Source organism: uncultured Parvibaculum sp., assembly GCF_963975745.1.
Classification (GTDB): domain Bacteria; phylum Pseudomonadota; class Alphaproteobacteria; order Parvibaculales; family Parvibaculaceae; genus Parvibaculum.
The window spans coordinates 1-40,766 of record NZ_CAXBIB010000024.1 but is presented as its reverse complement, the minus strand read 5'-3'; the positions used below and the strand labels follow the sequence as shown (position 1 = coordinate 40,766).

50 protein-coding genes are annotated in these 40,766 nt (G+C 62.0%); 44 read left to right on the top strand and 6 right to left on the bottom strand.

Annotated features, from left to right (window positions below):
* From AAC071_RS15585 to AAC071_RS15490, 20 genes are all read left to right on the top strand, one after another.
* Positions 1-200: hypothetical protein (locus AAC071_RS15585; protein WP_339834326.1), on the top strand; the 200-nt coding region annotated here is incomplete at its 5' end.
* 19 nt (positions 201-219) lie between these two features.
* Entirely contained in the window at positions 220-507 is a 288-nt protein-coding gene (locus AAC071_RS15580) for a DUF6127 family protein (protein ID WP_339834324.1), read from the top strand.
* A gap of 74 nt (positions 508-581) precedes the next feature.
* Positions 582-1,256 carry a D-Ala-D-Ala carboxypeptidase family metallohydrolase gene (locus AAC071_RS15575; RefSeq protein WP_339834322.1) on the top strand — a complete coding sequence of 225 codons (675 nt, stop codon included), beginning with the start codon at positions 582-584 and terminating at the stop codon, positions 1,254-1,256.
* A 535-nt stretch (positions 1,257-1,791) separates the two neighbouring features.
* A complete protein-coding gene (locus AAC071_RS15570) occupies positions 1,792-2,226 on the top strand; it encodes a CBS domain-containing protein (protein WP_339834319.1) in 435 nt (144 codons plus the stop codon).
* Positions 2,227-2,479: 253 nt separating this feature from the next.
* Positions 2,480-5,032 (top strand): NAD-dependent epimerase/dehydratase family protein, encoded by a 2,553-nt coding sequence (locus tag AAC071_RS15565; RefSeq protein ID WP_339834317.1) that lies wholly within the window; start codon positions 2,480-2,482, stop codon positions 5,030-5,032.
* Between the two features lie 177 nt (positions 5,033-5,209).
* Positions 5,210-5,605: a Cu(I)-responsive transcriptional regulator gene (gene cueR / locus AAC071_RS15560; protein ID WP_339834315.1), complete on the top strand. Its 396-nt coding sequence runs from the start codon at positions 5,210-5,212 to the stop codon at positions 5,603-5,605.
* A 99-nt stretch (positions 5,606-5,704) separates the two neighbouring features.
* Positions 5,705-6,049 carry a hypothetical protein gene (locus tag AAC071_RS15555; RefSeq protein ID WP_339834313.1) on the top strand — a complete coding sequence of 115 codons (345 nt, stop codon included), beginning with the start codon at positions 5,705-5,707 and terminating at the stop codon, positions 6,047-6,049.
* Positions 6,050-6,187: 138 nt separating this feature from the next.
* Positions 6,188-7,120: a hypothetical protein gene (locus AAC071_RS15550; RefSeq protein WP_339834311.1), complete on the top strand. Its 933-nt coding sequence runs from the start codon at positions 6,188-6,190 to the stop codon at positions 7,118-7,120.
* Positions 7,121-7,131: 11 nt separating this feature from the next.
* Entirely contained in the window at positions 7,132-7,635 is a 504-nt protein-coding gene (locus tag AAC071_RS15545) for a DUF411 domain-containing protein (protein WP_339834309.1), read from the top strand.
* A gap of 4 nt (positions 7,636-7,639) precedes the next feature.
* Positions 7,640-7,768 carry a hypothetical protein gene (locus AAC071_RS15540; RefSeq protein ID WP_339834307.1) on the top strand — a complete coding sequence of 43 codons (129 nt, stop codon included), beginning with the start codon at positions 7,640-7,642 and terminating at the stop codon, positions 7,766-7,768.
* Positions 7,765-8,250, top strand: a complete 486-nt coding sequence (locus AAC071_RS15535; protein WP_339834304.1) for a cytochrome c — start codon at positions 7,765-7,767, stop codon at positions 8,248-8,250. Before AAC071_RS15540 ends, AAC071_RS15535 begins: the two co-directional genes overlap by 4 nt.
* Entirely contained in the window at positions 8,247-8,825 is a 579-nt protein-coding gene (locus AAC071_RS15530; protein ID WP_339834303.1) for a DsbE family thiol:disulfide interchange protein, read from the top strand. Before AAC071_RS15535 ends, AAC071_RS15530 begins: the two co-directional genes overlap by 4 nt.
* On the top strand, positions 8,822-9,343 hold the full coding sequence (locus AAC071_RS15525; protein ID WP_339834301.1) for a TlpA disulfide reductase family protein: 522 nt from the start codon (positions 8,822-8,824) through the stop codon (positions 9,341-9,343). The genes AAC071_RS15530 and AAC071_RS15525 overlap by 4 nt, the downstream gene beginning before the upstream one ends.
* A gap of 3 nt (positions 9,344-9,346) precedes the next feature.
* Entirely contained in the window at positions 9,347-9,622 is a 276-nt protein-coding gene (locus AAC071_RS15520) for a hypothetical protein (RefSeq protein ID WP_293218471.1), read from the top strand.
* A 25-nt stretch (positions 9,623-9,647) separates the two neighbouring features.
* Complete coding sequence (locus tag AAC071_RS15515; RefSeq protein ID WP_339834298.1) at positions 9,648-9,935, top strand: hypothetical protein; 288 nt, start codon at positions 9,648-9,650, stop codon at positions 9,933-9,935.
* Positions 9,936-9,984: 49 nt separating this feature from the next.
* The gene (locus AAC071_RS15510) at positions 9,985-10,641 is read left to right on the top strand and encodes an SCO family protein (protein ID WP_339834296.1); all 657 of its coding nucleotides are present in this window, start codon (positions 9,985-9,987) and stop codon (positions 10,639-10,641) included.
* A complete protein-coding gene (locus AAC071_RS15505) occupies positions 10,638-11,081 on the top strand; it encodes a copper chaperone PCu(A)C (protein WP_339834295.1) in 444 nt (147 codons plus the stop codon). Before AAC071_RS15510 ends, AAC071_RS15505 begins: the two co-directional genes overlap by 4 nt.
* Positions 11,078-11,689, top strand: a complete 612-nt coding sequence (locus AAC071_RS15500) for a hypothetical protein (protein ID WP_293218462.1) — start codon at positions 11,078-11,080, stop codon at positions 11,687-11,689. The genes AAC071_RS15505 and AAC071_RS15500 overlap by 4 nt, the downstream gene beginning before the upstream one ends.
* Before the next feature lie 59 nt (positions 11,690-11,748).
* Positions 11,749-12,177, top strand: a complete 429-nt coding sequence (locus AAC071_RS15495) for a hypothetical protein (RefSeq protein ID WP_293486485.1) — start codon at positions 11,749-11,751, stop codon at positions 12,175-12,177.
* A complete protein-coding gene (locus AAC071_RS15490) occupies positions 12,174-12,905 on the top strand; it encodes a cytochrome c biogenesis protein CcdA (protein WP_339834285.1) in 732 nt (243 codons plus the stop codon). Before AAC071_RS15495 ends, AAC071_RS15490 begins: the two co-directional genes overlap by 4 nt.
* A 28-nt stretch (positions 12,906-12,933) precedes the next feature.
* On the opposite strand, the gene AAC071_RS15485 is transcribed toward AAC071_RS15490, so the two are convergent.
* Positions 12,934-13,281 (bottom strand): metalloregulator ArsR/SmtB family transcription factor, encoded by a 348-nt coding sequence (locus AAC071_RS15485; protein WP_022699194.1) that lies wholly within the window; start codon positions 13,279-13,281, stop codon positions 12,934-12,936.
* A 47-nt stretch (positions 13,282-13,328) separates the two neighbouring features.
* On the opposite strand from AAC071_RS15485, the gene AAC071_RS15480 reads away from it, so the two are divergent.
* From AAC071_RS15480 to AAC071_RS15430, 11 genes are all read left to right on the top strand, one after another.
* The gene (locus tag AAC071_RS15480; protein WP_022699195.1) at positions 13,329-14,201 is read left to right on the top strand and encodes a cation transporter; all 873 of its coding nucleotides are present in this window, start codon (positions 13,329-13,331) and stop codon (positions 14,199-14,201) included.
* Positions 14,198-14,674 (top strand): signal peptidase II, encoded by a 477-nt coding sequence (gene lspA, locus AAC071_RS15475; protein WP_022699196.1) that lies wholly within the window; start codon positions 14,198-14,200, stop codon positions 14,672-14,674. The genes AAC071_RS15480 and lspA overlap by 4 nt, the downstream gene beginning before the upstream one ends.
* Before the next feature lie 265 nt (positions 14,675-14,939).
* Positions 14,940-16,052, top strand: coding sequence for a cytochrome P450 (locus tag AAC071_RS15470; RefSeq protein WP_339834279.1), 1,113 nt, complete (start codon positions 14,940-14,942; stop codon positions 16,050-16,052).
* The gene (locus tag AAC071_RS15465) at positions 16,049-17,056 is read left to right on the top strand and encodes a sodium:calcium exchanger (RefSeq protein WP_093359454.1); all 1,008 of its coding nucleotides are present in this window, start codon (positions 16,049-16,051) and stop codon (positions 17,054-17,056) included. The genes AAC071_RS15470 and AAC071_RS15465 overlap by 4 nt, the downstream gene beginning before the upstream one ends.
* A gap of 359 nt (positions 17,057-17,415) precedes the next feature.
* On the top strand, positions 17,416-18,045 hold the full coding sequence (locus tag AAC071_RS15460; RefSeq protein WP_339834267.1) for a trimeric intracellular cation channel family protein: 630 nt from the start codon (positions 17,416-17,418) through the stop codon (positions 18,043-18,045).
* Positions 18,032-18,685, top strand: coding sequence for a DUF2459 domain-containing protein (locus tag AAC071_RS15455; protein ID WP_339834264.1), 654 nt, complete (start codon positions 18,032-18,034; stop codon positions 18,683-18,685). Before AAC071_RS15460 ends, AAC071_RS15455 begins: the two co-directional genes overlap by 14 nt.
* A 49-nt stretch (positions 18,686-18,734) precedes the next feature.
* Positions 18,735-19,589 carry an MBL fold metallo-hydrolase gene (locus tag AAC071_RS15450; RefSeq protein ID WP_339834262.1) on the top strand — a complete coding sequence of 285 codons (855 nt, stop codon included), beginning with the start codon at positions 18,735-18,737 and terminating at the stop codon, positions 19,587-19,589.
* A 374-nt stretch (positions 19,590-19,963) separates the two neighbouring features.
* Positions 19,964-20,776, top strand: coding sequence for a class I SAM-dependent methyltransferase (locus tag AAC071_RS15445; RefSeq protein WP_339834260.1), 813 nt, complete (start codon positions 19,964-19,966; stop codon positions 20,774-20,776).
* Positions 20,763-21,602, top strand: coding sequence for a methyltransferase domain-containing protein (locus AAC071_RS15440; protein WP_339834258.1), 840 nt, complete (start codon positions 20,763-20,765; stop codon positions 21,600-21,602). Before AAC071_RS15445 ends, AAC071_RS15440 begins: the two co-directional genes overlap by 14 nt.
* A 228-nt stretch (positions 21,603-21,830) precedes the next feature.
* Positions 21,831-22,544, top strand: coding sequence for a hypothetical protein (locus AAC071_RS15435; protein ID WP_339834256.1), 714 nt, complete (start codon positions 21,831-21,833; stop codon positions 22,542-22,544).
* Positions 22,545-22,610: 66 nt separating this feature from the next.
* Entirely contained in the window at positions 22,611-24,290 is a 1,680-nt protein-coding gene (locus AAC071_RS15430; protein ID WP_339834254.1) for a Na/Pi symporter, read from the top strand.
* A gap of 6 nt (positions 24,291-24,296) precedes the next feature.
* On the opposite strand, the gene AAC071_RS15425 is transcribed toward AAC071_RS15430, so the two are convergent.
* Complete coding sequence (locus AAC071_RS15425) at positions 24,297-25,172, bottom strand: alpha/beta hydrolase (RefSeq protein ID WP_339834253.1); 876 nt, start codon at positions 25,170-25,172, stop codon at positions 24,297-24,299.
* 77 nt (positions 25,173-25,249) lie between these two features.
* The gene (locus AAC071_RS15420; protein WP_339834251.1) at positions 25,250-27,553 is read right to left on the bottom strand and encodes a lytic transglycosylase domain-containing protein; all 2,304 of its coding nucleotides are present in this window, start codon (positions 27,551-27,553) and stop codon (positions 25,250-25,252) included.
* Between the two features lie 290 nt (positions 27,554-27,843).
* On the opposite strand from AAC071_RS15420, the gene dapA reads away from it, so the two are divergent.
* Together dapA and smpB are read left to right on the top strand one after the other, a co-directional pair.
* Complete coding sequence (dapA, locus tag AAC071_RS15415) at positions 27,844-28,719, top strand: 4-hydroxy-tetrahydrodipicolinate synthase (RefSeq protein ID WP_339834250.1); 876 nt, start codon at positions 27,844-27,846, stop codon at positions 28,717-28,719.
* A 27-nt stretch (positions 28,720-28,746) separates the two neighbouring features.
* Positions 28,747-29,244: an SsrA-binding protein SmpB gene (smpB, locus tag AAC071_RS15410; RefSeq protein WP_339834247.1), complete on the top strand. Its 498-nt coding sequence runs from the start codon at positions 28,747-28,749 to the stop codon at positions 29,242-29,244.
* A gap of 1 nt (position 29,245) precedes the next feature.
* Here smpB and AAC071_RS15405 read toward each other — a convergent pair whose 3' ends face one another.
* Positions 29,246-29,890 carry a uracil-DNA glycosylase gene (locus tag AAC071_RS15405; RefSeq protein WP_339834245.1) on the bottom strand — a complete coding sequence of 215 codons (645 nt, stop codon included), beginning with the start codon at positions 29,888-29,890 and terminating at the stop codon, positions 29,246-29,248.
* A 7-nt stretch (positions 29,891-29,897) separates the two neighbouring features.
* Positions 29,898-30,512, bottom strand: a complete 615-nt coding sequence (locus AAC071_RS15400; protein WP_339834330.1) for an NYN domain-containing protein — start codon at positions 30,510-30,512, stop codon at positions 29,898-29,900.
* A 169-nt stretch (positions 30,513-30,681) separates the two neighbouring features.
* Here AAC071_RS15400 and folK point away from each other — a divergent pair, with 169 nt between their 5' ends.
* The 11 genes from folK to AAC071_RS15345 all read left to right on the top strand — a co-directional run bounded on the left by folK (position 30,682) and on the right by AAC071_RS15345 (position 40,267).
* Positions 30,682-31,242: a 2-amino-4-hydroxy-6-hydroxymethyldihydropteridine diphosphokinase gene (gene folK / locus AAC071_RS15395; RefSeq protein WP_339834328.1), complete on the top strand. Its 561-nt coding sequence runs from the start codon at positions 30,682-30,684 to the stop codon at positions 31,240-31,242.
* Positions 31,243-31,349: 107 nt separating this feature from the next.
* A complete protein-coding gene (rpoZ, locus tag AAC071_RS15390; protein ID WP_339834243.1) occupies positions 31,350-31,775 on the top strand; it encodes a DNA-directed RNA polymerase subunit omega in 426 nt (141 codons plus the stop codon).
* A 150-nt stretch (positions 31,776-31,925) separates the two neighbouring features.
* Positions 31,926-34,076, top strand: coding sequence for a bifunctional (p)ppGpp synthetase/guanosine-3',5'-bis(diphosphate) 3'-pyrophosphohydrolase (locus tag AAC071_RS15385; protein ID WP_339834241.1), 2,151 nt, complete (start codon positions 31,926-31,928; stop codon positions 34,074-34,076).
* Between the two features lie 39 nt (positions 34,077-34,115).
* Positions 34,116-34,700: an orotate phosphoribosyltransferase gene (gene pyrE / locus AAC071_RS15380; protein ID WP_339834239.1), complete on the top strand. Its 585-nt coding sequence runs from the start codon at positions 34,116-34,118 to the stop codon at positions 34,698-34,700.
* 14 nt (positions 34,701-34,714) lie between these two features.
* Positions 34,715-35,302, top strand: coding sequence for a DUF2062 domain-containing protein (locus tag AAC071_RS15375; RefSeq protein WP_339834237.1), 588 nt, complete (start codon positions 34,715-34,717; stop codon positions 35,300-35,302).
* 28 nt (positions 35,303-35,330) lie between these two features.
* On the top strand, positions 35,331-36,098 hold the full coding sequence (locus AAC071_RS15370) for a pyridoxine 5'-phosphate synthase (protein WP_339834235.1): 768 nt from the start codon (positions 35,331-35,333) through the stop codon (positions 36,096-36,098).
* Positions 36,095-36,496 carry a holo-ACP synthase gene (gene acpS / locus AAC071_RS15365; RefSeq protein ID WP_339834233.1) on the top strand — a complete coding sequence of 134 codons (402 nt, stop codon included), beginning with the start codon at positions 36,095-36,097 and terminating at the stop codon, positions 36,494-36,496. Before AAC071_RS15370 ends, acpS begins: the two co-directional genes overlap by 4 nt.
* Positions 36,497-36,563: 67 nt before the next feature.
* Positions 36,564-37,322: a signal peptidase I gene (lepB, locus tag AAC071_RS15360; protein WP_339834230.1), complete on the top strand. Its 759-nt coding sequence runs from the start codon at positions 36,564-36,566 to the stop codon at positions 37,320-37,322.
* Positions 37,310-37,981 carry a ribonuclease III gene (gene rnc, locus AAC071_RS15355; RefSeq protein WP_339834228.1) on the top strand — a complete coding sequence of 224 codons (672 nt, stop codon included), beginning with the start codon at positions 37,310-37,312 and terminating at the stop codon, positions 37,979-37,981. The genes lepB and rnc overlap by 13 nt, the downstream gene beginning before the upstream one ends.
* 49 nt (positions 37,982-38,030) lie before the next feature.
* Positions 38,031-38,951, top strand: coding sequence for a GTPase Era (gene era, locus AAC071_RS15350; RefSeq protein WP_339834226.1), 921 nt, complete (start codon positions 38,031-38,033; stop codon positions 38,949-38,951).
* A gap of 11 nt (positions 38,952-38,962) precedes the next feature.
* Positions 38,963-40,267, top strand: coding sequence for a hemolysin family protein (locus AAC071_RS15345; RefSeq protein ID WP_339834223.1), 1,305 nt, complete (start codon positions 38,963-38,965; stop codon positions 40,265-40,267).
* An 80-nt stretch (positions 40,268-40,347) separates the two neighbouring features.
* Here the strand turns inward: AAC071_RS15345 and AAC071_RS15340 are convergent.
* On the bottom strand, positions 40,348-40,766 hold a 419-nt coding region (locus AAC071_RS15340), incomplete at its 5' end, for a hypothetical protein (RefSeq protein WP_339834220.1).

The following is a 40,766-nucleotide window of genomic DNA, read 5'->3' as shown; positions in this document are numbered from 1 at the left end:
TCCTGAACGGCACCACCGAAATCCGCGGCTCCCTCGGCGAAATCTCCGCCACCCACGTCTCACTCGCCACCGCGATCTGGCTGCAGACCATGGTGCCGCTCACAGCCGGCGATACCGTCGAGCTGCAGGGGTATTTCCGGGTCGCGGACGGCTACTTCGCGGCCGATCACACGTCCTTCTGGGGCTGCAAGGTCGGCTGAGCGGCGGAAGGAGGATCTGATGAACCCACCCCGATCCGAGGGCTTCGTGCGCATGCCAGACGCCGAGTTCGAGGCCATCCTGGCCCGCGCGGCCGAGGAAGGCGCGAAACGCGCGCTGGCCGACGTCGGCCTCGACGGCGACGAGGCCGCGCTCGACATCCGCGATCTGCGCTCCCTCGTGGATTGCATCCGGTTGGTGCGCCGCACCGCGATGCAGACCGCCGTCCGCATAATCACCACAGGCGTGATGCTGGCGCTGCTCGCCGGCATCGCCATCAAGCTGAAGATCTTCGGCGGCAGCCCGTAGACCATGCGCCATCCGCCCCGTTCGACCGACCGCACCCGCCCTTTGAGGCGGGTTTTTCATTTTGGAGGACCCCCATGACCACGACCTTCCACCGCCATTGGCGCGATGTGCCTGCGGGCACCTGGCGCTGGCCGAATTTCAGCCCGGCCGAAATCGCCTGCCGGGGCACCGGCAAGCTGCTGGTCAACGAAGCTGCGCTCGACAAGCTGCAGGCGTTGCGTGACCGGCTGGGCAAGCCGATGATCGTCCGCTCCGCGTATCGCAGCCCAGAGCACAACCGCGCCGTCGGTGGCGCGACCCGCTCCAAGCACCTCGACGGCGCCGCCTTCGACATCGCGATGGCGAACCACGACCCGGTGGCGTTCGAGGCAGCGGCACGGGCGGTCGGGTTCCTCGGCTTCGGCTTCTACCCGCGCTCGGGCTTCATGCACGTCGACCTCGGCCCCCCGCGCCAGTGGGGCGAGCGGTTCCCGGTCCGGGCGACCGCATTTGCAGCCGAAACGCCGCCCGCGCGCGAAGTGCTGGCCGACAGCCGCACCATGAAGGGTGGAGGGGCGGCTGGCATGGCGACGCTGGGCGCAGCTGGGGTCGAGGTCGCGCAGAGCGTCCTGGCGGAGACCCAATCCGCAATCCTGCCGCTAGTGCCGTATCTCGACACCCTGCGCTGGGTGTTCATCGCCGTCGCTGTCGGGGGGATCGCGGTCACGATCTACGCTCGGCTCGACGATTGGAAGCGGGGGCGGCGATGATCGGCGCACTTGTCGCGACGCTTACCGGATCGGCGTGGGCGCGCACGGTGCTCCGCTACGGCGTCACCGCACTGGCGATCCTTCTGTTCCTCCAGATATTCCTGAATCAGCGGGGTGGGAAGATTGAACATCTTGTCGAGCAGGCAGGATACCGGTCGCCGGCAACGGACCTTCGGCCGAAGGGTTGCGTCAGGCATCGCTCTGGTTGCTCTTTCCATGGGCACAATTGAATGATGGAGTGCCGTCATGATGTCTGCGAAACGCTCGTCTGCGAAGGGCTCGTGTGCAGGGCATTAGCAAATTGACCTGCCCCGCGCCGCCTGAACTTGCCAGCGGGTGCCTGCGAGGCTTCTCGTCGGCGCTAACTTTCGCAGTTGCGCGGAGAGGTCCGAGTAGAACTCGGGGTGATCGCTCCTCTGCTTGCCGCGGGGTAATCCGCGGGCCCAGCATAGGTCTGTCCAGAGCGCTCACGACCCTGGCTCGGAACAAGCCGGGAGTTAAGTCGTTGGGGGTTCGTCATCAAGGAGGAACAGCCATGCAAGTTCAGGAAATCATGAGCCGCGACCCCGCCTGCTGCGGCCGCGCCGACACGATCCGGGATGCCGCGAAAATCATGGCCGAGAAGTCGGTTGGTTCGCTTCCGGTTCTTAACGAATCGGGGGAGCCGGTGGGAATCGTCACCGACCGCGACATCTGCTGCGGCGCCGTCGCAGAGGGGAAAGGAAGCGACACCCCGGTCTCCGAGGTCATGTCCACAGACGTCTTAACCACAACTCCGGAGGAGGACGTGTCGGCGTGCTGCGATAAGATGGAGGAGCGCCAGGTGAGGCGCGCAATCGTTACAGATGAGAACGGAAAGTGCTGCGGAATGGTCGCCCAAGCGGACGTTGCTCGCGGTGCCAGCGGTCAGGAGACGGCGGATCTCGTGCAGGAGATTTCGAAGCCGCAGGGGAAGTCGGGCTGCTGCTGACGGAGCGGCAGGGCCGTTTAGACACTCTGCCGCCCCAGACTACACAGGCGGCCCCACAACGATCGATAGAACCTGGTTGGAGGCCGCACTGGCCACGGAGCGCATCTAAAATGAAGCAAGAGGCAACGCCATGATGGGCGACGGTATGATGTTCGGCATGGGTCTTTTCTGGCTCATCGCAGTGGTGGTGCTGATCCTCGTAGTCGCCGCACTGATCAAGTACCTGCGGAAATAGCCGCTGGCGGAGGCATCGATGGAGGACAAGGGCGAACCGGTCGTCATCGTCACGGGTTCGAGCGGGTACCTTGGTTCTGCGGTGGTGCGGAGGCTGCATGAGCGCTACCGGGTCGTCGGTTTGGACCGGCATTCGCCGCCCCACCCGCCGCATCAGGCCGAATGCGTCTGTTTCGACATCACCGATCAGGCGAGCGTGGACAAGGCGCTTGCGCGCGTGCGCCTCGCCTATGGCGACCACATCGCCGCCTGCATTCACCTCGCCGCCTATTTCGACCTGACGGGGGAGGAAAGCCCCGCCTACAACGCGGTGACAGTTGAGGGGACCAAGCGTCTTTTGGCGGGGCTTCAGGAGTTCGAGCTGGAGCAGTTCGTCTTCGCCTCGACCATGCTCGCCCACGCCCCGACCGAGCCGGGGCGGCCGATCGCCGAAGATCACCCCTTCGACGCGAAGCTGCCCTATCGCGCCTCGAAGATCCGCACGGAAGCCATGTTGCGCGCGGAGCGGGGCAAGGAAAAGCTCGTGCTGATGCGGCCGGCGGGAGTTTACGACGATGCCGGCCGTTCGACCTTCCTCGCCCATCAGATCGCCCGCATTCACGAGCAACGGTTCAGCGGCAAGGTTTATCCTGGAGATCTGGCACGGGGACAGGCCTTCCTGCATCTCGAGGATCTGCTCGACGCCGTGGAGCGGATCGTCGATCGGCGCTCCGATCTGCCAGACGTTTTCCCGGTGCTGCTGGGCGAGGAGAAGCCCGTGCCCTTCGGTGAGCTCCAGCGCCTGATCGGCCGGGAGCTGCACGGCGAAGACTGGATCACCTGGAACGTTCCGCCGCGACTGGCCAAGCTGGGAGCCTGGATCGAGAACCGGGTGTTCGGCGAGAACGCCTTCATCCGCGCCTGGATGGTGGACATCTCCAGCGATCATTACGAACTCGACCTCACGGCCGCCAAGGGGCACCTCGGATGGACGCCGCGGCACAGCCTGCGCGACGACATCCCCCGCATCGTCGAGAAGCTGAAGGACGACCCCTTCCACTGGTATCGCAGCAACGGCCTGAACGCTGCCCGCGTCTCTGGGGCGAAGGTCGAGAAGGCCGCCGCCGAGGAAGAGGCTGACGAGGCGCCGCCCCCGGCCGAGCAGGATGCGAACGACCGCGAGCATACGGCCCACATGCGGCAGATGCATTTCTCGATGCTCTGGGTACACTGGCTGGTTATGGGGCTGGGGCTCTGGCTCGCCACCGCGCCGTCGGTCTTCGGCACCTTCGACCAGACCGAATTTAGCGCCGCCGTGCTGCGCGTGACAGAAGATCGCGGCCTCTGGGCCGCCGCCACGCGCAGCTGGCTGACGGCCTGGAACGACGTCTTCACTGGACTCGCCATCATGGTCTTCGCCGCCCTTTCGCTCCGCCCCGGCATGGGCTGGGCGCAGTGGGCGAATGCCGCGCTAGGCGTCTGGCTTCTGGCCGCACCGCTTATCTTCTGGACGCCGGATGCGGCCGTCTATGCCAACCATACGCTCATCGGCGCGCTGGTAATCGCGCTGACCATCCTGATCCCGATGATGCCCGGCATGTCACGCGAAGGCATGATGGACAATACCGACATCCCTCCCGGTTGGACCTACTGCCCCTCGACATATGTCCAGCGCCTTCCGATCATCGCACTGGGTGCGGTGGGCTTCATCCTGTCGCGCATCCTTACGGCCTATCAGCTTGGCCACATCGACGGGGTATGGGAACCGTTCTTCTCCTCGCCCTCGGCACTCAACGGCACCGAATACATCATCACCTCCAACGTCTCGAAGGCTTGGCCAGTAGCCGACGGGGGGCTTGGCGCCATGAGCTACATGTTCGAGATCCTCATGGGCGCCATGGGAAGCCGCCTGCGCTGGCGCACCATGCCCTGGATGGTGGCGCTCTTCGGAATTGTGGTGGGGCCACTCGGCGTTGTCAGCATCTACTTCATCATCATCCAGCCAATCGCCATCGGGACCTATTGCACAATCTGCCTCATGGCTGCGCTGGCGATGCTGATCATGATTCCCTTCTCGCTGGATGAGATCGTCGCCATGATCCAGTTCATGATCTGGAACACGCGGCGCGGCCGGCCCTTCTGGCGCGCCTTCTTCCGGGGCGACGCGCTGCCCGGCGGCCGCACGGGCGGAGAAATGAGCTTCGACGCGAAGCCCTCAGAGATCTTCCGGCAGAGCGCACGCGGCGTCACCGTGCCCTGGACCTTGGGGCTTAGCGCCGGCATCGGAGCCTTCCTGATGCTCTCGCGGGCGATTTTCGACAATGAAGCGGCGCTCGCGAACAGCGATCACCTCATAGGCGCGCTGGTGCTGACCACTGCCGTTATCGCTTGGGCCGAGGTGGCGCGTCCGCTGAGGCTTCTCAACATTCTCTTTGGATTGTGGCTGATCGTCGCGCCGCTCTTTCTGGACGGCGGAAGCATCGCGGGAAGTCTTCTGGGGATGGCTTCTGGCCTTGTCTTGATCCCGCTGAGCCTCCCCCGCGGGCGCCGCAGCAAGGAGCATTATGGAAGTTGGGACAGGTACATTGTGTGATGGATGTCACCGGGCTCAGCATGTCGTCTTCGCAAGTCGAGAAACGCCCAGAGGGCGGAGCCGTCTCCTGAAGGTTCGTCGGGATGCCTTCTGAATCTTTTTTTCCCTTCGCTTGACCTTCCAGTAAGTGGAAGCCCTATGTGCTCGTCTAGGGACAGAACGAGAGGTGGCGCGGCCATGAACATCGGGGATGTGTCGGAACGGAGCGGCCTGCCAGCCAAGACCATTCGGTACTACGAAGACATCGGGCTTGTTCGGCATTCGCGCAGCGAGAATGGGTACCGAGAGTTCGGATCTTTGGACCTGCACAAGCTGGCCTTCCTGGCTCGCGCTCGATCCCTCGGGTTCACTATCGAAGAATGCCGGACGCTCTTGTCCCTTTACGACGATCGCCAGCGATCGAGTTCAGACGTCAAGCGGCTAGCGGAAAAGCACCTTGCCCACATCGACCAAAAGATTGTCGAGTTGCAGGCACTAAGCGCGACTCTTCGTGATCTTGTTGTGCGCTGTCAGGGCGATGACCGTCCCGATTGTCCTATCATGAACGACCTTGCACGTTCCGGAACGGCCTGAATGGATCAAACTATTCGAAGACCGATAAAGTCCAGCCATTCACCCGATTGCGAACACCGCTCGGTGGAAACCGGGCTCAATACAGATTAGAGTACTCGAATGAAGTTCGTAGCCCGCCTGATTCTCGTTGCCGTCCTCGCCGTGTTCGCGGTGAGTTCGGTTGCGCATGCAGCGGGCTCGGCAGATATGGCTGCCGCCATGATCGCCTCCGGTGATGCTGCGATGCCGATGTCCGACTGCGACGCCTGTGATGACACCGGCGCGGGCGAAATGGGTCTCGCGTGCGACCTCGTCTGCGGAGCCGGCAGTTTCGCAGCTGTGGTTGCGCCGCAGGCGTATGGCATCGTTTCGTCTCCACGTGAGGCGCTTGGGCCCGCGGTGACGCAGGACTTCTGCGGCCTTTCTAGCCCCCCAGCCAAGCACCCTCCTCGAACCCTCATCTGATCTGACGCCCGGCGGCACGCGCGCAGCCGGCACGTCATCGAGCGCCTCGGCGGCGGATGCGCCCCGAAGTGCAGTCCTTTCCCGTGTCGCGTGCCTTCCGGCCGCGGCGGAGGACCAAGGGTTTGATCAGGAGTTACCATGCCCGGCCCAACTTATCCGAGGCTGACACGTCGCAGTTTCCTTCTATATTCCGGCACTGCGGTCGGCGTGTTGGCGCTACCAAAGGTTCTGCATGCCGCTGAACCGCTGAGGCCAGCAATGGTGGCGCTCGCCTTCGACGGTGACGCTCTGCTTGCGGCGGGTTCAGACCTGCTCCGCAGCGATGATGGCGGAAGCTCATGGACGGGGCTGCCGGTCCCTGCCGCCGTCCTGGCTCTCGCGACGCACCCCGAGCGGCCGGGCCGCATCATTGCCGGTCTCGCATCTGGCGGCGTCGCCCTGTCTGAGGATGGCGGACGCAGCTGGGAAAGCCGCTCCCGCGGGCTCTCCGAAGGTGAAGTCGACGCTGTGGCCATCGCGGCCGGGCAGCCTGATGTGATCTACGCAGCGGTCCGGGGCGACGGCCTCTGGAAGAGCGAGGACGCCGGCCAAAGCTGGAGCCTCGCCATGGATCGCCCGTGGCTCAATGAGATCGAGCGAGACCTTCTGGCGCTCGCCTCGGTTGATCTCGCTACCGGCATGGGCGGAATTTGGATCTACGCCGGCACCGACACAGGGCTTTCGCGCGTTCCCGACTGCTTCTGCCGCTGGCAGGATGTCCAGCCGGGCGACGCGATGGACGCTCTGGTTTCCGGTCATGCTCCGCCATCGGAGGCGCCGCTTCCGGCGGGCGAGCCGATCCATGCGCTGGCCAGCGCGCCTTCCGCGCCCGGAACGCTTTACGCCGCCCTGCCGTCAGGCGTCTGGACGTCACGCGACGGCGGCATTGTCTGGTCGCACCTCGCGGGCGGGTTCGCCGTCGCGGTGGCGGTGCACCCGGTCGATCCCGACCACATCGTCGCTGCGCTGGATGGCGGCCTGAAGCAGAGCCGCGACGGCGGCGCCACCTGGTCCGCGCTCGCGGCCATCTGAAGGAGTTCACCATGAAGAACGCTTTTGCATTCACCTCGATTGCAGCCGTCGCAGTCGCGGGTGGCATCGCCTTCGCCACGTTGTCCTCGGCGCAGGATTCGGGCCGGACGACCACCACTGATGCTGCCGCCACGGAACAGACCGTGCCCTCCAAGCAGATCACGATCTGGCGCGACCCGAGCTGTGGCTGCTGCGACGCCTATGCCGAATACCTCGAAGGGAACGGTTATCAGGTGACGCGCATCGACGACCCGAACTTCGACCGACGCTCCGTCCAGGCCGGGGTGCCGGAGCAAGGCCTCGGCTGCCATCTGGCCGAGATCGACGGCTACTACGTCAGCGGGCTTGTGCCGGTGGAGATCATCGAGCGACTGGTCACCGAGCGTCCGGAGATTGCCGGCATCACGCTCCCCGGAATGCCGGCGAACGCGCCCGGCATGGCGCCCGGGAAGACCGGCACTCTGAAGACCTACGCCTTCGGCGAGGACGGGGTCACCGTCTATTCCGATGAGTGAGTGCATGGGAATGATGAACGGGCCGATGATGGGCGCGATGATGATCGGCGGCGGGCTCGTGCTGCTTCTGGTCGTTGTAGTCCTCGTCCTCAGCCTCGTGGCGCTGGTGAAATACCTGCGAGGGCCGCGATGAAGCGCAAAGCGACCCTCCTTTTCGGCGCCGCTGTTGCGGGCCTGGCGGCCATCGCCGCGCTTGCGCAACAGCAGGGTGGCGAGGCGCACATGGACGGCCTGACCTTCCTCGGCGAGCCCGTGACGGCGGACGAAATCGCCCTTGGGCAGGACCTCTATGCTGCGAACTGTGCGTCGTGCCACGGCGCCGATCTCGAGGGTCAACCGGACTGGAAGCGCCGGCTTGACAGCGGCCGCATGCCGGCTCCGCCGCACGATGAGACCGGACACACCTGGCACCATGCCGACCGGCAGCTCTTCACCATCACGAAGCTCGGGGTCGGCGGCGTCGTGCCCGGCTACGAGAGCGACATGCCCGCCTTCGAGGGCGTGCTGACGGACGCGGAGATCCGGGCGGTGCTCGCATTCATCAAGAGCACATGGCCGGACCGGCAGCGTGCCTTTCAGGCGGACGTCACCGCAAACGACGAGGGCGGATCATGAGCGAGGATGTCGAGCAAGAGCCTCAACATCGGGGGAGCCGGCTGGTTCTGCTTTTGCCGCTGGCGGTGTTCGGCGTGCTGGCCGCGGCCTTCTACTGGGGCCTCTGGAACAACGACGAGCGATTGCCCTCGACGCTGATCGGAAAGCAGGTCCCGGAGTTTGCGCTCCCACCCATCGAAGGGCGGCACGATGGCCTGTCCTCGGCTGACCTGCAGGGCCAGGTTTCCCTCGTCAATGTGTGGGCATCGTGGTGCGTTCCCTGCCGCACGGAGAACCCGCTTTTCGTGGAACTGGCCGAAGCAGGCACCGTCCCGATCTACGGGATCAACTACAAGGACGATCCCGAAGAGGCGCTGGCCTTTCTCGAAGAGCTCGGCGATCCCTTCACTCGCATCGGGGCGGACAGATCGGGACGCGTGGCCATCGACTGGGGCGTCTACGGCTTACCGGAGACCTTCGTGATCGATGCCGAAGGACGCATCGCCTACAAGCACGTCGGCCCCTTTGACAGGCGCGTGCTTGAGGACGACATCCTGCCGGTCGTGCGCCGGTTGCAGTCAGAGCGCGGCTCATGAGGCGTCGCGAACTCCTCGCTGGAATGATGGCCCTCGCGGCGACTCCCGCGGCCGCACGGCCAACGATGCCCCTGCATGGAGCTCCGCGCGATCTCCTGTCGCCGCCTTTCGTGGACGGAGACGGGCACGAGCTGACGCTTGCGGACTTCGAAGGGCGCGTCGTGCTCCTGAACATCTGGGCCACCTGGTGCGCACCCTGCCGCGAGGAGATGCCGACGCTCGATGCGCTTCAAGCACGCCTTGGGGGGCCGGACTTCCACGTCGTGCCGCTATCGATCGATCGGGCGGGACTCGAGCCCGTGCGCCGCTTCTACGAAGAGATAGGCGTTCGTCACCTCGACATGTACCTCGCCGAGGACATTCGCGCGATGCTTGCCTTCGCCGTGGTGGGGCTGCCGACGACGATCCTGATCGACCGCGCGGGGCACGAGCGCGGTCGCCTTGCCGGCCCGGCCCAATGGGACAGCCCTGGAGCCGTCGCCCAAATCCAGTCCCTCATCGACGAAAGGAGCCAGTAGGCCATGACCGAGACGACAACCATGCCTGCAACACGACGGGCCGTCCCGTTGCGACTGCCGCTAGGCCGTCGAGGCCTGATGCTCGCCGCGATGGCGCTGATCGGCGCAGGTCTCGCCTTCAACTGGGGCTGGCTCACCGCCGTGGGTGCGGCGCCGCTGATCCTGAGCCTCGCACCTTGCGCCGTGATGTGCGGGCTGGGGCTCTGCATGATGGGCGGCTCGAAATCTTGCGCGAGCAAGAGCAATCCGGCCGGAGAGCCGGACCCGACGAAGAACTGAACCCAAAACCCTGAAGGAGACGACAATGAATACCACACGCAAGCTCGGCTTTGCCGCGACCGCTCTGGCGGCGCTCCTGACCACGGCCGCCCTCGCTCAGGAGGCCGGGGACCAGCCATCCGATCAGATGATGCAGAACCAGGACGCCGCGCCCGGAAACATGATGGGCGGGAATATGTCCGGTATGGAGGGCATGATGCCGATGATGGAGATGATGCAGAAAATGGGACCGATGATGGAGGCCTGCACCGAGATGATGCAGGCCAAGACCGACCAGATGCAGGCCCCGGAAGCCGAGCCGCAGGACGGCTGACACCACTCCGCCCGGGTTCCGGCCCGGGCGGACCATCCCGAGTTGGACAATGATTTCAAAACCCACCACGCAAACTCTCCGGCACGTCCGGCTGGCGCTCTGGGCCGGCGCGGCTGCTCTCCTGCTCCTGGCAGGCGGCGCGCTGACGGTGCGCACGTACATGGCGCCGCCAGCACCCCGAGCGACTTCTGTCGGAGAAGCGGACATCCGCTCGGAGTTCGCGCTGATGGAACATACCGGCCGTGCCGTGACGGAGGCCGACTTCGCCGGAAGATGGCAGCTTGTATTCTTCGGCTTCACCCACTGCCCGGACATTTGCCCGACGACGCTGGCCTACATGGCAAGCGTGCTTGATCTGCTTGGCCCTCAGGCAGACCGTTTGGCGCCGCTCTTCATCACCGTCGATCCGGTGCGCGACACGGTTCCGGTGATGGCCGAATACGTCTCCGCCTTCCATCCCCGCCTTGTCGGCCTGACCGGGACCGAGGCGCAGGTGGCCGAGGCGGCGCAAGCCTTCCGAACCTGGTACGAGCGGGTCGAGGAGAAGACCGCGCCCGACGGCTACATGATGGCGCATGCCGGCCACATCTACTTGATGGATCCAGACGGGCGGTTCGAGGCTGTCTTTCAGGAACGCGACCAGCCGCCTGAAGCCGTCGCCAAGGAAATCCTCATGCAGATCGAAAAGGAAGAACAGCAGGAATGAAGTTGCTCACCGCATCCCTCCTTACCTTCGCCTGGCCGCTGGCAGCGCAGGCCGAGATCATTGTCACCGACGCTTGGGCCCGCGCCAGCGTTCTCGCCTCGCGGCCAGGCGCCGCCTACCTCACCTTGACCAGCGATGAGCCCGATCGGTTGCTAGAAGTGACGAGCCCGGTGGCCGGACACGTGATGCTCCACGGAGTCGAGACCGATTCTGCGGGCGTCACCCGCATGGTGCACATCGTAGATCTGGACGTTTCCCCCGGTACACCAGTGACGCTCGCCCTAGGCGACTCGCACCTGATGCTGATGGACCTCTCGCGGAAGCTCGAGGAGGGGGAGAGCTTCCCCATGACGCTGGTCTTCGAAGGCGCAGGCGAGGTGACGGTGGACGTCCCGGTCCTCGGCCCCGGCGCGATGGGCCCCACGGAGGAACGGCCATGAAATCAGTAATCTTCCTCGTGGTGCTGCTTCTTGCCGGGCCGGCCCTGGCCAACCATCCGGAAGACCGGCTCGACGAAGCCGTGGCGGAGAAGGAGCCTGCTTTCGAAGCCACGGATGTCCGGCGTCCGCCGGAACTCGACGTCGTCGATGGTTCCGGCGAACCGTTCGATCTCGGCGGTCTCTCGGATCAGATCGTGGTCCTGAGCTTCGTGCCCGAAGGCTGCGGGGATCCCTGCGCCGCGCAGCAGGCGCTGCTCGCTCAGGTCCGGGAGGCGGTGAACGTCACACCGATGCGCGACATGGTTTCGTTCGTTGCGGTTACCGAGGGCGGCGACGGCGGCGAGAAGCCGGCCGCGTCAAACCTCATCACCGTAGACCCGTCCAACGGCGCCACAGCCGCTTCCCTGGCGACACGCTTTGCCGAGCTTTCCTCGCGCGAAGAGATCAGCCCCGAGGCCCATGTTCTCGACCGCGGCGGGCGTCACGCCGGCATCTTCCACGGTGAGGAGTTCGGCTATGTGAACATGGTCCTCTACATCAATGGCTTGAGCAACGCCCGCCCGCCCGAGCCGGGTCTTCTGGATCGTGTCCTGGGGCTGGTCAGATGACGAGCGCGGCCATTCACGGAGCATCCGCACCAGACTGGCTCCTGGTTCTCCGGAGATACGTGCTGTTCTCGGCCGTCGCACATCTGGTCTGGGAGATCGGCCACATCCCCCTCTACACCATCTGGCTGGAGGGAACCTGGGGCGAGATCGCCTTCGCGATCGTGCATTGCACGGGTGGGGACATTCTCATCGCCATGAGCACGATGCTCTTGTCGCTCTTCCTGGTTGGGGATGCGACGTGGCCTTTCGAACGGGTACGCCGGGTCCTGGTCGTGGCTGTGGCGTTCGGCGTCGCCTACACGGTCTTCAGCGAATGGCTGAACATCGTCGTTCGAGCGGCCTGGGCCTATCGGGAGATCATGCCGGTCGTTCCGATCCTCGACGCGGGTCTCACGCCGCTGTTGCAGTGGGTGATCGTTCCCACCTTCGCCTACCTTGCGGCCCTGCGGCTCCCGCGAGGCGCTCTCGGACTGCGGCCGGGCGCATGATGGTCGACCTTTCCCTCCTTGGGGTTTCGGCAGCACTGCTGGCGGGCGCGATCTCCTTCTTGTCGCCTTGCGTCCTGCCGCTCGTTCCCGGCTACGTCTCCTACGTCGCCGGGCGAACGGTCTCCGGCAAGAAGGCGCCGTCGAGGAGGCAGGCGGTGTGGCTCAGCCTCTGCTTTGTCCTCGGCTTCTCCACGATCTTCATTGCACTCGGCGCCTCCGCCACGGCGCTCGGTCAGGCGCTGCTGCGCTGGCGCTACGAGCTCAACATCATCGGTGGTGGGATTGTGATCCTGTTTGGATTGTTCATGATCGGAGCTGCGCGCTTCTCGGCCATGGAACGGGATATGCGCTTCCATCTCGACCTCCCGGGCGGGAAACCGGTCTCCTCTTACGTCCTCGGGCTTGCCTTCGGGTTCGGCTGGACGCCGTGCATTGGTCCGATCCTAGGCGCCATTCTCACGGCCAGCGCAGCCAGTTCAACCGTCGCCGACGGGATCACTCTGCTCTCGTTCTATTCGGCGGGTCTCGGCATCCCATTTCTCATTGTTGCGGGCTTCACCGACGCCATTGCCGGCAAGCTGCGGGGCATTGGTCGTTGGGGTCGCCGCCTGAATCAGGCTGCGGGAGGCGTCATGATTCTGATGGGGCTGGCCATGGTGACTGGTCGGCTAAGTGCACTGGCCTACTGGCTCCTGGACGCCTTCCCGGTCCTTGCGCGGATCGGCTGAACGAGCGGGCAGCATATGTACTTGCGGGCTAGTAGTTCTGGCAATTCTCAACCCCAGTCGCCACGCCGGTCAGTACTTCGTCCAGGAGCTCAAGCAGCTGGGAAATCCGCGGGTCAGTCAAGCGGTAATGGACGTGGCGTCCCCGTTGCTCTCCCACCGCCAGACCGCATTCGCTCAGGCAGCGTAGGTGGTTCGACGCGTTGGGTTGCGAGAGACCTGTCGCTCTGACGATCTCCCCCACCGACAGAGGACCGTCCCTCAGCGCCTGAAGAATTGCCAGTCGGGAGGAATCGGCGAAGCCCCTAAGAAGCTTGGCCCGCTTCAGGCAGACCTCGGAGTCTTCCCTATCCCCGGATTGGATTTCTACACTAGACATATCAGCCCTCAGTGATACCTTATCGTGCCAATGATAGGAAGAGTCTAATGAGCAGCCCAGACCTGATCCACAATGCCGAAGAGATGGCCCGGTATCGCGTCACAGGGATGGACTGCCCCTCCTGCGCCGCAAAGATCGAGAAAGCGGTTCGATCGGTCGGCGTGGAGGCAGTGAAGGTCTCGACCGCAACGCAGGTCATGACGCTGCATGTGTCCGATCCGGGCGTGCAGCTGCCGGAAGTGGAGCGCGCCGTTGCGGGGATCGGCTACCGGCTGGACCGTCTGGACGGCCTCAATGTCGATCACGAAGGCGACCTCGACGATCTCCCGAAGGACTTGAGCCACATCACGCCAGCTTACAGGCGAGCACTGTGGATCGTCATTCTGCTGAATGTCGGCTACGGCGTCATCGAGATGGTCGGCGGGTTCATCTCCAGCTCGCAGGCGCTGAAAGCCGATGCGCTCGATTTCCTCGGTGACGGCCTAATCACGTTCCTCGGGGTGCTCGCGATCGGATGGAGTCTGGTCTGGCGCGCCCGTTCCGCCATGATCCAAGGCCTTTTTCTTGGCGCGCTCGGTCTCGGGGTCCTCGCCAACACTGCCTACCGCGTGCTGGTGCAGCAGCAGCCCGAAGCCGGGCTGATGGGTCTCTTCGCCGTGATCGCACTCGTCGTCAACGTGGTCGCAGTTCTTCCGCTTCTGCCGCACAGGACCGGGGACGCCAATGTGCGAGCGGTCTGGCTGTTCTCACGCAACGACGCCATAGGAAATGCGGCGGTCGTCGTGGCGGCGGGTCTGGTCGCCTGGACGGGGACAGCCTGGCCCGATCTCGTTGTCGCGGCCATCATAGCCGGACTGTTCCTGCATTCGTCATCGTCGATCATCCGGGATGCGAGAGCCGACCTGCGGGAGGTTGCATGAACGTCCGCGGGGTTGGCATAGCCTGCGCTGTAGCGGCGTTCGCTCTGGACCAGGGCAGCAAGGCCTTCGCCCTTCGCTCGCCGGCCTTGGCGAACGGCGTCGAGTTGCTCCCCGTTCTGAACCTCGTCCTCGTGGAAAACCGCGGTGTCAGTTTCGGGATGCTCAGCGGGATCGTGCCTTGGTGGGCTCTGGTTCTGCTTGCCTTCGCCATTGTGGCGTGGCTTTCCGTCTGGCTGTGGCGAGCGCAAGGCCGGGTGGTCAGCGCAGCGCTTGGGCTGATCATCGGCGGCGCTCTGGGCAATGTGGCTGACCGGATGCGCTTTCAAGCGGTCACCGACTTTCTCGATTTCCATCTGGGGGCCTACCATTGGCCGGCCTTCAACCTTGCCGACGTGGCGGTGGTCTGTGGCGCCGCCCTGCTCATATTGGACAGCTTTCGCGCGAAGGACGAGAGAAGACGTGCGGAAGCTTGAGAGCGAGCAAACCGCCGCAAGCAAAGGCCGGCCCTGCAACGGAGGCACCAGTGGCGAACGGTGCGGAGCAGTCCTTCAGAGGCGACTACCTCCGGCCCCTCCCGTCAGGTTTGGAGAATAGCCGGTGCCTCGGATCCCGCCCGACCGAAGTCTCGATAGCACGATCGCTCTGCTCCTGGACCCCTACGGGTTTGTCTCGAAAAGGTGCCGACGCTACCGGTCCGATCTCTTCCTCGCGCGAATCCTGCTCCGCAAGACGATCTGCATGACCGGGCCGGAGGCGGCCGAACTGTTCTATCGGCAGGACCTGTTCGTCCGGCGGGGCGCTACGCCGGGCCGGATCCAGAAGACCCTCTTCGGACGGGGCGGGGTTCAGGGGATGGACGGCGAAGCGCACCGACACCGCAAGCAGATGTTCATGTCGCTCATGGCGCCCGAGCGGATCGACCATTTGCGAGAGCTGGTCGACGGCCTGTGGCGCGTCTACGCTCGGAAATGGGCAGCGATGGACCGGGTCGTCCTTTATGATGAGGTGCAAGAGCTCCTGACGAAAGCCGTTTGCGCATGGGCCGGCGTTCCACTGCCCGAACCGGAGGTGAGTCGGCGCACCACACAGCTGACGGCGCTGTTCGACGACGCGGGGGCGATCGGACCGAGGCACTGGTGGTCGCGCCTGTCCCGCAAGGGCTCGGAGCGGTGGATCGAGGACGTCATAGAGCAGGTTCGTGCCGGCCGCCTGAACCCACCGGAAGACAGCGCGGCGCGTGTGATCGCCACATGGCGGGACCTGGACGGTGCGCTGTTGAGTCCACGCGTCGCCGCGGTGGAACTGCTGAACATCTTGCGGCCGACCGTCGCCGTCTCCGTATTCATAACATTCGCCGCGCACGCTCTGCATCGTTTTCCGGCCTGTCGCCAGGAGCTTCGGACCGACGATGAGAGTTTGGAGTTCTTCGTGCAGGAGGTTCGGCGTTTCTATCCGTTCTTTCCCGCGGTGCTGGCGCGCGCAAGGCGTGATCTCGAATGGAACGGATATCGGTTTCCGCGGGGACGGCGCGTGATGCTGGACCTCTACGGCACCAATCGCGATCCGCGAGCCTGGGATGCGCCGGAGGAGTTCCGGCCGGAGCGCTTTCGGGATTGGGATGGCAGTCCCTTCAATTTCATTCCGCAGGGAGGCGGCGACCACACCCTCAACCACCGCTGCCCCGGCGAGTGGATCACGATTGAGCTTATGAAAGTCTCCTGCGGGTTTCTCGCGGCAACTGTCGATTACGACGTGCCGGATCAGGATCTGCAGATCGATACAGCGAGATTGCCGGCCATACCGAAGAGCCGGTTCATGATGAGTAATGTCAGACCTCGGAGTGAGTCGTGATTGCTGTCTGGGCCGGAGTTCTTCTTGCTGCCGTATGGCTGGCGCATTGGGGGGCGGAACACCTGGCCGACCCACTAAAGAAGCTGCGGCGGCAGTGGGGCTTCTCCGTCGCCGCTGGAGGCTCGTTTATCGGACTTGCCACCGCAAGCCCGGAGATCGGCATCAACGTCACGAGCGCCATCCGCGGAGTTGCCGATATTGGACTGGGAGCCATGCTGGGCGCCAACATCATAGTTGTGCCAATTCTCGTGGTCACCGCCTATCTCGCCACCCGTAAGAAGGAACTCGGCAACGAGCACGGCGATCACGAACGAGATCTGCGCGAGCACTTCCTGCCCGTGGACCCCGGCGCGATCACGGTGCAGGCGCTGCCTTATCTCGGCATTCTGGCCTTGGTCGCACTGCTCACTCTTCCGGCGCCGTGGCGGGGCCTTCAGCCGGTTGACGGCTGGATTCTGCTTCTAGCCTATCTGGCTTACCTCGCGCAGGCGCTTTTGCGCGGTCGCGAGGAGGGGCAGGGAGTCGAATGGACCCGGCGCGAACAATGGTTCGCGGGCGGCGGCGTGGCCGCGCTTGCGGTCGGGGCTTATTTCATCGTCTTCTCGACCGAGCAGATCGTGAGCGCCCTTGGTATTCAGAAGATCGTCGGCGGCTTGTTCATCACTGCGCCCGTGGCGGCGCTGCCGGAGGTTTTCGCCACATGGAGCCTTGCCCGCAAGGGACAGATCACGGCGGCGGTGACCGACGTTATAGGCGACATGGCGGCGACAATGACCATCGCCTTCATCCCGCTCACGATCATCGCAATGCCGATCGGTAATCTGCATTTGTACTGGGTAAGCCTGGCCTTCGTGGCGATTATGCCTGCGCTCTATGCGGCGCTTCTCTGGTGGGGCGGGCGCGAAACCGGCTTCCGGCGGTGGCAGGTGCTGGTCTTCCCGGTCGTCTATGCCGTTTACGTGGTCCTGGTCGTCTTTTGGGTGCGCCCCTTCGGCTCCGGTTGACTTGCGAAGATCGGGGCAAAGTCTGCCAGAGATGGAGTGGATGCCGCTCTCCCCTGACGGCATCGCGATGTACCAAACCTCTAGTGTCAAAGCACTAGCTGTAGGCTGTAGGAAAGGGCATCGATGGAAGAAGCTACCGTTGGAAGGAATGTGTTCCGATTGCACGGAGCAGCCGCCGACGGCTCAATTCAGTAAGCGCATTCTTTGGGCGCGTGCTTCTTCCATGCAAAATCAAAGACTTGTGGTGGAGAAGGTTGGATATCAGGCCCATCCCCTCCGCCATTTTCAGCATCGTATCCTCGATGTCCGGCTGGATGCCTTCGAGTGACGGCTCGCCGACATGGCGCTAGTGTTGCGTCATGATTCATCTTCACCTTCTGATGGCCCTGCAGTTCATCGGTATCGCGGCATTTGCGGCGTCAGGTGCGCTTGTGGCCGGCGAGCGGCAGATGGACTGGTTCGGGGTGATGGTGCTGGGCATCATTGTCGCTGTGGGCGGCGGCACATTGCGCGACCTGCTGCTCGATGTGCCGGTCTTCTGGATTGGTCAGTCATGGTACATCGCGGTGGCAGCCGCGACGGCTTTGGCGACGATACCGCTGGCCCGCTGGGCACAGAAGGTTCGCCGTCCTGTTGCGATTGCCGACGCCGTCGGGCTTGCCGTTTTCGTGGCGCTGGGCACCCGCAAGGCGCTTGAAATCGGAACGTCGGGTTTTGTCGCGGTCATCATGGGCGTGGTGACAGGCATCGTCGGTGGCATCATCCGGGATGTGCTGGCCAATCGGACGCCGATCATCCTCAAGCGGGAAGTCTATGCGCTGGCGGCGTTGACGGGGGCTGTGCTCTATGTCGCTGCCGACCATTATGGCGTCAATCCGGTTCTCGGACTTTGGGGGACGATAGCTGCGGTGCTCATCATCCGGCTGCTGGCCATTCTTTACGACTGGTCGATTCCGACGCTCAAGGTCGAGCCGGATGACGACCGCTAGGCATTCCGGCGACGGAAGTGCGCGGGGTCACTTTCTTTCCGTCCTCATCATTCTGTTGCTTCTGGTGCCGCTACGCCCGGCCTGGGGCGAGGTGGAGGAGAAACGAGAGATTTTCGTTTCCAGCAACGGGTGGCATACCGGTATCATCATAGCCGTTCGTGATCTTCCCGATGAACGTATACCGGAGGCGAGAGATTTTGGAGGCGCCGGATATCTCGAGTTTGGCTGGGGCGACGCCGCGTTCTATCCCGCGCCCGATCCGGGGCTTGGCACAACATTGCGGGCGGTCGTCCCAGGGCCGGCCGTCATCCACGTTTCACCCCTCAACAGGAAGCCCGATGAGGTGTTCAGTGGTGTCGAGGCAATATCGATTTTGCTCGACAGAGACGACTTCATTGCAGTTGTCGATTATATCCATGACAGCTTTGAGCGGGGTGGTGAAAAACGCGTATGGCCGAGTGCGCGCGGGCTCTATCCTTTCAGCATGTTCTATCCGGCGACAGGTCGATTTCACCTCTTTAATACGTGCAACACCTGGACGGCACGCGCGCTGGCGGCCGGGGGAATCGATATCAATGCCGCTGGCGCTCAGCGCGCCGAGGATGTCATGGTTCAGTTGCGTGCGACCAAGATGAATTGATGCCGTTGCGCTTCACATACAGATTTTGGCGAACAATCGGGAGGTCGGCATGAGCATATGGAAGATTGGAGATGTCACGATCACCAAGATCCTGGAACTGGAGGCAACTGGCGGGTCAAAGTTCATCCTGCCCGACGCAACGCCCGACGCTGTAGCGCCGTACGCGTGGATGCAACCTCATTTCGTCGATGAAAACGGCCAGCTTCGGATGAGCGTTCATGCCCTCGTCGTACAGACGCCGACGCATCGGATTGTTGTCGATACCTGTCTCGGAAACGACAAGGAGGGCCGCCATGTTCCAGGATGGAACCGTTTGCAGAGCTCTTTTCTGCAGGACATGGCCGAAGCCGGCTTTGCGCGCGAGAGTATCGACATCGTGATGTGTACCCACTTGCATGTCGACCATGTCGGCTGGAACACGATGCTTGTCGACGGAGAATGGGTGCCGACCTTTCCCAATGCTCGGTACCTGATGGCGCGCGAAGAATTCAACTACTGGGAAAATGAAACAGACAATGCCGAACAGCGCGCGGTTTTCTCCGATTCCGTGCAGCCGGTCTTCGATGCCGGCCTTGTCGACCTTGTCGAGACGGATCATCGCCTTTGCGATGAAGTGAATCTGGTTCCGACAACGGGACATACGCCCGGTCATGTCAGTGTGCGCATTTCATCGAAAGGCGAAGAGGCCTTGATTACAGGAGATTTTGTTCACCATCCCTGTCAAATGGCGCGTCCTGATTGGGCCGCGACGGTCGATTTCGATCAATCGCAGTCGACAAGGACGCGTCGTGAAGTGTTTGCGCGGCTCGCGGGTTCAGGTGTGCTCATTATAGGTACGCATTTTGCGACTCCCACGGCGGGCCATATCGAGCGTGAAGGCGATGCATTTCGCCTTGATGTTTGATTGTCTTTGCGGCCAAGTCACTATTGACGGCATTTATCCGGCTTTTCAGAGGCTTTTTCTCTCGAAGGTTGATCCCACACGTCTGCTTTGTTAGTTTGTAAGCGCTGAGTGGGCATTACCTCGCATCATGTGCTTTCATATGATGCGTGTCCTCAGTCGCATTCCTGCGACACCTGTCGCTTCGGCCGTTTGATTCTGTCGACGGCTTGTACGGGATGCGGCCCGTTTCGTGCGTCTTGCGCGACATTCATTGCGGGCAAAAGAAACCGATTTTCATAGGTGTCGACATCTTGTCTGTCGAGACCGTTTGGATTTTGAGCGGCAGCGGGAACGCGCGTGCGCAATGTATCCAACATTTCCCGAAGGAAATTCCGATGAAACCAATCACCAACAAGAAACAAGAGTTCGGGGACGACCCGCTCGCAGTGCGTGAGACGGATCACTACCAGCATGAGTATGTGGAATCCTTCGTCGAGAAATGGGACGACTTGATCGGTTGGGAAAGTCGAGCGGAGAGCGAGGGGCAGTTCTTCATCGATATTCTGAAGTCACGGGGAAAACACAAGATTCTCGATGTCGCCACCGGCACGGGATTCAACTCCGTGCAATTGCTGCGGGCCGGGTTCGATGTGACGAGCGTCGATGGAAGCGCCGAAATGCTGGCCAAGGCCTTCGCCAATGGACGCGATCATGGATTCGTGCTGCAGACGGTTCATGCCGACTGGCGCTGGCTCAACAAGGATGTACACGGAAAGTTCGATGCCATCATCTGTCTCGGGAACTCGTTTACGCATCTCTTCGAAGAACGCGACAGGCGCCGGGCGTTGGCCGAATTCTATGCCGCACTCAAGCACGACGGACTGCTGATTCTCGATCAACGCAACTACGACGCCATCCTCGACAATGGTTTCAGCACCAAGCACAAATATTACTATTGCGGCGACCAGGTGACGGCCGAGCCTGAGCATGTCGACGAGAGTCTTGCCCGATTCCGATACGAGTTTCCCGACAAGAGTGTCTACCACCTCAACATGTTTCCGCTGCGCAAGAACTATACGCGACGGTTGATGCACGAAATAGGATTCCAGAAAGTCGTGACCTATGGCGACTTCCAGGAAACCTACAAGGACGAGGAAGCCGACTTTTTCATCCATGTTGCGGAGAAGACCTATCATGGCGAAAGCTAGATCAACGGCGGTCGAACAGGCTGAGGCCTATTATGACAGCCCGGATGCGGACGCGTTCTATTTCCATGTCTGGGGCGGTGAAGACATCCATATCGGCATGTACGAAAACGATGACGAGCCGATCGTCGCGGCGAGTCATCGCAACGACGAAACGCTGGCGTCGATGCTGAAGGGGCTAGGGCCGGCGCATCGTGTGCTCGACATCGGTGCGGGCTATGGCGGCGCGGCGCGGCATTTGGCAAAGACGCGGGGATGCCATGTGACATGCGTCAACATCAGTGAGACGCAGAACCGGCTCAACCGCGAGCTGACGCACAAGGCGGGGCTCGACGGATTGGTCGACGTTCTGCATGGCGATTTCGAGAACATTCCGGCAGACGACAAGAGCTTCGACTTCGTGTGGTCGCAGGATGCGATCCTCCACAGTGGCAACAGGCGGCGCGTTCTCGATGAAGTGACTCGGGTGCTGAGACCCGGCGGGCAATTCATCTTTACCGATCCGATGCAGGCGGACGATTGCCCTGACGGCGTATTGCAGCCGATCCTTGACCGTATCCATCTCGAAACGCTCGGCAGCTTCGGCTTCTACGAGACGGAACTTTCGGCGCGCGGATTCGAGAAGGTCGAAGTCAGAGAGATGACGCATCAGCTTCGCCGGCACTATGCGCGGGTCGCCCGCGAGCTGACCGAGGGTTACGAACGGCTGTCGGACATTGCGTCCCGCGACTATCTCGACAATATGATCAAGGGGCTCGGACATTGGGTGGACGGGGCCGACAAGGGCTATCTCGCCTGGGGCGTCATGCATTACCGCTTGGCAAAATGAGGCCGTGGGCATAGATTTGCCGCCGCCGGATATCCCGGCGCAAGGACAGGACGATGATCGAACCGATCCGCATCAATGGCGCATGGTGGACCACCTAGAGGGTGGCCCCGGTTCGTCGTCTGTCGTTTGACCCGGACAAGGCCGCCCCCGCTGGAGGCGGCCTTTTCGTTTGCGGTTTTCCATCGAAGGCGCCTCCCGGATGCGGTTCCGGATTTCGAGGAGCTGAAGATGGTCACGGAAATGCAGCGTATTTCACTGCCGGAGTTCGATCTCGACGGCGTCGTGCCGTGGGGACGGCGTCTCCGGGAGTATCAGGCGTTCTTTGCGCTCGACGACATGGCCGGGGCTGGCCCGGTGCTGGATGTGGGGGGCGGGCCATCGTCCTTTGCGGTGGAGGCTGCGTCGGTGGGGATGCGGGTCGTCGCAGCAGACCCGCTTTACCGCTTTCCAGGCGAGGCTATTGCCGCTCAATTCGAGGCGGCCGCGGTCGCGATGCGCGAGGGCATACGCCGTGCTGCCTATCGTTTCAACTGGAGTTATTATGGCTCGGAGGAAGCCGTTCATCGGCTGCGGCGGGAGGCGCTGGCGCTGTTTCTGGCCGACTTCGAAGCGGGAAAGGCGACGGGGCGCTATATGCCTGCGTCGCTGCCCAATCTGCCGTTTGCCGATGGCTCGTTCAGGTTGGCGCTTTCCTCGCACCTTCTCTTTCTCTATGGCGATGTGCTTGATTTCGATTTTCATGTGGCCGCCGTACTGGAACTTCTGCGCGTTGCAGATGAGGTGCGGATTTTCCCGTTGTTCAATCTCGACGGTCGACCGTCGAGCCATTTGCCGGGCGTGATGCGGGCGTTGGACCGGGATGGTGTGCGCTGTGCGTTGCAGGAAGTGCCGTTCGAATTTCAGAAGGGTGTACGGCGGATGCTGGTGGCATCGCGGGGCTGACGGGCGAGGCCCTTCCTTCGCCTCCGGAAGTTGCGATAATTGATATGGTGGGACGAGGATCATTTGATGAGCATCGAAAGCGCGACCGGCCTTCTGGGGGGATTGGGGCTTTTTCTCGTCGGCATGTGGCTGATGACCGACGGGCTCAAGGTCGCCGCCGGGCCGTCGTTGAAGCAGATTCTCGAGCGCTGGACCGACACACGGGCGAAGGGGCTTCTGGCCGGTTTTGCGCTAACGGCCCTGGTTCAATCGTCGAGTGCCGTCACTGTCACAGCCATCGGCTTCGTCAATGCGGGTGTCCTGACGCTCGGGCATGCCGTTTGGGTGATTTTCGGGAGTGCGGTTGGCACCACCATGACCGGCTGGATCGTTTCGGCGGTTGGATTCAATGTGGACATCAAGTTCATGGCGCTTCCCGCGATCGGGATCGGGATGATCCTGCGTCTGACGGCGCCCGGGCGCAGCCGTGGTGCAATTGGTGAGGCAATTGCGGGCTTCGGTATCTTTTTTCTCGGCGTATCGGTCCTGAAGGATTCATTCGAGGGTGTTGCGGCCGGGTTGCAGCTGGATGCGTTCAGCGGCAGCGGGTTCCTGCATTATCTTGCATTTGTGCTGGCCGGCTTCGGTGTCACTGCCATGGCGCAGTCATCAAGCGCTTCAATTGCGATTGCTCTGTCTGCGGTATCTGGTGGGCTGATCGGTATCGAAAGCGGCGCGGCAATGGTGATCGGTGCGAATATCGGCACTACTGTCACCGGCGTAGTGGCCGTTCTCGATGCGACATCGAACGCGAAACGGGTTGCTGCAAGCCATTTTGTTTTCAATCTGCTCTCGGCGTCGATCGCCTTGCTGATCATGCCGGTTTTCTTCCTCACGCTTTCCTGGCTGAAGACCACCGGTTTAACGCTGCCCGGTCCGGCGATGACACTGGCCATCTTCCATACGCTATTCAATGTGGCCGGGTTGCTGGTCATCTGGATGTGGGCAGACGACCTGATTGCCTGGCTCAAGGGGCTGTTTGTTTCCCAGGAAGAAAATGAAGCGCGGCCACAGCATCTGGACCAGACACTGGTCGACATGCCGACATTGGCAATCGAAAGTCTGATGCTCGAGATGCGGCGATTAAGTGGAATCGTGCTTGAAGGCAGTGCGTCATATCTGAATGACCCGGTACGAAAGGAGTCGATGCTCCGAAGCCGCTTCATCGTTTTCGAGTCTCTGGCCGACTCGATCCGCAGCTATGCTGCGACGCTTTCCGAGGCCCGCCTCACGTCTGGACTGCCGGATGCGCTGGCTCATCTTCTGCGCGCGCTGCAGCATTGCAACGCGATTGTGCATGAAATGAGAAATGCGATGTCTTTCGTGGCGACCGAATCACGCATGCCATCCTTGGTGCGGGAGCGTGTCGAATCCTACAGAAATGCACTTGTTGCGCTGATGCAGGACAGTCGTCTGCTTGACGATCAGGTGGAGGCCGACTGGCTGGGGGCGCAGGGACGTCAGTTCGAAGACGGCTATCAGGCCACCAAGCAATTCGTTCTGTCGGCAGCATCGCGGGGCGACCTCAAGCATCTTGCCTATCTCGACGATGCCATGCGAGAGGCCGACCTTATGCGCCGCATTGCACATCATGTCGTCCGGTCGGCCGCTCGATTCAAGGCAGCACGGGATGCGCTGACCATGCCGGAATCCAGTTCGTCGACGGCCGATGTGAACGTAGCCGATGAGGTTATTCGTAACGAATGATGCCGATCAGTGAATATCGTTCTTCAGGAAGTCGTCTATGGCCGCCAGCACTTCAGGTTCGTCAAGGAATGGGGCATGTCCTCTGTCGCGGGCGACGACGGATTTCATGCCGGGATGTTCCGCCAGCATTCGTTCGACAATGGTGGCCGTCAGCAGATCGGAGTTTTCGCCTCTTACGACAAGAACCGGCTTCTGTGCCAGCACCTTGAATTGCGGCCACATGGTGGCTATTTCACCCTTCGACGCTTCAAGCCCCTTGCGCATGGCCATGCCGATTTTCGGATCGTAGTCGAGCTTCGGCGTGCCGGCTTCTTCGGTGAAGGTACGGCGTGCAAAGGTTCGCCATTGCTCGGCAGAAAGATTCGGAAATTCGCGCTCGTTCATCATGCGCAGTTTGACCGCTGCTTCGTCCCATGTTGAAGGAACCTCCATCAGGCCGACATATCCCGCGATGCGTTCAATGCCTTTCGGATCAACTTCCGGACCGATGTCATTCAGAATCGCCGCCTTGATGACATTGGGCCGGAAGGCGGCGAGAAGCATGGTGACAATACCGCCGCGGGACGTTCCAACGAAAACGGCCTGCGGGAGACCTGCCGCCCCCATCAGGTCGAGCGTATCCATCATCTCGTGGACAGGTGTGTAGTCGGCCCAGTTTTCGCAATATTTGGAACGGCCGCGGCCACGGAAATCGGGGCAGAGAACCCGGTGACGCCGGGACAGATGTCTGGCCAGAGGCTCGAAGTCCTTTGAGTTGCGCGTGAGGCCCGGCAGGCAGATGACCGGAACGCCTTTCGCGGTGCGTTCGCCGTACTCAAGTGCGAAGAGCTTCAAGCCATCCTGACTGGTGTAGAAAATTTCACGAATGGGAGGCTTCGCCATTTACGTCTCCTGACCGATTGAGATCGGGGATCATGGGCAAGACATGACGAGGCGGCAAGAATCAATCTCAGCGGTTTCTAGCGGACAGCGGAGCGTTCGTCGTCCTCGACGACCGGTGCCATGGCGGCAGCCCCTTCCGGTGGCGCTATCGGTGCAGGGATCGAGGCGGACGAAGCCGTCGGCGTTGCGGAGGGCGGTGGCAGCGGTACGCCCGTTGGGCGTGGCGTCGGCGCAGGTGTCGTGATCGGCGCTCCCGTATGGCGCCGCAGATCGTCGGCGATGCGGGCTGGCTGTGCGTTCCCGGACAAGAGGCTGCGATAGACCTCGAGATTCTCGATGACCCGTTGAACGTAGTTTCGTGTCTCCGAGAAGGGAATCGTCTCGATCCAGTCGATCGGGTCGACGGCGGTTGAGCGGGGATCGCCAAATTGGTTGACCCATTGACGGACGCGTCCGCCGCCGGCGTTGTAGGCAGCAATGCTCATGATGTAGGACCCGCCGAACTCATTTTCGATCAGGTCGCCGAGATGGGCGGCACCCAGCGTCGCGTTGTAGACCGGATCCGTCAGCCTGCTGGCCGCGTAGGGCACCCCGATCTGTCGCGCGACGATGCGTGCGGTGCCCGGCATCAACTGCATCAGACCGCGCGCGCCGGCCGGGCTCAACGCCTTCGGGTCGAATTCGCTTTCCTGCCGCGACAGGCCATAGACCAAGGCCGTTTCGACGGGCGGGCCCTTGTGGGTCCATTGCGGCATCAAGCTGGTCGGGTATGCGTGGTCGGGAAGGATGATGTTGCGCGATGCAGCTGATTTGGCGATGCGCAGCGACAATTTCTGATCGCCGAAGCTGCGGGCAAGATCGGACAGGGCGGCCAGTTCGGCCGGATCGGCCAATGTATCGGCGAGATGCAGCATCACGGTCCAGCGTGTGCGTTCGCGATCGAGGTCCTGGAGGATGCGCGCGGCGCGCACCAGTTCCCGTTTATCGAAGCGCTGTCTGGAATCCGCCGTTCGGGCCGGGTTTGCCGGTAAATGCAGCTTGCCGTCGCCGCCCTGGCCACCCAAGGCGGCTGTTGCGAGTTGGCCGTAAAAGCTGACGGGATAGGTCGCGGCCTGCCGATAATAGCCAGTTGCCTCTTCCTTTTTACCGGCAGCAGAGGCGGCCCGGCCACTCCAGTAGTATGCGCGCGCCTTGCTGATCGGCGTCGAGACACCGTCGCCGAGCCGTTTGAAGTGCCCGAGCGCAATGTCGCTCTTGTTGAGAAACTGCAGTGCGATCCAGCCGGCCATGAATTCGCCTTCGGCAAATTCGACGCCTTCGGTCAGACCGTGGGCGGCGCTAAGTTCGTACGCTTGTTGATAGAGACCGCTGGTCAGTGCTTTCCTCGCCAGAATCTTGCGTTCGACCCACCAGATATCGGGACGAACCATCTTGTGCGGTTCTGTCGGCGCGGTCAGCAACAGCGGCAGCGCGGTATGGTCGTTGCCGCGACGGCGTTCATAACGCACCTGGTCGTACAGCAGACCCGGGTCGGTACGGAGCAGATCCGGAACACGTGAAAGTGCGGCACCGGCCTGGTTGGAGCCCGCACTGAGCTGGATACGTGCATCGGCGAGCGTTCGGGCGTCCTGTCCGACAAGGCCTGCCATGGTGCGCGCATCCGTTGTGCGCTGTTCCCACAGCAGTCGGCCGAGGCGCTCTTTCTGTGTCTCGGTATCGAGGTGGCTGCCATAAGCCGTCAGAATTTCCTTCTGGCGCGCTGCCGAATAATCATGATCGATCCAGGCGCGTCGAATCCATGTGGCGCCCTGGTCGGTTTTCCCGGTCTCGACAAGTGCCTTGCCGAAGCGAATCTTGCCTTCGCCGGTAACGGGCGGATTGGCTGTGAACCAGGCCAGAACGTCGTTGTTCGACATGGGGTAGGCCAGCAGGGCATTTTCGGCGCGAAGAGCCAGCACGCCCATACGCGGCCAGTCGGGATTTTGCTCACGGAAAGTGGTGATTTCGGCAAATGTTGCACCGCTGTTTTCGGCGAGAAGCCGGGTCCAGAGCACCAGTTTGGCGGCAACGGGGTCCGAAATGCGTGCCGCATGCTGCCGCGTGGCCGTCCAGTTCGCCCGGTCTGCCTCGGCAAAGGCATCGCGTGCCGCGCCTAGATCGGCGGCGCTGAGTTGCGATACCGCAGCGGTGGTCGAGGCGGCGGCGCGGGTTGGCGAAACGCTTGCCGCGGCCAGGGTACCTGATCCGGACCTTTGAGCGTCCGGGCGGGACAGAGGCACTGCAGACGCTGCCGCGCTCGCGGTCGCCAGCACAAGGCAGGCCACGGCAATCGCCGCAGACCGCGCATGTCTCGTCAGGCCGAATTCCACCTTGCTTGCCACTATGCGTTTCCAAAACCCCAGAGACGCTCGGACGCCTCGGGATGCCCCCGACAGGACACCCGGCGGCTTCCGGTTTCGGTGCCGGTCACGGCCGGTCCCAACGGCCCGGTTCCAAGGATTATCCACCGTCGAGACTACCTATGTGCTAACGGTTCCGACAATAGCCCACAAGGCCTGAAAGACGGCAGTTTTCTTGCCGCTGGGACCGCTTATGGGTATCTTGCGCGCCTTCGGGAACCGCCGAAGTATTTACCGCCCGAAAGGTTGTTCGGGACAATGGAGCCAGGGCCATGTTCAAGGGATCGTATGTCGCGCTCATAACGCCGTTTCGGGACGGCGCGGTGGATGAGGCTGCGTTCGTCAAACTGGTCGAATGGCAGATCGAGCAGGGCACCCACGGGCTGGTTCCCTGCGGGACCACGGGCGAGTCGCCGACGTTGAGCCATGACGAACACAAGCGTGTCGTCGAGTTGTGCGTCAAGACGGCCAAGGGACGGGTGCCGGTGATCGCCGGGGCGGGTTCGAACAATACGCTTGAGGCGATCGAACTGACGCGCTTTGCCAGGGATATCGGCGCAGATGCCGTCCTCAGTGTGACCGGCTATTACAACAAGCCGTCCCAGGAAGGTATCTACGCGCATTTCAAGGCGGTCAACGATGCGGTCGATATCCCGATCATTCTCTACAACATTCCCGGCCGGACCATTGTCGACATCAATCTTGAAACCATGACGCGGCTCTTCGAGCTGAAGAATGTCGTCGGCGTGAAGGATGCGACGGCAAACCTGGCGCGGGTCAGCCAGCAACGGCAGGCGATGGGGACGGATTTCTGTCAGCTTTCGGGCGAAGATGCTACCGCGCTGGGCTTCAATGCACATGGCGGCGTCGGCTGTATTTCCGTAACTGCCAATGTTGCGCCGGCGCTTTGCGCCCAGTTCCAGGGGGCGACGCTTGCCGGCGACTTCCGGAAGGCGATCGAGATTCAGGATCGCCTGATGCCATTGCATCATGCCTTGTTTGTCGACCCCAATCCTGCGCCGGCCAAATACGCGATGAGCCTGCTCGGATTTTGTGCCAATGAGTTGCGCTTGCCCTTGATGCCGGCGACCGGCGCCGCTGAACAGAAGGTTCGTGAGGCCATGCGGGTCGCCGGACTGATCAACTGAGACGGCCAATAGAAAGGCCGGGGATCCATGTCCTCAAAGAGTGGCGGCGCCAAGAAAAAGGCCGGAGATGGCCGGAAGATCATTGCGGATAATCGCAAGGCGCGCTTCAACTACAGCATTTCTGAAACGTTTGAAGCTGGTATCGAACTCAAGGGTTCGGAGGTCAAATCGTTGCGCGCTGGCCAGGGCAGTCTCAACGAGGCCTATGCACAGGCGACGAAGAGCGGCGAGATCATGCTCGTCAATGCCTATATCCCGGTCTATCTGCAGGCCAACCAGTTCAACCACGAGACGCGGCGGCCGCGGAAGTTGCTGCTGCACAAGCGTGAAATCGAAAAACTCGTCAATGCAATGCAGCGACAGGGCATGACCGTCGTGCCGTTAAAGATGTATTTCAATGAACGCAACATGGTGAAGGTCGAAATCGGGCTGGCCCAGGGCAAGAAGCTCGCGGACAAGCGCGAAACGCTCAAGGAGCGCAGCTGGGCGCGGGACAAGGCGCGACTGTTGCGTGAAAAGGGCTAGTTTAGTTCAGGTACTTGCGGATATCGGCAAAGACCGTGTGGAACATTTCCTCGGTCAGGCGGCGCGTGTTGGTATTGTAGCGTGAGCAATGATAGCTGTCGAAAAGGCGCAGGCCGCTACCGAGTTCATGAGTTGCACCGTGCCCGAACGTGGCAGATGAACGTTTCATGCCTTCGGCCGACAGAACCGCATCATGTGCGATGCGGCCAAGTGCCAGAATGGCCTTGAGGCGAGGCAGTGCCGCAATACGCGCAGTGAGAAAGCCGAGGCAATTCCGCGCTTCAGCCGGTGTCGGCTTGTTCTGCGGCGGCACACAGCGCACTGCATTGGTGATCATGGCGTCGACAAGCTCCAGACCGTCGTCGGGACGCGATGCATAGGTTCCCTTCGCGAAGCCGAACTCCAGCAGGCTCGCGTAGAGCAGATCGCCGGCATAGTCGCCGGTGAAGGGGCGGCCTGTCCGGTTCGCACCCTGTACCCCCGGTGCCAGGCCGACAATCAGTAGTCGCGCCGTATCCGTACCGAAGGATGGCACGGCTCCGTTGAACCAGTCCGGATGTGTGGCGGCATTCTCGCGGCGATAGGCGACGAGGCGCGGGCAAAGCTGACAATCATGCGGGGCTTCGGCTGGGAGTCCTTTCGTCATCCCCGGATCAGCCCCTGGCCGGCCGGTCGAGACCCTCATCGTCGTCATCATACTCGTAGTCGATGTCATTGCGCATAGCGGGCGCTGGTCGCTCGGTCTGGGCCCGGCCGACCGCATCGCGCAACGTTTCCAGTTCGATGAACTGATCGGCCTGGCGCCGCAGCTCATCGGCGATCATTGGCGGCTGACTTCGCATGGTCGAGACGACCGTCACGCGCTTGCCGCGGCGCTGGACTGCATCGACCAGACGACGGAAATCGCCGTCGCCGGAAAAAAGGATGAAGTGGTCGATCTTGTCGGCCAGTTCGAGCGCATCGATGGCAAGCTCAATGTCCATATTGCCTTTGACGCGGCGGCGACCGTCGGCTCCAGTGAATTCCTTGGCCGGCTTTGTGACGACTGAATAGCCATTGTAGTCGAGCCAGTCGATCAACGGTCGCAACGGCGAATATTCCTGATCTTCGAGCAGGGCCGTGTAGTAGAAGGCGCGAATCAAGGTGCCTTTGGCGCGGAAGTAATCAAGCAGGCGCTTGTAGTCGATATCGAAGTTCAGTCCGCGGGCTGCCGAATAGAGATTGGCCCCGTCGATGAAAAGTGCCATGCGTTCATGCGCATAAAAAATCATCTGAAACCCCTTTGTTTCTATATGTTTGCGTTCGAAAAATCTGAAAGTGGAATTAAATGGCAGGCCGATGTGCGGCAACAGCAATAAGGCCACGAGCCATCTCCCGGCAAGCCCTTGCGGCGCACATTCAGGGTGAAAGCTCGTGACCGATATTGCCGTCAACAGCATGAAGCAGTCTGCTGCCACGACCGGCAGGGTGCTGGTAGCGCTGGGTGGCAATCTGGCGAGTTCGTCTGGGGAGCCACACCGGACGATCGAGGCGGCGCTCCGGATCTTTCCCGCCTTCGGTCTTCGCGTTTCCAGACGGGCGCCTCTGTACCGGACGCCGCCAGTTTCGAAGTATATACAAGATAATTATGTAAATACTGTGGTTGAGATTGAGGTGGCAGTGCCCCCGGCGTCACTCTTGGCTGTCCTTCACCGAATCGAAGACCTATTCGGGCGGGTCAGGCGGGATCGCTGGGGCGCGCGAACGCTCGATCTCGATCTGCTGGATTATCGGGGCGTGATCGTGCCGGCGTCGGGGCTGCGTGGTCCCGAAGTCGGCATCGGGCCGCTGCCGCTGGCGTTACCCCATCCCGGCATGACCGAGCGTGCCTTTGTGCTGCTGCCGCTTCGCGACCTAGCCCCGGGCTGGCACCATCCGGTAACGGGCGAGCCGATTGACCAGCTGATCCGAAGGCTGCCGGCAGCCGCGTTGGGGGGTATTGTGCGTCTGGTGGACTGAAATTGTCCCGGATTTGCTTCTAAATGCCTGTTCCTGCTTGCTTTCCGCTATTCTGCCCCCTACATAAAGGGCCAAATCAGGTTCCCGCCCATACTGGAGTTTTTGCAATGGCCCGCGTGACCGTTGAAGATTGTGTCGACAAGGTCCCCAACCGTTTCGAGCTCGTTTTGCTCTCAGGGCATCGGGCGCGTGCCATGTCGGCTGGTGCCGAGTTGACGGTCGAGCGCGATAACGACAAGAACCCGGTCGTGGCACTGCGCGAGATCGCCGACAAGACCATCCTGCCGGAGGACCTGCGCGAAGATCTGATCAGCAGCATGCAGAGCCGCGTCGAGACGGAAGAACCCGAAGTCGAGAACATGCAGCTTCTGATCTCGGGCGAAGCGGGGGGCGAAGTCGCCGACACCTTCGGTGCGGCTGAGGGCTCTTCCGACCGCATGAGCGAAGAAGAGCTGTTGCGGGCGATACAGAGCCAGATCGACTCGCCGCAACAGAAATCGGCCGATGCCGATGATATGGACGGGGAAGACTGAGAGCGGGCGAGGAGGGCTTGGCCCCAGCGCAGACGTCAATCGGTTTGAGCGCCGCCCGGCCGGAAGGTAAGGGGCGGCGCTTTTCGTTTGTGGTGTACGGTGTCGGCGATGACAGGAAGTCTGCAAGATACGGCGCGGGAGATTCGATGAATGTTGCGTCAGTATGAGCTCGTTGATCGCGTGCTCGGCTACGATCCGAAAGCGGACGAAGCCCTGATCAACCGTGCCTATGTTTATGCCATGAAGCAGCATGGCAGCCAGATGCGCGCCAGCGGCGACCCCTATTTCTCGCATCCGATCGAAGTCGCCGGCATCCTGACCGATCTGAAGCTCGATACCGCAACCATTGTGACGGCATTGCTGCACGACACGATGGAAGATACCGGTTCGACGATGGACGAGCTGACAAAGCTGTTCGGTGCTCAGATTGCCGGTCTCGTCGATGGCGTCACCAAGCTGACGCGTCTCGAGCTTACCTCCGAGCGATCGAAACAGGCCGAAAACTTCCGCAAGTTCCTGCTTGCGATGTCGAACGATATTCGCGTTCTGCTGGTCAAGCTTGCCGATCGTCTGCACAACATGCGGACGCTGCATTTCATCGATTCCGTCGACAAGCGGCAGCGCATCGCGCAGGAGACCATGGAGATCTATGCGCCGCTTGCCGGGCGCATGGGTATCCAGGAGATCCGTGAGGAACTTGAGGACCTTGCATTCAAGGAACTCAATCCTGAGGCGCGCGAGGCTCTGCTGAAGCGGCTCAATGAGTTCCGCGAGGAAAGCGGCGACACGGTCAAGCAGATTGCCGACGAGATCGAGGCGAAGCTGCAAGACGAGGGGCTTTCGGCTGAGGTGATCGGGCGAGAGAAGCGTCCCTATTCGATGTGGCGCAAGATGGAGCGTCGCGGCATTTCGTTGGAGCAGCTTTCCGACATCTTCGGGTTTCGGGTCGTCGTCGATGATGTGCCGGACTGCTATCGTGCGCTCGGTATATTGCACACGTCATGGCCGATGGTGCCTGGCCGGTTCAAGGACTACATCTCGACGCCGAAGAACAATGGCTACCGATCAATTCATACGACAATGATCGGCCCCCAGAAGAAGCGTGCGGAGGTTCAGATCCGGACGCGCAAGATGCATGAGATTGCCGAGTACGGTATTGCCGCCCATTGGCTCTACAAGGAAGGCCCGGTCGATACCGACGCGTCAGGCGAGTTTGCTGCAACGTTCCGCTGGCTCCGCCAGTTGATCGAAATGCTCGAGCATGGCGGAACGCCTGAGGAATTCCTGGAGCACACCAAGCTTCAGATGTTTTCCGATCAGGTTTTCTGCTTTACGCCGAATGGCCTCCTCATCACGCTGCCGCGTGGTGCGACGCCGATCGATTTTGCCTATGCTGTCCACACCGAGATCGGCGATACTTGTGTCGGCTGCAAGATCAACGGCCGGCACATGCCGCTGCGCACCCGACTCGAGAACGGCGATGAAGTCGAAATCGTTCGTTCTCAGGTTCAGCGGCCGGCGCCAGCGTGGGAGGCATTCGTTGCCACAGGCAAGGCCCGTTCGGCCATCCGGCGCTCGATACGGGCAGCAAAGCAATCCGAATTCAGTCGCCTTGGACGACAGATTCTCAAGAGCGCATTCGAGGCCGCCGGCAAGGACGCATCGGACACGATTTTCGAGCGCGCGCTCGGCCCGCTCCGCAAATCGGACGTCAACGATCTGCTCGCATCGGTCGGTGACGGTACGCTCAGTCCGGTGCAGGTTCTGCATACGGTCTATCCCGAGGAGCCGGTTGCGAAGCGAGCGCGCAAGCGAGTTGGAAAAGGGAGCGGAAGGGACGAGCGCAACGGTGCCGTGCGTGTGACCGGCCGTGGTGCGGGCCTTGGCATCCAGTTTGCGCCGGAGACCTTCCCGCTGCCGGGCGAGCGCATTGTCGGTATCATGATGCCCGGCGAAGGCATCACGGTTTATCCGATCGATGCGCCGACACTTGAGAAATTCGACAGCGAGCCGTCGCGCTGGATCGATGTGACCTGGGATATCGATCCGGAAGTTCCGCAGACATTCCAGGCGCGCCTGCGCGTGACGGCGCGGAACGAAGTCGGCTCTCTCGGCCACATTGCAACGCTGATTGCCGATTACGGAAGCAATATTTCAAATTTGACGCTGACGCAGCGCGATGCCGACTTCTATGATCTGCAAATCGATCTCGATGTTCGGGATATCAAACATCTGACGCGCATCATGTCGGCGTTGAACGGTCTGTCCTGCGTCAATACCGTCGCGCGTCCCCGACACTGATACCCTTAGTCTCCATGCCTGAAAGCCGGTGAACACCCCATGAAAGAAGCCAAGGTTCTCAAAGAATTCGAAAAAGCCGGTGCGCTGCTGAAAGGGCATTTCATCCTGTCATCGGGGCTGCACAGCCCGGTGTTTCTGCAGAAGGCGCTTGTCTTCATGAACCCGAAACGGACGGCCCGCCTCTGCAAGGCACTGGCAGCGAAGATCGAGGACGCGGTCGATGGTCCGATCGATGCCGTTGTTTCGCCTGCTGTCGGAGGGATCATTCCGGGCTATGAAACCGCGCGCCACCTGAAAGTCCCGGCAATGTATGTCGAGCGGGAGAAGGGCGAGTTCGTGCTGCGACGCGGATTTCCGCTGACACGGGGCATGCGGGTCGTGATGGTGGAGGACATTGTCACAACCGGACTGTCGTCGCGCGAGTGCATTCAGGCGATCCGCAAGACAGGTGCGAGGGTCGTGGCTGCTGCCTGTCTCATCGACCGTTCCGGCGGGAAGGCGAAGGTCGGGACCAAGCTCATTTCACTTGCTCAGATCGACATACCGGCTTATCCGGCTGACAGGCTGCCGAAGGAACTTGCGGCATTGCCCGCCGTCAAGCCCGGCAGTCGCGGCATCGCGTAGAGGAGACGGCTCCCGTGTTTCGGCGCCGCGTCGAACTTCACCCGTTGCGGAAACTCCGCGAGACGTTCTGGCCAAGTGCGGGCTGGAAGCGTGCAATCCAGTATGGATGGCGGCGGGTGTGGCGCTTGTCGGGAACGCCGCACGCCATTGCGATGGGATTCTCTGCGGGGGTCTTTGCGTCCTGCACCCCGTTTCTCGGATTTCACATTCTGATAGCGATGATGGTCGCCTGGATCTTGCGCGGCAATCTGATTGCCAGCGCGATTGGTACCTTTGTCGGCAATCCGCTGACCTTCCCCGCCATCTGGTTCGTCGTCTACGAAGTCGGCCGCTACATGGTTGGCGCGCCGGCCGGGGTGGACCCCGATATTGCCGAAACGCTGCAGAGCGATCGCGCTTTCGACATGATCCTGCCGCTGCTGGTTCCGCTGACTGTGGGCGCCATTCCAGTCGGTATCGTCATGGGGTCGATCAGCTATGTCGTGACGCGGAGCGGTGTGGAGGCCTATCAGTTGAGACGCCGGCGGCGGCTCGCCGAGCGCGCGCTGACGCTGAGGCCCTTTCTCGACCCGCAACCGCCCACGGGCGAAACCCGGGAGTGATCATGGACGGAACATCGAAAGGGCAGGCATGAGCCCGGCTTCGCATCTTCGCCTCGGCGTCAATATCGACCATGTCGCGACCATCCGGAATGCGCGCGGCGGCGAACATCCCGATCCTGTGCGCGCCGCGATGGTTGCGGCCGTAGCCGGGGCTGATGGCATCACTGCGCATCTGCGCGAAGACCGGCGGCATATACGCGATGGCGATATTGCGCGGCTGAAGGGCGAAATCGGGTTGCCGCTCAACCTTGAAATGGCGGCAACGACCGAAATGCTCGACATCGCGCTACGCCATGTGCCCCATGCCTGCTGCATCGTGCCGGAACGCCGCGAGGAAGTGACGACCGAGGGCGGTCTGGATGCGGCAGGGCTGCACAACCATCTGGCGCCTTTCGTTGCGCGGCTTTCCGACAAGGGGATTCGCGTTTCGCTGTTCATCAACGCCGAGACCCGACAGCTCGAAGCGGCGCGTTCGCTGGGCGCCCATATTGTGGAACTGCATACCGGCGCCTATTGCGACGCCGCGCTTGCGCAGGAAAATGTCAAGCGCGACACGGAGTTGGCACGACTTGCCGAGGCGGCGCGCAATGGCGCCACGATGGGGCTCGAGGTTCATGCCGGGCACGGGCTGACATTCGACACGGTGGCACCGATTGCCGCGATTCCCGAACTGATGGAGCTCAATATCGGCCACTTCCTGATCGGCGAAGCGATCTTCACCGGGCTGGAGGGAAGCATCCGGCGCATGCGGGCGGTGATGGACGCGGCGCGGCCGGCTCTGGAGGCGCGGGCATGATCCTCGGAATCGGCAACGATATCATCGACATAAGGCGTATCGAGCAGACGCTGGAGCGGTTCGGCGAAAGGTTCATCGGCCGGATCTTCACCGATGTCGAGCGGCGCAAATCCGAAGGGCGGCGAATGCGGGCGGCCTCCTATGCCAAGCGCTTCGCGGCCAAGGAAGCCTGTTCGAAGGCGCTTGGAACCGGCTTCCGGCAAGGGATTTTCTGGCGCGACATGGGGGTTGTGAACCTGCGTACGGGGCAGCCGACCATGGCGCTGACCGGCGGTGCGCGGCTGCGGCTCGAACAGATCACGCCGGAAGGGATGGATGCCATCATCCATCTGACGATCACCGACGATCACCCGCAAGCACAGGCTTTTGTTATCATTTCTGCGGTGCCGCGGCTGTGAGCCCGGGGGGCAGACGGGGCGGCCGATTGTGGTATGGTCCGCCGTTTTCGAGGGCGGGAGCCGGAAGATGTCGATGATGGAAAATGCCAAGAAACTGCGCAGCAGCTCGCTGGCCGAGAACTTGCGGACCGTCGGCTATGCGCTGCTGATTGCGCTCGTCATCCGCGCCTTCTTCTTCCAGCCCTTCTTCATTCCTTCGAGCTCGATGGAATCGACGCTGCTGGTTGGCGACTATCTCTTTGTTTCCAAATACAGTTACGGCTATTCGCGGCATTCGCTGCCGTTCAGCCCGGGGCTCTTTGGCGGCCGTATCTTCGGCGCGACGCCGGCGCGCGGCGATATCGTCGTGTTCAAGCTGCCGGTCGACAACCGAACCGATTTCATCAAGCGGGTCATCGGCTTGCCCGGCGACACCGTGCAGATGAAGGACGGCGTGCTCTATATCAACGATGTCGCGGTGCGACGGCAGCGGGTCGACGACTTCGTCGAACGCAGTCCTTCGGGCAATCTGCGCCGTATTCCACAGTATATGGAGACGCTGCCCAACGGGGTTTCGTATATTACGCTGGACATGACCAGCAACAGTGTCTGGGATAACACCGGCCTATACATCGTGCCTGAAGGCCATTACTTCATGATGGGCGACAATCGCGACAATTCGAGCGACAGCCGCGTGCCGGATGCTGTCGGATACGTGCCTTTCGAGAATCTGGTGGGCCGGGCAGAGATCATTTTCTTCTCGGCCAATGGCAGCGCCTCGTTCTGGCAATTCTGGAAATGGCCCTCGGCAATCCGCTGGGAGCGGATCGGCAGATGGACCGATTGAGCGCCGCGCTCGAAAAGAAATTGTCCTATGAATTCAAGGACAAGGGCCTTCTTGCGCGGGCGCTGACGCATCCGAGCACCGGCCCGGAGAATTACCAGCGGCTGGAATTTCTCGGCGACCGGGTGCTGGGACTGGCGGTCGCGGACTGGCTGCTGCGCCTGTTTCCGGATGCGGACGAGGGCGAATTGGCCATCAGATTCAATGCGTTGGTCCGCAAGGAAGCCTGCGCCGAAGTGGCGGCGCGTATCGATCTCGGGCGCTTCATCATCATGGGAGCGGGCGAGGAAAAGGCCGGCGGACGGCAGAAATCCGCCATTCTTGCCGATGGCTGCGAGGCGCTGATCGCGGCGCTCTATCTCGATGGCGGGATGGCGGCGGCGACACGGTTCATCACCCGAGAATGGGCGCAACTTGTTGATAAACATGAGGAAATTCCGCAGGACGCCAAGACCGCGCTGCAGGAATGGGCGCATGCGCAGGGGCTGCCAGCGCCCAGCTACCGACAGACAGCGCGCAGCGGGCCCGATCATGCGCCGGAATTCACGGTCGAGGTCGTGGTCGGGGATTCCAAGCCACTGACCGGAAAAGGAAATTCGAAGCGGCAGGCGGAGCAGGCGGCCGCCAGGGCGCTGCTTGAGACAGCGGGCGTCTGGCACTGACCCCCCCTCTGTCACGCAACTGTCAAAAAACTGTCACAAAAGAGTTCGCATGGAAAACCAGACCACCCGGACGGACCCGCAGCGTTGCGGGTTTGTCGCCATAATCGGGGCGCCGAATGCCGGCAAGTCGACCCTGCTCAACCGCATGGTCGGATCGAAGGTCGCGATCGTCACCCACAAGGTGCAGACGACGCGGGCGCGCATCCGCGGCATCGCGATGGCGGGCAACACGCAGATCGTCTTTGTCGACACGCCCGGCATCTTCAAGCCGAAGCGGCGGCTCGACCGGGCGATGGTGGACGCCGCCTGGGGTGGCGCGGGCGACGCCGACCTGATCGTGCTGATGGTCGACATGGAGAGCGGTCGCGACAGCGATGTCGAACGCATCGTCGAGGGGCTGAAAGCTCAAGGCCGGAAAGCCATCCTTGTACTGAACAAGGCCGATGCCTGCGACCGCGAAAAACTGCTGAAGACGGCGGCGGCGCTGACCGCGACCGGCATCTTCACCGAGACCTTCATGATCTCGGCGCTGACCGGCGACGGCGTCGAGGATCTCAAGCGCCATATCGCGGCGCAGATGCCGGAAGGACCGTGGCATTACCCGGAAGACCAGGCGGCCGATGTGCCGCTCCGGTCGCTGGCGGCCGAGATCACGCGCGAGAAACTTTTTCTCCGGCTGCATGACGAGCTGCCCTATTCGCTGACCGTCGAGACCGAAAGCTGGGAACAGAAGAAGGACGGCTCGATCCGCATTCAGCAGGTCATCTATGTCGAGCGCGACAGCCAGAAGAAGATCGCTTTGGGCAAGGGCGGGCAGACGATCAAGACCATCGGGCAGATGGCGCGCGAGGAATTGCAGGAGATGCTGGAGACGAAAGTGCATCTCTTCCTGTTCGTCAAGGTGCGCGAGAACTGGTCGGACGACCGCGAACGCTATCGCGAGATGGGGCTCGACTTTCCGAAGGAGTGAACGAAAGACCCATGGTCTATATCGAACTTCTGATTGTGCTGCTTCTGATCGCCGTCAATGGCGTGCTGGCGATGTCGGAGCTTGCGGTCGTTTCTTCCCGCAAGGTGCGGCTCGAACAGATGGCGCGGGCGGGCAGCGCGGGCGCGCGCCAGGCGCTGGCGCTGATCGACGATCCGAGCCGGTTTCTGGCCACGGTGCAGATCGGCATCACGCTTGTCGGCGTCGTCGCCGGCGCCTTCAGCGGCGCCACGCTGGGTCTGAGGCTCGGCGACTGGCTTGCGACATTCCCCGTGCTGGCGGAATACGGGCCCGCGGCCGGCATCGCCGTCGTCGTCGTGTCGATCACCTATCTGTCGCTTGTTGCCGGCGAACTGGTGCCCAAGCGGATCGCGCTGCTGGCCCCGGAGCGCGTGGCGGCGGCAATCGCGCCGCCGATGCGGCTGCTGTCGCTGGTTGCGGCGCCGGCGGTGTGGGTTCTCAAGGTATCTATCGATGCGGTGCTGAAGCTTCTGGGGCTCAACGGCACGCGGCAATCCACGGTGACCGAGGACGAAGTGAAGTCGCTGATCGCCGAAGGCACGCGCGCCGGCGTTTTCGTGCCGCAAGAACGCGAGATGATCGAGGGCGTGCTCCGGCTTGCCGACCGCACGGTGCGGGCGATCATGACGCCGCGGGTCGATCTCGTCTGGATCGACAGGGATGCCGATGCGGAAACCATCGCCAGGACGGTGGCGGAGAACCGCTATTCGCGTTTTCTCGTCTGCGACGGCTCCATCGACGAGACGTTGGGCGTGGTGCACGCAAAGGACCTGTTGCCGGCCGCGCTGCGGGGCGGCGCGCTGGAGCTTGACCGCGTGACGATGCGCGCGCCCGTCGTTCCGGAGAACAAGGAAGTCTTCCGGCTGCTCGACCGCTTCAAGCAGGACAAGATGCATATCGCCATCGTCGTCGACGAATACGGATCGACGCAAGGCATCGTGACGCTGACCGACATTCTCGAATCGATTGCCGGCGAGTTGCCCGAACATGGCGAAGAACCGGAACAGATCATGCTGCAGCGGCCGGACGGCTCGTGGCTGGTCGACGGCGCAATGCCGGTCGACGAATTCGCGGCGCAGATCGATATCGGCACCGTCGACGGCGACTTCCAGACGGTTGCCGGCTTCGCGCTTTCGCAGTTCGGGCATCTGCCGCAAACGGGCGAGGTCTTCACGTTCAAGGGGCACAGCTACGAAGTCGTCGACATGGACGGCCGCCGCATCGACAAGATTCTGGTGACGCCGATGCGGGACGACACGGGGGAGGGTGCAGTCTGATACGCAGGGTAGTACGCACTTTCGCGAGATGGGGCTCGAATTTCCGAAGGAGTGAGAGGTTCTCGGTATAAATCTATTGACTATCTTCCATCGTCAGCGAGGTTCTTGAGCTGACTTCGACGTGAAGCTCTTGCATTTCTGATTTGGGCTAAAGTGTCTTGGTCTCTAAAGAAGTTTCGATGAACAAAAAATGGACCATGTTCTTTCGCCGCCTGATAAACCTGTACAACGATGTCACATGCCAAGTTGAATGCTTCGTCGACAAATCGAGATTTGGATTTCTCGTCCTGCCATTTTGGTTTGCTGAACGAACGCAAAAACTCTACTTCGTCACGCTCTCGCAACCGGCACACTTCGCGCACAACTTCACCCAACGCAAAGAAAGATAGATACTTTCGTTCAAGGGCGCTCCTTCGGATTTTGTCTGTTTCGTCCATTTGATCGTCTGACCTGAGCCCCTGAACTTCCTCCAGATTTGAGTAGAGTCCGTCACTTGAAG

Coding starts and splice junctions, on each gene's coding strand:
- AAC071_RS15445 (WP_339834260.1), top strand. CDS start 19,964: ATGAAACCAATCACCAACAAGAAACAAGAGTTCGGGGACGACCCGCTC.
- AAC071_RS15480 (WP_022699195.1), top strand. CDS start 13,329: ATGAGCAGCCCAGACCTGATCCACAATGCCGAAGAGATGGCCCGGTAT.
- AAC071_RS15535 (WP_339834304.1), top strand. CDS start 7,765: ATGAAGCGCAAAGCGACCCTCCTTTTCGGCGCCGCTGTTGCGGGCCTG.
- era (WP_339834226.1), top strand. CDS start 38,031: ATGGAAAACCAGACCACCCGGACGGACCCGCAGCGTTGCGGGTTTGTC.
- AAC071_RS15425 (WP_339834253.1), bottom strand. CDS start 25,172: ATGGCGAAGCCTCCCATTCGTGAAATTTTCTACACCAGTCAGGATGGC.
- AAC071_RS15490 (WP_339834285.1), top strand. CDS start 12,174: ATGATGGTCGACCTTTCCCTCCTTGGGGTTTCGGCAGCACTGCTGGCG.
- AAC071_RS15520 (WP_293218471.1), top strand. CDS start 9,347: ATGACCGAGACGACAACCATGCCTGCAACACGACGGGCCGTCCCGTTG.
- rpoZ (WP_339834243.1), top strand. CDS start 31,350: ATGGCCCGCGTGACCGTTGAAGATTGTGTCGACAAGGTCCCCAACCGT.
- AAC071_RS15370 (WP_339834235.1), top strand. CDS start 35,331: ATGAGCCCGGCTTCGCATCTTCGCCTCGGCGTCAATATCGACCATGTC.
- AAC071_RS15580 (WP_339834324.1), top strand. CDS start 220: ATGAACCCACCCCGATCCGAGGGCTTCGTGCGCATGCCAGACGCCGAG.
- AAC071_RS15555 (WP_339834313.1), top strand. CDS start 5,705: ATGAAGTTCGTAGCCCGCCTGATTCTCGTTGCCGTCCTCGCCGTGTTC.
- AAC071_RS15570 (WP_339834319.1), top strand. CDS start 1,792: ATGCAAGTTCAGGAAATCATGAGCCGCGACCCCGCCTGCTGCGGCCGC.
- AAC071_RS15565 (WP_339834317.1), top strand. CDS start 2,480: ATGGAGGACAAGGGCGAACCGGTCGTCATCGTCACGGGTTCGAGCGGG.
- AAC071_RS15550 (WP_339834311.1), top strand. CDS start 6,188: ATGCCCGGCCCAACTTATCCGAGGCTGACACGTCGCAGTTTCCTTCTA.
- lepB (WP_339834230.1), top strand. CDS start 36,564: ATGTCGATGATGGAAAATGCCAAGAAACTGCGCAGCAGCTCGCTGGCC.
- pyrE (WP_339834239.1), top strand. CDS start 34,116: ATGAAAGAAGCCAAGGTTCTCAAAGAATTCGAAAAAGCCGGTGCGCTG.
- AAC071_RS15525 (WP_339834301.1), top strand. CDS start 8,822: ATGAGGCGTCGCGAACTCCTCGCTGGAATGATGGCCCTCGCGGCGACT.
- smpB (WP_339834247.1), top strand. CDS start 28,747: ATGTCCTCAAAGAGTGGCGGCGCCAAGAAAAAGGCCGGAGATGGCCGG.
- AAC071_RS15510 (WP_339834296.1), top strand. CDS start 9,985: ATGATTTCAAAACCCACCACGCAAACTCTCCGGCACGTCCGGCTGGCG.
- folK (WP_339834328.1), top strand. CDS start 30,682: ATGAAGCAGTCTGCTGCCACGACCGGCAGGGTGCTGGTAGCGCTGGGT.
- AAC071_RS15515 (WP_339834298.1), top strand. CDS start 9,648: ATGAATACCACACGCAAGCTCGGCTTTGCCGCGACCGCTCTGGCGGCG.
- dapA (WP_339834250.1), top strand. CDS start 27,844: ATGTTCAAGGGATCGTATGTCGCGCTCATAACGCCGTTTCGGGACGGC.
- lspA (WP_022699196.1), top strand. CDS start 14,198: ATGAACGTCCGCGGGGTTGGCATAGCCTGCGCTGTAGCGGCGTTCGCT.
- AAC071_RS15575 (WP_339834322.1), top strand. CDS start 582: ATGACCACGACCTTCCACCGCCATTGGCGCGATGTGCCTGCGGGCACC.
- AAC071_RS15460 (WP_339834267.1), top strand. CDS start 17,416: ATGATTCATCTTCACCTTCTGATGGCCCTGCAGTTCATCGGTATCGCG.
- AAC071_RS15435 (WP_339834256.1), top strand. CDS start 21,831: ATGGTCACGGAAATGCAGCGTATTTCACTGCCGGAGTTCGATCTCGAC.
- AAC071_RS15530 (WP_339834303.1), top strand. CDS start 8,247: ATGAGCGAGGATGTCGAGCAAGAGCCTCAACATCGGGGGAGCCGGCTG.
- AAC071_RS15405 (WP_339834245.1), bottom strand. CDS start 29,890: ATGACGAAAGGACTCCCAGCCGAAGCCCCGCATGATTGTCAGCTTTGC.
- AAC071_RS15470 (WP_339834279.1), top strand. CDS start 14,940: ATGACCGGGCCGGAGGCGGCCGAACTGTTCTATCGGCAGGACCTGTTC.
- AAC071_RS15430 (WP_339834254.1), top strand. CDS start 22,611: ATGAGCATCGAAAGCGCGACCGGCCTTCTGGGGGGATTGGGGCTTTTT.
- AAC071_RS15540 (WP_339834307.1), top strand. CDS start 7,640: ATGGGAATGATGAACGGGCCGATGATGGGCGCGATGATGATCGGCGGC.
- AAC071_RS15505 (WP_339834295.1), top strand. CDS start 10,638: ATGAAGTTGCTCACCGCATCCCTCCTTACCTTCGCCTGGCCGCTGGCA.
- AAC071_RS15545 (WP_339834309.1), top strand. CDS start 7,132: ATGAAGAACGCTTTTGCATTCACCTCGATTGCAGCCGTCGCAGTCGCG.
- cueR (WP_339834315.1), top strand. CDS start 5,210: ATGAACATCGGGGATGTGTCGGAACGGAGCGGCCTGCCAGCCAAGACC.
- AAC071_RS15455 (WP_339834264.1), top strand. CDS start 18,032: ATGACGACCGCTAGGCATTCCGGCGACGGAAGTGCGCGGGGTCACTTT.
- AAC071_RS15450 (WP_339834262.1), top strand. CDS start 18,735: ATGAGCATATGGAAGATTGGAGATGTCACGATCACCAAGATCCTGGAA.
- AAC071_RS15440 (WP_339834258.1), top strand. CDS start 20,763: ATGGCGAAAGCTAGATCAACGGCGGTCGAACAGGCTGAGGCCTATTAT.
- AAC071_RS15485 (WP_022699194.1), bottom strand. CDS start 13,281: ATGTCTAGTGTAGAAATCCAATCCGGGGATAGGGAAGACTCCGAGGTC.
- acpS (WP_339834233.1), top strand. CDS start 36,095: ATGATCCTCGGAATCGGCAACGATATCATCGACATAAGGCGTATCGAG.
- AAC071_RS15345 (WP_339834223.1), top strand. CDS start 38,963: ATGGTCTATATCGAACTTCTGATTGTGCTGCTTCTGATCGCCGTCAAT.
- AAC071_RS15385 (WP_339834241.1), top strand. CDS start 31,926: ATGTTGCGTCAGTATGAGCTCGTTGATCGCGTGCTCGGCTACGATCCG.
- rnc (WP_339834228.1), top strand. CDS start 37,310: ATGGACCGATTGAGCGCCGCGCTCGAAAAGAAATTGTCCTATGAATTC.
- AAC071_RS15500 (WP_293218462.1), top strand. CDS start 11,078: ATGAAATCAGTAATCTTCCTCGTGGTGCTGCTTCTTGCCGGGCCGGCC.